The organism is Roseobacter sp. CCS2 (assembly GCF_000169435.1).
Lineage (GTDB): Bacteria > Pseudomonadota > Alphaproteobacteria > Rhodobacterales > Rhodobacteraceae > Yoonia.
Genome location: NZ_AAYB01000003.1, coordinates 339,391 through 395,870 on the forward strand (window position 1 = coordinate 339,391; position 56,480 = coordinate 395,870).

54 protein-coding genes, 2 tRNA genes, 1 other RNA gene and 2 pseudogenes (1 of these 59 running past the window's edge) are annotated in these 56,480 nt (G+C 55.3%); 30 read left to right on the forward strand and 29 right to left on the reverse strand.

Annotation, left to right across the window (positions count from 1 at the left end; translation table 11 throughout):
- Positions 1-186 precede the first annotated feature (186 nt).
- Together RCCS2_RS12935 and denD are read left to right on the forward strand one after the other, a co-directional pair.
- Positions 187-2,826 carry an Rne/Rng family ribonuclease gene (locus tag RCCS2_RS12935; RefSeq protein ID WP_008234911.1) on the forward strand — a complete coding sequence of 880 codons (2,640 nt, stop codon included), beginning with the start codon at positions 187-189 and terminating at the stop codon, positions 2,824-2,826.
- Entirely contained in the window at positions 2,826-3,794 is a 969-nt protein-coding gene (denD, locus tag RCCS2_RS12940; RefSeq protein ID WP_008234912.1) for a D-erythronate dehydrogenase, read from the forward strand. The genes RCCS2_RS12935 and denD overlap by 1 nt, the downstream gene beginning before the upstream one ends.
- Here denD and RCCS2_RS12945 read toward each other — a convergent pair.
- On the reverse strand, positions 3,773-4,000 hold the full coding sequence (locus RCCS2_RS12945; protein WP_008234913.1) for a sulfurtransferase TusA family protein: 228 nt from the start codon (positions 3,998-4,000) through the stop codon (positions 3,773-3,775). The genes denD and RCCS2_RS12945 overlap by 22 nt on opposite strands.
- Before the next feature lie 107 nt (positions 4,001-4,107).
- Between RCCS2_RS12945 and RCCS2_RS12950 the strand changes: the two genes are divergently transcribed.
- The 4 genes from RCCS2_RS12950 to RCCS2_RS12965 all read left to right on the forward strand — a co-directional run bounded on the left by RCCS2_RS12950 (position 4,108) and on the right by RCCS2_RS12965 (position 8,010).
- On the forward strand, positions 4,108-4,863 hold the full coding sequence (locus RCCS2_RS12950; protein WP_008234914.1) for a cytochrome c biogenesis CcdA family protein: 756 nt from the start codon (positions 4,108-4,110) through the stop codon (positions 4,861-4,863).
- Positions 4,864-4,893: 30 nt separating this feature from the next.
- Positions 4,894-6,168, forward strand: a complete 1,275-nt coding sequence (locus tag RCCS2_RS12955) for a hypothetical protein (protein WP_008234915.1) — start codon at positions 4,894-4,896, stop codon at positions 6,166-6,168.
- Entirely contained in the window at positions 6,165-7,520 is a 1,356-nt protein-coding gene (locus RCCS2_RS12960; protein ID WP_037294118.1) for a cytochrome P450, read from the forward strand. Before RCCS2_RS12955 ends, RCCS2_RS12960 begins: the two co-directional genes overlap by 4 nt.
- Before the next feature lie 244 nt (positions 7,521-7,764).
- Entirely contained in the window at positions 7,765-8,010 is a 246-nt protein-coding gene (locus RCCS2_RS12965) for a hypothetical protein (protein WP_008234917.1), read from the forward strand.
- On the opposite strand, the gene RCCS2_RS12970 is transcribed toward RCCS2_RS12965, so the two are convergent.
- From RCCS2_RS12970 to RCCS2_RS13005, 10 genes are all read right to left on the reverse strand, one after another.
- A complete protein-coding gene (locus tag RCCS2_RS12970) occupies positions 7,992-8,228 on the reverse strand; it encodes a ribbon-helix-helix domain-containing protein (protein ID WP_008234919.1) in 237 nt (78 codons plus the stop codon). The genes RCCS2_RS12965 and RCCS2_RS12970 overlap by 19 nt on opposite strands.
- Positions 8,228-8,404: a DUF4169 family protein gene (locus tag RCCS2_RS18185; RefSeq protein WP_008234920.1), complete on the reverse strand. Its 177-nt coding sequence runs from the start codon at positions 8,402-8,404 to the stop codon at positions 8,228-8,230. The genes RCCS2_RS12970 and RCCS2_RS18185 overlap by 1 nt, the downstream gene beginning before the upstream one ends.
- Positions 8,401-9,792, reverse strand: a complete 1,392-nt coding sequence (fumC, locus tag RCCS2_RS12975; RefSeq protein ID WP_008234922.1) for a class II fumarate hydratase — start codon at positions 9,790-9,792, stop codon at positions 8,401-8,403. Before fumC ends, RCCS2_RS18185 begins: the two co-directional genes overlap by 4 nt.
- Before the next feature lie 85 nt (positions 9,793-9,877).
- Complete coding sequence (locus tag RCCS2_RS12980) at positions 9,878-10,357, reverse strand: SspB family protein (RefSeq protein WP_008234925.1); 480 nt, start codon at positions 10,355-10,357, stop codon at positions 9,878-9,880.
- 65 nt (positions 10,358-10,422) lie between these two features.
- Positions 10,423-11,676 carry a chromate efflux transporter gene (gene chrA, locus RCCS2_RS12985; protein ID WP_008234926.1) on the reverse strand — a complete coding sequence of 418 codons (1,254 nt, stop codon included), beginning with the start codon at positions 11,674-11,676 and terminating at the stop codon, positions 10,423-10,425.
- Positions 11,673-12,470: a chromate resistance protein ChrB domain-containing protein gene (locus RCCS2_RS12990; RefSeq protein WP_008234934.1), complete on the reverse strand. Its 798-nt coding sequence runs from the start codon at positions 12,468-12,470 to the stop codon at positions 11,673-11,675. Before RCCS2_RS12990 ends, chrA begins: the two co-directional genes overlap by 4 nt.
- A gap of 111 nt (positions 12,471-12,581) precedes the next feature.
- Positions 12,582-13,232: a DUF1194 domain-containing protein gene (locus RCCS2_RS12995; protein ID WP_008234935.1), complete on the reverse strand. Its 651-nt coding sequence runs from the start codon at positions 13,230-13,232 to the stop codon at positions 12,582-12,584.
- Positions 13,233-13,315: 83 nt separating this feature from the next.
- Positions 13,316-13,664: a transfer-messenger RNA gene (gene ssrA / locus RCCS2_RS18190) on the reverse strand.
- A 13-nt stretch (positions 13,665-13,677) separates the two neighbouring features.
- Positions 13,678-13,908, reverse strand: coding sequence for a YgaP family membrane protein (locus tag RCCS2_RS13000; RefSeq protein ID WP_008234936.1), 231 nt, complete (start codon positions 13,906-13,908; stop codon positions 13,678-13,680).
- Positions 13,909-13,926: 18 nt separating this feature from the next.
- Positions 13,927-14,352 (reverse strand): SRPBCC family protein, encoded by a 426-nt coding sequence (locus RCCS2_RS13005; RefSeq protein ID WP_008234937.1) that lies wholly within the window; start codon positions 14,350-14,352, stop codon positions 13,927-13,929.
- Positions 14,353-14,459: 107 nt separating this feature from the next.
- Here RCCS2_RS13005 and RCCS2_RS13010 point away from each other — a divergent pair, with 107 nt between their 5' ends.
- Positions 14,460-15,326, forward strand: coding sequence for a LysR family transcriptional regulator (locus RCCS2_RS13010; RefSeq protein ID WP_198007046.1), 867 nt, complete (start codon positions 14,460-14,462; stop codon positions 15,324-15,326).
- Positions 15,327-15,343: 17 nt separating this feature from the next.
- On the opposite strand, the gene RCCS2_RS13015 is transcribed toward RCCS2_RS13010, so the two are convergent.
- The 4 genes from RCCS2_RS13015 to RCCS2_RS13030 form a co-directional block, all read right to left on the reverse strand.
- Complete coding sequence (locus RCCS2_RS13015; protein ID WP_037294120.1) at positions 15,344-15,691, reverse strand: DUF4345 family protein; 348 nt, start codon at positions 15,689-15,691, stop codon at positions 15,344-15,346.
- A 66-nt stretch (positions 15,692-15,757) separates the two neighbouring features.
- A complete protein-coding gene (gene hemN / locus RCCS2_RS13020; protein WP_008234941.1) occupies positions 15,758-17,107 on the reverse strand; it encodes an oxygen-independent coproporphyrinogen III oxidase in 1,350 nt (449 codons plus the stop codon).
- Positions 17,108-17,176: 69 nt separating this feature from the next.
- Positions 17,177-17,782 carry an SCO family protein gene (locus RCCS2_RS13025; RefSeq protein ID WP_037294122.1) on the reverse strand — a complete coding sequence of 202 codons (606 nt, stop codon included), beginning with the start codon at positions 17,780-17,782 and terminating at the stop codon, positions 17,177-17,179.
- Positions 17,783-17,909: 127 nt separating this feature from the next.
- On the reverse strand, positions 17,910-18,644 hold the full coding sequence (locus RCCS2_RS13030; protein ID WP_008234943.1) for a FadR/GntR family transcriptional regulator: 735 nt from the start codon (positions 18,642-18,644) through the stop codon (positions 17,910-17,912).
- Positions 18,645-18,717: 73 nt separating this feature from the next.
- Between RCCS2_RS13030 and RCCS2_RS13035 the strand changes: the two genes are divergently transcribed.
- The 15 genes from RCCS2_RS13035 to RCCS2_RS13105 all read left to right on the forward strand — a co-directional run bounded on the left by RCCS2_RS13035 (position 18,718) and on the right by RCCS2_RS13105 (position 35,201).
- Positions 18,718-19,485 (forward strand): DUF2182 domain-containing protein, encoded by a 768-nt coding sequence (locus tag RCCS2_RS13035; RefSeq protein WP_008234944.1) that lies wholly within the window; start codon positions 18,718-18,720, stop codon positions 19,483-19,485.
- 16 nt (positions 19,486-19,501) lie between these two features.
- A complete protein-coding gene (locus RCCS2_RS13040) occupies positions 19,502-20,212 on the forward strand; it encodes a DUF1326 domain-containing protein (protein ID WP_037294123.1) in 711 nt (236 codons plus the stop codon).
- A 23-nt stretch (positions 20,213-20,235) separates the two neighbouring features.
- Complete coding sequence (locus RCCS2_RS13045; protein ID WP_008234946.1) at positions 20,236-20,712, forward strand: DinB family protein; 477 nt, start codon at positions 20,236-20,238, stop codon at positions 20,710-20,712.
- Positions 20,713-20,714: 2 nt separating this feature from the next.
- Complete coding sequence (locus RCCS2_RS13050; RefSeq protein ID WP_008234947.1) at positions 20,715-21,815, forward strand: dimethylsulfoniopropionate demethylase; 1,101 nt, start codon at positions 20,715-20,717, stop codon at positions 21,813-21,815.
- Positions 21,816-21,884: 69 nt separating this feature from the next.
- Entirely contained in the window at positions 21,885-22,868 is a 984-nt protein-coding gene (gene acuI / locus RCCS2_RS13055; RefSeq protein WP_008234948.1) for an acryloyl-CoA reductase, read from the forward strand.
- Between the two features lie 201 nt (positions 22,869-23,069).
- Positions 23,070-24,743 carry a BCCT family transporter gene (locus RCCS2_RS13060; RefSeq protein ID WP_008234949.1) on the forward strand — a complete coding sequence of 558 codons (1,674 nt, stop codon included), beginning with the start codon at positions 23,070-23,072 and terminating at the stop codon, positions 24,741-24,743.
- A gap of 71 nt (positions 24,744-24,814) precedes the next feature.
- Positions 24,815-26,032 (forward strand): aminotransferase class V-fold PLP-dependent enzyme, encoded by a 1,218-nt coding sequence (locus RCCS2_RS13065; protein WP_037294199.1) that lies wholly within the window; start codon positions 24,815-24,817, stop codon positions 26,030-26,032.
- Positions 26,033-26,062: 30 nt separating this feature from the next.
- Complete coding sequence (locus tag RCCS2_RS13070) at positions 26,063-27,481, forward strand: cryptochrome/photolyase family protein (protein WP_008234952.1); 1,419 nt, start codon at positions 26,063-26,065, stop codon at positions 27,479-27,481.
- Positions 27,482-27,608: 127 nt separating this feature from the next.
- The gene (locus tag RCCS2_RS13075; RefSeq protein ID WP_008234953.1) at positions 27,609-28,817 is read left to right on the forward strand and encodes an SAM-dependent methyltransferase; all 1,209 of its coding nucleotides are present in this window, start codon (positions 27,609-27,611) and stop codon (positions 28,815-28,817) included.
- A 38-nt stretch (positions 28,818-28,855) separates the two neighbouring features.
- The gene (locus RCCS2_RS13080) at positions 28,856-29,299 is read left to right on the forward strand and encodes a TrgA family protein (RefSeq protein ID WP_008234954.1); all 444 of its coding nucleotides are present in this window, start codon (positions 28,856-28,858) and stop codon (positions 29,297-29,299) included.
- Positions 29,300-29,302: 3 nt separating this feature from the next.
- Positions 29,303-30,418 (forward strand): NUDIX domain-containing protein, encoded by a 1,116-nt coding sequence (locus RCCS2_RS13085; RefSeq protein ID WP_008234955.1) that lies wholly within the window; start codon positions 29,303-29,305, stop codon positions 30,416-30,418.
- A 68-nt stretch (positions 30,419-30,486) separates the two neighbouring features.
- Complete coding sequence (locus tag RCCS2_RS13090) at positions 30,487-31,515, forward strand: cysteine synthase A (RefSeq protein ID WP_008234956.1); 1,029 nt, start codon at positions 30,487-30,489, stop codon at positions 31,513-31,515.
- The gene (locus RCCS2_RS13095; protein ID WP_008234959.1) at positions 31,512-33,830 is read left to right on the forward strand and encodes a DUF3772 domain-containing protein; all 2,319 of its coding nucleotides are present in this window, start codon (positions 31,512-31,514) and stop codon (positions 33,828-33,830) included. Before RCCS2_RS13090 ends, RCCS2_RS13095 begins: the two co-directional genes overlap by 4 nt.
- Entirely contained in the window at positions 33,827-34,543 is a 717-nt protein-coding gene (locus RCCS2_RS13100; protein WP_008234960.1) for an alanyl-tRNA editing protein, read from the forward strand. The genes RCCS2_RS13095 and RCCS2_RS13100 overlap by 4 nt, the downstream gene beginning before the upstream one ends.
- Before the next feature lie 4 nt (positions 34,544-34,547).
- The gene (locus RCCS2_RS13105; RefSeq protein ID WP_008234961.1) at positions 34,548-35,201 is read left to right on the forward strand and encodes a M35 family metallo-endopeptidase; all 654 of its coding nucleotides are present in this window, start codon (positions 34,548-34,550) and stop codon (positions 35,199-35,201) included.
- Here RCCS2_RS13105 and RCCS2_RS13110 read toward each other — a convergent pair.
- A complete protein-coding gene (locus RCCS2_RS13110; RefSeq protein ID WP_008234962.1) occupies positions 35,198-36,343 on the reverse strand; it encodes an AI-2E family transporter in 1,146 nt (381 codons plus the stop codon). The genes RCCS2_RS13105 and RCCS2_RS13110 overlap by 4 nt on opposite strands.
- A 129-nt stretch (positions 36,344-36,472) precedes the next feature.
- On the opposite strand from RCCS2_RS13110, the gene RCCS2_RS13115 reads away from it, so the two are divergent.
- A tRNA-Ser gene (locus RCCS2_RS13115) sits at positions 36,473-36,562 on the forward strand.
- A gap of 625 nt (positions 36,563-37,187) precedes the next feature.
- On the forward strand, positions 37,188-37,361 hold the full coding sequence (locus tag RCCS2_RS18420) for a hypothetical protein (protein ID WP_156788545.1): 174 nt from the start codon (positions 37,188-37,190) through the stop codon (positions 37,359-37,361).
- A 2-nt stretch (positions 37,362-37,363) separates the two neighbouring features.
- Here the strand turns inward: RCCS2_RS18420 and RCCS2_RS13125 are convergent, their stop codons facing one another.
- Positions 37,364-37,960 (reverse strand): hypothetical protein, encoded by a 597-nt coding sequence (locus RCCS2_RS13125; RefSeq protein ID WP_008234963.1) that lies wholly within the window; start codon positions 37,958-37,960, stop codon positions 37,364-37,366.
- Positions 37,961-37,984: 24 nt separating this feature from the next.
- Positions 37,985-38,173, reverse strand: coding sequence for a hypothetical protein (locus RCCS2_RS13130; protein WP_008234964.1), 189 nt, complete (start codon positions 38,171-38,173; stop codon positions 37,985-37,987).
- 404 nt (positions 38,174-38,577) lie between these two features.
- Here RCCS2_RS13130 and RCCS2_RS18195 point away from each other — a divergent pair, with 404 nt between their 5' ends.
- Positions 38,578-39,276 (forward strand): outer membrane protein, encoded by a 699-nt coding sequence (locus RCCS2_RS18195; RefSeq protein WP_083791192.1) that lies wholly within the window; start codon positions 38,578-38,580, stop codon positions 39,274-39,276.
- Here the strand turns inward: RCCS2_RS18195 and RCCS2_RS18425 are convergent.
- Positions 39,190-39,945 carry an Arm DNA-binding domain-containing protein gene (locus RCCS2_RS18425; protein WP_008234967.1) on the reverse strand — a complete coding sequence of 252 codons (756 nt, stop codon included), beginning with the start codon at positions 39,943-39,945 and terminating at the stop codon, positions 39,190-39,192. The genes RCCS2_RS18195 and RCCS2_RS18425 overlap by 87 nt on opposite strands.
- Positions 39,946-40,564: 619 nt before the next feature.
- The gene (locus RCCS2_RS13145) at positions 40,565-45,730 is read right to left on the reverse strand and encodes an SdrD B-like domain-containing protein (RefSeq protein WP_008234972.1); all 5,166 of its coding nucleotides are present in this window, start codon (positions 45,728-45,730) and stop codon (positions 40,565-40,567) included.
- A gap of 274 nt (positions 45,731-46,004) precedes the next feature.
- Here RCCS2_RS13145 and RCCS2_RS13150 point away from each other — a divergent pair, with 274 nt between their 5' ends.
- Positions 46,005-46,214, forward strand: coding sequence for a hypothetical protein (locus RCCS2_RS13150; protein WP_008234973.1), 210 nt, complete (start codon positions 46,005-46,007; stop codon positions 46,212-46,214).
- A 220-nt stretch (positions 46,215-46,434) separates the two neighbouring features.
- Positions 46,435-46,713, forward strand: a complete 279-nt coding sequence (locus RCCS2_RS13155; RefSeq protein WP_008234974.1) for a hypothetical protein — start codon at positions 46,435-46,437, stop codon at positions 46,711-46,713.
- Between the two features lie 361 nt (positions 46,714-47,074).
- Here the strand turns inward: RCCS2_RS13155 and RCCS2_RS18780 are convergent, their stop codons facing one another.
- The 4 genes and pseudogenes from RCCS2_RS18780 to RCCS2_RS18430 all read right to left on the reverse strand — a co-directional run.
- Complete coding sequence (locus RCCS2_RS18780) at positions 47,075-47,425, reverse strand: LysE family translocator (protein ID WP_198007047.1); 351 nt, start codon at positions 47,423-47,425, stop codon at positions 47,075-47,077.
- A gap of 5 nt (positions 47,426-47,430) precedes the next feature.
- Complete coding sequence (locus RCCS2_RS18785) at positions 47,431-47,673, reverse strand: LysE family transporter (protein ID WP_008234976.1); 243 nt, start codon at positions 47,671-47,673, stop codon at positions 47,431-47,433.
- 17 nt (positions 47,674-47,690) lie between these two features.
- Complete coding sequence (locus tag RCCS2_RS13165; RefSeq protein ID WP_083791195.1) at positions 47,691-48,617, reverse strand: DMT family transporter; 927 nt, start codon at positions 48,615-48,617, stop codon at positions 47,691-47,693.
- A gap of 114 nt (positions 48,618-48,731) precedes the next feature.
- Positions 48,732-48,875: pseudogene (locus tag RCCS2_RS18430) on the reverse strand ((S)-ureidoglycine aminohydrolase); the annotation flags it as partial.
- A gap of 410 nt (positions 48,876-49,285) precedes the next feature.
- Between RCCS2_RS18430 and RCCS2_RS13170 the strand changes: the two are divergent.
- Positions 49,286-49,987: pseudogene (locus tag RCCS2_RS13170) on the forward strand (methyl-accepting chemotaxis protein); the annotation flags it as partial.
- A gap of 100 nt (positions 49,988-50,087) precedes the next feature.
- On the opposite strand, the gene RCCS2_RS13175 reads toward RCCS2_RS13170, so the two are convergent.
- Both RCCS2_RS13175 and RCCS2_RS13180 read right to left on the reverse strand, forming a co-directional pair.
- Positions 50,088-50,162: transfer RNA gene (locus RCCS2_RS13175), tRNA-Asn, on the reverse strand.
- A gap of 88 nt (positions 50,163-50,250) precedes the next feature.
- A complete protein-coding gene (locus RCCS2_RS13180; RefSeq protein ID WP_008234989.1) occupies positions 50,251-51,153 on the reverse strand; it encodes an MBL fold metallo-hydrolase in 903 nt (300 codons plus the stop codon).
- A 41-nt stretch (positions 51,154-51,194) separates the two neighbouring features.
- On the opposite strand from RCCS2_RS13180, the gene RCCS2_RS13185 reads away from it, so the two are divergent.
- On the forward strand, positions 51,195-52,514 hold the full coding sequence (locus RCCS2_RS13185; RefSeq protein ID WP_008234991.1) for an ATP-binding protein: 1,320 nt from the start codon (positions 51,195-51,197) through the stop codon (positions 52,512-52,514).
- 90 nt (positions 52,515-52,604) lie between these two features.
- On the opposite strand, the gene RCCS2_RS13190 is transcribed toward RCCS2_RS13185, so the two are convergent.
- The 3 genes from RCCS2_RS13190 to RCCS2_RS13200 are packed head-to-tail and all read right to left on the reverse strand — an operon-like array spanning position 52,605 to position 55,668.
- Positions 52,605-53,642 carry an ABC transporter substrate-binding protein gene (locus RCCS2_RS13190; RefSeq protein WP_008234993.1) on the reverse strand — a complete coding sequence of 346 codons (1,038 nt, stop codon included), beginning with the start codon at positions 53,640-53,642 and terminating at the stop codon, positions 52,605-52,607.
- A complete protein-coding gene (locus RCCS2_RS13195) occupies positions 53,612-55,009 on the reverse strand; it encodes a sensor histidine kinase (RefSeq protein WP_008234994.1) in 1,398 nt (465 codons plus the stop codon). Before RCCS2_RS13195 ends, RCCS2_RS13190 begins: the two co-directional genes overlap by 31 nt.
- Positions 55,006-55,668, reverse strand: coding sequence for a response regulator transcription factor (locus RCCS2_RS13200; RefSeq protein WP_008234997.1), 663 nt, complete (start codon positions 55,666-55,668; stop codon positions 55,006-55,008). Before RCCS2_RS13200 ends, RCCS2_RS13195 begins: the two co-directional genes overlap by 4 nt.
- A 104-nt stretch (positions 55,669-55,772) precedes the next feature.
- Here RCCS2_RS13200 and RCCS2_RS13205 point away from each other — a divergent pair, with 104 nt between their 5' ends.
- A protein-coding gene (locus RCCS2_RS13205) for a Bug family tripartite tricarboxylate transporter substrate binding protein (protein ID WP_008234999.1) crosses the window boundary here: on the forward strand, positions 55,773-56,480 show its 5' portion. It continues 276 nt past the right edge of the window; only the first 708 of its 984 coding nucleotides appear in the window; it begins with the start codon at positions 55,773-55,775; its stop codon lies beyond the right edge, outside the window.

Below are 56,480 nucleotides of genomic sequence, written 5' to 3' on the forward strand. Positions count from 1 at the left end.
TGAATGGGCTTCAGCACAGCTGAGGTCGGAGAAGAAACGCGATGCAAAGCGCGCAAAACATGAGGCAAGATGCAGCCGCCCCAAGGGGCGCTGGTACGGCCCGCGCGCAGATCGCCTTAAATAGACATGTAACACGGACAACCGCGCCTCCTGGGGCGCCGCCGGGGTTATGTGCGAACGGACACAATGCCAAAGAAAATGCTTATCGATGCCACACACGCGGAAGAAACCCGCGTTGTTGTGGTCGACGGAAACAAAGTCGAAGAATTTGATTTCGAAAGCCAGTTCAAGCGTCAGCTTGCAGGCAACATCTACCTTGCAAAGGTAACACGCGTAGAACCATCGCTGCAGGCCGCGTTTGTGGACTATGGCGGAAATCGCCACGGGTTCTTGGCCTTCTCGGAAATCCATCCGGATTACTATCAGATCCCGGTCGCAGACCGTGAGGCGCTGATTGCCGAAGAAAAAGCCTATGCTGAAAGCCTAAAGGCCGAAGCGGAAGCCGAAGAAGAAAAACCAAAACCCAAGCGTCGCCGCCGCAGTAAAGCCAAAGCGGCCGAGGTTGAGGGTGATGATGCGGTCGTCACTGGTGAGGTTGAAACGCCTGAGGAAGAAACCTCTGGCGATATCGCCGGTATGGAAACCATTGATCTGGATGACAGCGAAGAGGGCAGCTCGCCCATGGAGCTTGTCGCCGAGACGCCAGTTGAAACACCTGCCGCCGGTGAAGACGAAGATGACGACGAGGATGAGCAGCCAAAGGCTGATCCCAAGTCCAAGGACGAAACCATCGAAAGTGTCGCCGAAGAAGACGACACTGACGAGGTGCGCCCGGTCCGCAAGCCGCGCCCGAAGCGGTATAAGATCCAGGAAGTTATCAAGGTTCGCCAGATCCTGCTGATCCAGGTCGTGAAAGAAGAGCGCGGCAACAAAGGTGCGGCACTGACCACATACCTGTCGCTTGCTGGCCGTTACTGCGTTCTGATGCCGAATACCGCCCGTGGTGGCGGGATCAGCCGCAAGATCACGAATGCCGCTGACCGCAAAAAGCTGAAAGAGATTGCGAATTCCATGACTGTGCCGGATGGCGCTGGCCTGATTATTCGCACCGCTGGGTCCCAGCGCACCAAGGCCGAGATCAAGCGCGACTACGAATACCTGCAACGCATGTGGGAACAGATCCGCGAACTGACGCTGAAATCAACGGCACCCGCCAAGATTTACGAAGAGGGCGACCTGATCAAACGGTCCATCCGCGATCTTTATTCCAAAGAGATCGACGAGGTGATCGTGGCGGGCGAGGCGGGTTATCGTACCGCCAAGGACTTCATGAAAATGATCATGCCGTCCCATGCCAAGAACGTGAAATTCTATACCGAGCAACTGCCGCTTTATGCGCGTTATCAGGTCGAAGGCTATCTGAACGGCATGTTCAACCCGACCGTACAATTGCCGTCGGGTGGTTACATCGTGATTGGAATTACCGAAGCGCTGGTGGCGATTGATGTGAACTCTGGTCGGGCGACCAAAGAAGGCTCGATCGAGCAAACGGCGACCAAGACCAACCTTGAAGCTGCCGACGAAGTGGCGCGTCAGTTGCGCTTGCGTGACCTTGCGGGCCTGATCGTCATCGACTTTATCGATATGGATGAACGTCGCAACAACGCGGCCGTTGAAAAGCGTTTCAAAGATAAGCTCAAGACGGACCGCGCCCGTATTCAAGTGGGTCGCATTTCGGGTTTTGGCCTGATGGAAATGTCGCGCCAGCGTTTGCGTCCAGGCATGTTGGAAGCGACCACACAGATGTGTTCGCACTGTCATGGAACCGGTCTGTTGCGCTCTGACGATAACGTCGCACTCTCGATCCTGCGTGCCTTGGAAGAAGAAGGCGTGCGCGGCCGATCCAAAGAGGTGCTGATTAAAGCGCCGATTTCCATTGCCAATTTCCTGATGAATGGCAAACGCGAACATATCGCCGATATCGAGGCGCGTTATGGCATGTCCGTGCGGATCGAATGTGATCCGACGATGGTGTCGCCTGACTATGCGATTGAAAAGTTCAAGACAGCCACGCGCGTGGTCCCTGATGCAGCGCCGTTTGTCAGCTCTGCTGTGATGATGGACGATGATGAAGACGATAATGCTGGTATCATCGTCGATGCTGATGTGGCTGAGGAAACCAACACCAATGCCGAAACCGTTGATGGCGAGGACCGGCCCAAGCGCAAGCGCCGTCGGCGCCGGCGTCGCCGGGGTGGTGGCGGCGGAAATGCCGACAACCAGAACGGTCAGAACCAGAACGGTGACAATGCCGAAGGTGATGCAGAAGCCGCGCCAGCGGAGGCAGCGACTGATACACCCGCCGATAAGGTTGCTGAGGATGCGCCCGCGCCAGAGGCGAAACCAAAACGTACACGGACGCGGCGCAAGAAAGCTGAGCCTGCTGCAGAGGATGCGGTAGAAACGCCAGCAGAAAAACCCGCTGAGGAGGTCGCAGAGGACAAACCTGCACCCAAGAAGCGGACGCGCCGTAAGAAGGCTGAACCGAAAGAGGAAGCTGTCGCTGAGGTAGACGCCAAAACACCAGCTGCTGAGGCTGAACCCGATGCAATAGAGGAAAAACCAAAGCCAAAGCGCCGCAGCAGGGCCAAGCCAAAAGCAGAAGCTGCACCTGTTGAGGCCGCAGAGGAGGTCGTTGCGGAAACGCCACCTGAACCAAAAGCTGAACCAAAAGCTGAACCAAAGCCTGCGCCTGAACCAAAGGCTGAGACAGCACCAGCAGAAGACAAGCCCAAGCGTAAGGGCTGGTGGTCGCTCGGGCGCTGATGTCTGGCAGTATTGTTATCACAGGGGGCTGCGGCTTTTTAGGCGCGGCCCTTGCCCAACGGATCGTTGATAAGGGTGTCACGTTGCCCGATGGGCGACATCTGGCGGCACCGCAGGTCCAGCTTTGGGATTTGCCGAACGCACGTGTGCCGGTTTTGCCGAACGTGACTTTCAATGCCATTGATATTACCGATAAAGATGCTGTTGTGGCTGCAATGCCTGACGATATCGCCTTGGTGTATCACCTCGCCGCCGTGGTCAGTGGGCAGGCAGAGGCGGATTATGATCTGGGGATGAAGATCAACTTAGGTGGCACCAATACTGTGCTTGAGGCGGTGAAAGAGATACGCCCCGGCGTGCCTGTGATCGGGACCTCGTCTTTGGCTGTCTATGGCGGCAACCCGCAAGAGCCGCTTAGTGAAGCCACGCAAATTCAGCCGCAAAACACCTATGGTGTGACCAAAGCGATGGCCGAACTGGTCATGGCAGACTATCGCAGGCGCGGTTGGGTTGATGCACGCACATTGCGTTTGCCCACCATCACCGTTCGGCCAGGCACGCCGAATGCAGCAGCGTCGTCTTTCGCCTCTTCCATTATTCGCGAACCGCTTGGCGGTGTGCCTGCGATTTGCCCGGTTCATCCTGATATGGCGCTTTGGGTGGCTTCACCTGACGCGGCCGTTGCCGCTTTGTGGCATGCGCCATCCGTTTCAGACGACGATTGGCCCGCCTTTGGCGCGGTCAATGTGCCCGGCTTACAGGTGCAGGTGTTCAGCATGATTGCCGCGTTGCGCGCCCGCGCTGGTGATGGCACGGCTGATTTGATTGAAATGAAGCCGGATCAGAAGATCATTGATATCGTGGGTACGTGGCCGACGTTGTTTGATACCAGCCTCGCGCAATCGCTTGGCTTTCAAGGGGACGCTGGCTTTGATGCGATCCTTGATCAGGCTTTCTTGATGAAATAAAGCTGGCCATCGGTCACATCTTGCGTGCTGACCAACTCGTGCCCGGCCTCATTACAGAAATGCGGCACATCTATCACCGCCGCAGGATCATCGGCCAAGACGCGTAAAACCTGACCGGATGTCAACGCTTGCAATCGTTTGCGCGCTTTGAGAACGGGCAGGGGGCAAAGCAACCCTTTTGCATCAAGATCAGCGTCATATGTCATACCGTCTGAGGTATGTGTGATGTTTCATTTTGTCCACCAAGTTGTGACATCTTGGGCCGTGACGAATTGCCCGCGCTCGCTTAGGTAGGATGCAAAGGAAGACATGCATGCTCGACACCGCCCTGATTTTTGATGCAGCATTGCTGCCAGCGATGCTGATTGCGATGCTGGCGGGTATTTTGTCATTCCTGAGCCCTTGTGTGCTGCCGGTTGTGCCACCCTACCTTGCCTATATGGGCGGTGTATCTGTCAGCGAGATGGAGGAAACCAAGACGGCCCGCAGACGCGTTTTTGTTTCGGCAATATTCTTTGTTCTTGGACTGTCCACAATTTTTCTTTTGCTCGGCCTCGCGTTTTCGACAATGGGCCGGATGCTGTTGCAGGTACAGGATTGGTTTGTGATTGTCGCTGGCGCGCTGATCATGGTCCTTGGCGCGCATTTCGTGGGTGTGTTCCGTATTGGTTTTCTGGACCGCGAATTGCGGGTTGATGCTGGTGACAAAGGCGGATCCGCCTTTGGTGCCTATCTTCTTGGTCTGGCATTTGCGTTCGGGTGGACGCCTTGCCTGGGTCCGATCCTTGGGGCGATCCTTAGCCTTGCCGCGTCAGAGGCGGATGTTTCGCGTGGTACGGTTTTGTTGGCGGTCTATGCCCTTGGCCTTGGTATTCCGTTTTTGCTGGTCGCTGCGTTCTTCCCACGTCTAAAGGGCGTGATGGGCTGGATGAAGCGGCATATGGACCGGATTGAAAAGGTGTCGGGCCTGCTTTTGTGGACTGTTGGCCTGATGATGATGACCGGCCAATTCGCGGCTTTCAGCTATTGGCTGCTTGAGCGCTTTCCAGCGCTGGCTTTAATCGGCTAACCTGCGTCCAAGCATCAGCAAGGGACGGCGATGAGCGCGCAATCAAGGCAAGTCAGCAAACGGCGTGTATTTCATATTCCTGGCTATGATCCGATGCCGCCTCGGCGCTACCGCGAGCTTTATCGCACCGAAGGGGCCGCGCAGTCTAAGATCAGCGGTTATGAAGTTGGGGTCAAGGCTGACAGGTCAGACAATACTTTTCGTTGGACCGTTGGCGCGCGCATTGACGGACAATCCGTGTTGACGCAAGTTGATGTGCTGGTCTGGGCCGATATCGTGCGTGACAGCATGGCGCAATCGATCCCCGCAACCTATTGGCAATTGGTGCAGACCGCATGGACCTATATCAGCACCGGCACCTTGCGCCGCCTGATGTGGATGCGCAAAGGGCCTGTGATTGCAGCCCTTTATCCTGTGGTCATGTTGCTGGGACAATTGATTTTGGCACTTGTTGCGGGGTCGTTGATCGGGGGGTGGACGCAGGGTTTGATCATGGCCGCACTGGATTTGATCGGCGTTAGTGACGGCACTTTTTTTGATGCAACGGCGTGGATCGCTTGGGGGATCAATTGGGCGCTGTTCATTGGCATCATTGTCGCCGTGCTACGCTGGTGCAAGGCGCGGGATAACAAGCTTTTTGCCTATTATTTGATGCATGACTACGCCTATTCGGCACAAAAGCGCGGTGCAAATCCGCCAGAGTTGGAAGACCGCATGAAAACCTTCGGCGCGATCATTGCAGATGCATTGGCCATGGACGGTGATGAAGTGTTGATCGTTGGGCATTCATCAGGCGCGCATCTGGCAGTATCAATAATTGCCGATCTTGTGCGTGGTGGGCACGTGCGTGCGGATGGACCGAAATTGGCATTCCTGTCATTGGGGCAGGTTGTGCCTATGGTGTCGTTTCTGCCGCGCGCGCGCCGGTTGCGCAGCGATCTGGCGTTCCTGTCAACGCGGGACGATCTGACGTGGGTTGATGTGTCTGCGCCCGGTGACGGGTGTTGCTTTGCGCTTTGCGATCCTGTGGCGGTGACGGGCGTTGCACCTGATGACCAGCGCTGGCCTTTGGTGATTTCAGCGGCCTTCACACAAAGCCTGTCACCTGCGCGCTGGAAAGAGCTGCGCTGGCGGTTCTTTCGGCTGCATTTTCAGTATCTGTGCGCCTTTGATCATCCCAAGGACTATGATTATTTTCAGATCACGGCGGGGCCACTATTGCTGGCTGATCGTTTTGCCGGGCGCAAACCGTCAGGGTCACGCATTCATGTGCCGGTATCCAAATACACGTCGCTGATGCCATGATATCGCGGCCACCCAAGCCACCATCGCGACCTGATAAGGTTTCGCTTTGGCGTTACATGCGGCTGTTTCGCAAGGACATCCTGTCGGCCCAGCCTGCCAAGCTGTATCGCGCATGGATGGCAGAATTTCGGACGCCATTCTTTCGCAGTTATCTGGTCAATGACCCGGCCTTGATCAAAAAGGTGTTAACCCAAAACCCGGACGCTTTTCCAAAATCTGATCGGATCGGTGCGGGCCTGCGCCCTTTGCTTGGCAACAGCGTGTTTTTGACCAATGGCGAAGACTGGAAGCGGCAGCGCCGGATCATTGATCCTGCCTTTGCGGGGGGACGGCTGCACGACACGTACCCCGGCATTTGCGATGCTGCTGCCGCTGGTGTGGCAAGGCTGGCTGCAAAGGCCGACGATACACCACAAGAGATTGAGGCGATCACCAGTCATATCGCGGCGGATGTTATCTTTCGCACGCTGTTTTCGATCCCGATTGAGGATGAAACAGCGCAAGAGGTGTTTGAAGCCTTTCGCACATATCAGCGCACACAACCCATTCTGAACCTCGCGGCCTTTGTCCGTGGGCCTGCCTGGATGCCCCGCTTTTTTCGGTCAAGAACCCGATCGACTGCACGGCAAATCCGCACGCTGATTACCAAACTCACGCAGGATCGGTTGGATCTTATCGCGACAGGGGACGCGCCTGATGATCTGGCGACCAAGATATTGACCACAAAGGATCCTGTGACCGGCCAAACCTTTACCCTTGATGAAATGGTTGATCAGGTCGCGATCTTTTTTCTGGCAGGTCATGAAACAAGCGCCTCGGCCTTGGCATGGGCGCTTTATCTGTTGGCCACACATCCCGCGTGGCAAGAGGCCGTTGCCCAAGAGGCCGCATCTTTCAGCGGCGCATTTGGCGATTTGTCCAATTTAAAGCAGACGCGCGATGTGTTTCGCGAAACACTCAGGCTATATCCCCCGGTCCCTATGATGGTGCGCGAGGCCACAGAGGCCGAAACTTTTCGTGGACGTCAGGTAAGGCCGGGGTCGCAGGTGGTTTTGTCGCCATGGCATCTGCACCGGCACACCCGCCTGTGGGACAATCCAGATGGCTTTGATCCGTCACGGTGGGAGACTGAAAATGGGAAGACCTGCGCGCGCGATGCTTACATGCCATTCTCTGCCGGGCCGCGGATTTGCTCTGGCGCGGGTTTTGCTTTGATCGAAGGGACGGTTGTTCTGGCACATTTGCTTGCGCATTACGCGTTTGCCCCCGTGGAAGGGCGTGACCCAGTGCCAGTCGCCCATCTAACTGTGCGCGCAGAGGATGGCATATGGCTTCGAATCGCGCCGCGTTAACCTGATTCTGTTTCTGATATGCCTACAGAACAGGCGTTAACCTTTGAAAATGGCATAAGTAGAAACACAAATGTGGCAGGTTTGCGTAACATTTTTACTACTACTTAAGCGTTAACATAACAAAAACAGATACTTAGATGGTAGTGGCCCCGTTTAACTAAAAATGGCGGAATTGCACGGTTGCCTGAATTATGTCATACCTACATTAACAACTTAGATGTTCACCCATTGAGGCTTTCGTTACATGACAATTTCTCTGCCAGGATCGTCACGAAAAGGGCTTACAGGTCTTTTTAAACGCAAGACTGACGATAAAAAGGGGCGGGCGGTATCTAAGAAAAAACTGGGCGGTTCGGATATTGCCAAGTTGTTTGACAAAGACGTGCGCACAGCCAAGGCAGTGAAGCCAGCAAAGCTGAGCGAGACAGAGATTAACGCAAGCGAACAGTTGACCAACTTGCGCGGGGCGCTTTATTCGTCGGATAAGTGAGTGTTCGCCAACGCGCGTTCTAAAACAAATACCCGCATTGCAGACGCAAGCCCGAGGTCACCTCGGGCTTCATCTATTTTTGCCGCCAGCCCGTTGATCGTTTCACCGTCAGACGCCGCATAATCGCGAAATGCATCCCAAAAGATATCTTCCAGTGACACGCTAGTCCGGTGGCCACGCAATGTAAGTGAGCGTTTGACAGGGCGGCGTTGGGGCATCAATCGTCTTCGAACTTCAACTGAGCAAGCCGATCACTTGCTTGTTTGGCTTGTGTTGCATCAAGTACTTTTTCAGCCTTGGTGCGGCCAAAGCGGACAGCATTTTCATCCGCCTTGGCTTTTGCTTCGGCCCGTGACCTGGCCTTGCGTGCTTGGTTCAGATTGACCGGTTTCATTTCGGGCCGATCATATCCTCTGGGCGCACGACCTTGTCAAACGTCGCCTCATCCACAAAGCCTAGTTTGATGGCCTCTTCTTTCAGCGTGGTGCCGTTCTTATGCGCGGTTTTGGCCACCGTCGTTGCATTGTCATAGCCGATGGTCGGCGCGAGGGCTGTCACGAGCATCAGGGATTCGCGCATCAGTTTTTCGATCCGGGTTTCATCCGCCTTGATGCCTTGCACGCAATTGTCGGTGAAAGTAACCGATGCGTCGCCCAAAAGCTGCATAGATTGCAACACGTTATAAGCCATCATTGGTTTCATCACGTTCAGTTCAAAATGCCCCTGAGAGCCCGCAAAGCCGACAGCGGCATCGTTGCCCATGACATGGGCGCAAACCTGCGTCAGGGCTTCAACCTGTGTCGGGTTTACCTTGCCCGGCATGATAGACGAACCGGGTTCATTTTCAGGTAACATCAATTCACCCAGACCGCAGCGCGGGCCAGAGCCCAACATGCGGATATCGGCAGCGATTTTGTAAAGGCTGGCGGCCACTGTTTTGAGTGCGCCTGACATTTCAACCAATGCATCATGCGCTGCGAGCGCTTCGAATTTGTTTGGCGCAGTCACAAAAGGCAAACCTGTAATTTCTGCCATATTGGCCGCCACTGTTTCGCCCCAGCCTTTGGGTGTGTTCAAACCTGTGCCGACAGCCGTGCCACCTTGGGCCAATTCATAGATGGCGGGCAGGGCCGCCTTGATCCGGCGGATGCCCATGGCGACTTGATGGGTGTAGCCGGAAAATTCCTGCCCCAATGTCAGGGGTGTCGCATCCATCGTATGCGTGCGGCCGATTTTGATGATGTCGTTGAATGCGGCCTGCTTTTGTTCAAGTGCAGCGTGCAGCTTGGCCAGACCGGGCAGCAGCACATCATGCGCCGTCATCGCCACAGCGATGTGCATGGCGGTTGGGAATGTATCGTTGGATGATTGGCCCATGTTGCAGTGATCATTGGGGTGCACCGGATCTTTTGATCCGATAGTGCCGCCCAACATCTCGATCGCGCGGTTCGAGATGACCTCGTTGGCATTCATGTTGGATTGCGTGCCAGAACCGGTTTGCCAAACGACCAGCGGAAAGTGATCATCCAGTTTGCCTGCAACCACTTCGGCCGCGGCTGCAATGATCGCGTCGGCACGTTCTGCGTCCAGTTTGCCGCGCTCTTTGTTCGCCATGGCACAGGCTTGCTTGATCGCGCCCAAGCCGCGCACAATTGCCACCGGTTGCTTTTCCCAACCAATGGGAAAGTTCATGATTGAACGCTGGGTTTGCGCCCCCCAATACCGGTCGCTGGGGACCTCCAACGGGCCAAAACTGTCGGTTTCTGTGCGTGTGTCGGTCATGGTGATCCCCTTAGGCTAAGTCGCATTGACCTATAGGCAGCGGGGGGGCAAATCGCAATATCGCAAGGGGGGCAGTTTGCTGTAATTACTTGCGGAATTGATCCAGACTGACGACATCGGCCTCTTTCGGGGCGTCGTTGGCATCCTCAGGCTCGACCATTTCGTCCATCGGCGCTTCTTCGACGTCAGACATGGCTGTGTCTTCATCTTCGTCCTGCGTTTCAAAGCGCAGCCCGAACTCAACCGACGGATCAACAAACGTTTTGATGGCGTCATACGGAATATAAAGCGTTTCGGGATTGTCGCCAAAGTTCAGCGAGATCGTAAAACCTTCGTTCGTGACCTCAAGATTATCGAACCAATGCTGGATCACCACCGTCATTTCGCCCGGATAACGGTCTGATAGCCAGTCCGCAATTTCCACGTCCGGGTGCATGGTGTCGAAGGTCACAAAAAAATGGTGTTGCCCCGGCAAGCCATCTTTTTGCACATCTGTCAGCACTTCCTGAATAAGACCACGCATCGCGCGGTGCATCAGATTTCCATAGTCAATCGTGCTGGTCACAGTGCAAATCTCCCCGTCGTGTAACACTACCATAAGGGATTCGATGGTGGTTGAAAGGGGGCGCGTCAGATCGCGCCGGTTGCGGCGGATGCACCAAGGCTGAGTACTGCCGAGATAAGCAAGACAAGCGGCAAAGGCCAATGACGCCACAGCAAGAGTGCCGCGGTAATGATAGCCAAACCCATCGCAAGCGGTTGTGCGGATGTCAGGTTTGGCAGGATCGTCTGAACTGGCCCGAATGAAATGGCGCTGACTTTCGCGAAGAAGACATGCAGCGCAAACCACAGTGACAGGTTGGCGATGACACCCACAACCGCCGCCGTGATCCCAGCAAGTGCGCCGCGCAATCGGGGCCGCCCATCCAGCCAATCAATCAGGGGGGCGCCTGCGAATATCCAGATAAAACAAGGCACAAACGTCACCCAGAGTGTCAACGCCCCAGCGATCAGCGCCATCATAACGCCGCCCTCGGCCATACCCGCGATCATACCGACAAACTGGGTGACAAGGATCAATGGACCAGGCGTTGTTTCCGCCAATCCCAGCGCATCCATCATTTGCGGGGTCGATAGCCACCCGTAAGAGACCACGACCTCTTGCGTCATATAGGCCAGTACGGCGTAGGCCCCGCCAAAAGTTACCACTGCAAGGGTCGAAAAGAAAACGCCGATATCAAGAAGGAAGCCGTTATCAGTGAGCGCGATTGGCAGAAAAGGTGCGGCCCAGATCAGTGCGCCAATTCCCAAAATGCGCAGACTACGCCGCAAGTTTCCCGGTAGGGGCTGATGCTGTGTCGCCGCACCTTGCGGGCCGATGGCACCGATCACCGCCGCGCCCAGAATGATCAGCGGAAACGGCAGGGCAAAGAAGAACAGTGCGATGAAAGCACCCAACGCAAGCAGCATATGTTCCCTTTTCATCAAGGCACGTTTCGCAATCTTGATCAGCGCTTCGATGACGATGATCACGACAGTCGCTTTAACGCCCAGAAACAGCGCTTGCACCACGGGCAAGTTGCCATAGGCCCCGTATGCGAGGGCTAGCGCCATAATCACCACCGCGCCGGGCAATACAAACAGCCCACCACCGATCAAACCGCCGACAATGCCTTGCCGTTTCCAGCCAGCGTAGGTTGCCAGTTGCATAGCCTCTGGTCCGGGCAAAAGCATGCAAAAGGACAAGGCGCGCAGGAACTGATCCTCGGATAGCCAGTCGCGGTTTTCGACCAGTTCTTTGTGCATCAAGGCGATCTGTGCGGCGGGACCGCCAAAGGACAGCAGCCCGATACGCCCAAAGACGCGGATCAATTCGCCGGTCATGATGTGTGTCCCGCTGGCCAATCGTGGTTTTCGTCCTGTCCATCGCGTGCCCAACGATAAAGCGCATCGTAAAGCAGCATTCCCGCATCCAGCTGTGCATTATCTTCACGAAACATACGTGACAATCCAACGGAAACCGCCAATAGACCTGCGGCTTGCGGTGACAGCGTATGCGCGTTGGTGTCGGCTGCGCGCACGATCGTGGCAAGGGCCTCAAGCGGTGGGTGACGCAGGCCGAACGCGTCTATCATTGTATCAAAGGTGCAGCCCTCGCCTTTGTGCCCCCAAATGCCAACTTCCATATCAAAGGGGATAGCCCCAAAGCGGTCTGCGACATCCGCGACTGTTGCTGGCGGGACGAACATAAATTCGGCAGATGGATCGACGAAGCGGCGGATCAGCCAAGGGCAGGCGATGCGGTCAATCTTGGGGCGATGACGGGTAACCCATAATGTGCCGGGGATGGCCAGCGCGGGTACACGGGGTAATTGGGCGTCGCGCCATGCATGGTTGCCGCCGGCAAGCACCTGCGCGCCGATCCCAGCTGCACGCAGCCTTGCGGCAACGCCATGCGATAGCTTGGCCCCCTTTTGGCAAATCACAACAGTGTCGCGCCCCCTGATACGCTCTTTCAGCCGTGGCAAATCGGCGTGTGGATGCCGGAACGCTGTCGGAACAAGATGCGGGTCATTGTCAAAGTCGGCATCAATGCAGACGTCAACAATTGCGGGACATTGCGGCGTTCCGATCAGCCGCATCAGGTTTGCAGGGGAAATTTCGTTGAAGGCAGCCATCGTGCATCCTTTCTGAAGGTGTCAGTGGATGCGATGCTTTGGCCGGGGCCTTACGGGGTGTTCGCGGACCCCAGACCTTATTGGTGAAAGATTGCGCGGTATCCGTCAACCCTAACCAAAGATACGGCTGATCTCGCGCAGGATCTTGGCCTTGATGGTTTGCGGGTATTCGCGGTGCGTGCGTGCGGTCATCACAAAGCCGTCGCGGGTGATCACGGCACCGCGGAAAAAGTTTGTGATTGCCAGCCCCATCGATTCAATCGCGATGCCGTTAATGGTCACACCAGCGCGTTCTGCTGCGTTGCGGGCGGCGCGGGTATCTGACCCGCCGTTGGGTGTGCCGTCACCTGACACATCGATGACCCGGCGTTCGCACTCCGCGACCTGATCAAACAGACCGAGTGAGAAATAGATCGCCTCGGCAGGGGCCGTGTCGGACAACACAAAGGCGCGCTCCATCCGACGGGATTTTTGTGCGAAGGCTTCGACGTCCAGTGCCGTGCGCATTTGCGTCCATGGGATAGACACAGTTTGCCTGTCGACGCCCGACCACTGCACCACCGTCAGATAGTTTTCACCTGCGACCATGGTCTCAATAATTTCGGGGTCGCGCAGCGCGTCGGCCAGCCCATCTGTCTGCAATCGGTATTCCGCTGAATCGATGGAATTGGACACATCCATTGTCAGGACCAACGCGGTCTCACAGGCTTGGACCGCAACAGGAAGTGATGAAAAAAGGGACAGAATAGCAAGTCGTAACATCAGCTTATCGTGCGCAGAGCATAAGGCCCAAAGCAAGTCACAAGATCGCGGGTGCGTCACAAAAGTACCGGATGCGGGGTGAAAGTGCAGGTTTCTGTTGCCAGGTACCTGCGAACCCCGCCCTAGGTCGCAAAACCTAAGGAGTTAAGGTTCGATATTAGGCACAGCTTACGCTGCGACTGCCATCGGTGCATTGTTGTCATTTGCAACTATACAATTTGTACCGATAACGGTGGTAACTCACCGAGACAAAGCTTACCCCTTTAGACGTTCGTCGATCCTATTTCGTCCCCATAGCCCCCAAATGAAGGGTGTTTGGTGGAGACGCCGGGTACCGCCCCCGGGTCCGATCCGCTTATTACGAGCGCGTTTATGTCCATAGTCCCGAAGGACATCCCTTAAATAGGCAAGGATGATGCGGCACGCAAGGGGGCGTAGCGCCACCCTAGCCCTGTTTGACGGGGTAGGTGCTGAACCCAAGCATCGCGTAGATCGAGCACATACCGGTAATCGCTGTCACCAAAAGCATTGCGGCGATGACGCCTGTAATAATCAACGCAGTACCGTTAAGCATGCCGCCAGCCCATAGTATCAGGACAGCAACTGCGGGCAGTGTTCTGATCAGACGGTCGACAGTGCCAACATTGCGGGTGGTCAGTTTTTTCAAAAGTGACATTATGGTTTTCCTTCTTTGTTATGTTTGGGCAAAAGCGGACAGACTGCTTAAGCCATTGCGGTACATGGCATTTACCATCTCGCTCATTGCGTTATGGTCGGCGTCTTCTGTGGTGAATTGCGCGCTCCACGTGACGTGAGCATGGCCATCAAAGTCATCCACGCGCAGGGTGCCGACGACGTTCTTTGCGGGCAGCGGATGTTGATCGATGGCATAGACGAAGGTGCGCGTTGCAGTGTCACGCAGCAAGATGCGTTCGTTCAATGTGCCACCATTTGCCATGGTACAAACGCGCGCGACGCCACCTTCGCTATAGGTGGTTTTTGATGATTGGATCAGACCGGGATACCAGTCTTCCATGCCTTCCACGGCGTTGATGATCCCCCAGACGTTCGCGGGTGGTACGTTAATCAGCAATGATTGGGACACTTGGCAGTGTTTCATGATGCAGCCTTTCGCTTGTGATCACGTCTTGTCGCACAGTCAGGTGTTGCGATAAATCGTCCAATATGATGTACCTTTGTGCAAAAATAGACCAAAGGTGTATGGTGATGTTGGATATTGACTGGGACGATCTGCGGCTATTTCGGGCCTTGGCGGTACACCCAACGGTGCGGGCCGCCGCCGCTGTACTTGGGATCAGCCATTCGACACTGTCGCGCAGGCTGGATCGTCTAGAGCATCAAGTTGGTGCCGCTTTGTTCGCCCGCGGTCCCCGTGGCTTTGCTCTGACAGAGGCAGGGCAGGCGTTGCTGATATCGGTTGAGGCCGCGGCGGAACAATTTGATTCCGGTTTGCTGAAAGTTTCAGGGCTGGACCGGCGGCTGGAAGGGCCCATCAGACTGACTTTGCCAGATTTCTTGGCCTTCTATTGCCTTTTGGTGCCATTGCGCCGTTTTGCGCAGACATATCCTGACATTGATCTGGAGGTTGATATTTCCTACGCCGCATCAAACCTTGATCGCCGCGAAGCTGATGTTGCGGTGCGTATGGTGGCTTTGGACGGGTCACCACCCGAAACACTTGTGGGGCGCAAGGTTGGTGTGTCCTATGCGACAGGGTATCGCGCGGCCAATACCGAAAGTGCCGCGTGTTGGCTGGGGTGGGCTGCTGACGACGATGGCGCTTGGGCGCGGCAGACGAATTTACCGGATATGCAGGTGCGCGGGGCCTTCAATCATGCAGAGCTGCAGCATCACGCGGCCGCCGCCGGATTGGGCATGGCATATCTGCCTTGCGTCATTGGTGACAATGATCAGCGGCTGGTGCGACTGCCAAAGATGCACCCCAAGCCCGCCCGTGACATTTGGGTCCTGACCCATCGTGACCTACGTGAAACGGCACGGATGAAAGTGTTACGTGACTTCATTTCCCATGCCCTGGCCGATGCGCGACCGATGTTGCAAGGGCAAATTTGACCCATGATTTGGGGATGCTAGACCAGATTAAGCCAAATCGCGGGGATACCAACGGCGGCTTCGACAATGAAATACACCGATTTCTTGCGTGACACCCCGTCGACGATCAGCGATGTCAGCCGCCCGATGGCGGCACCGCACCAGCAAAAACCCAGCATCACATAAGCCTCTGGTGTGCCCAGCCAAAGTGCGCCAATCCCCATACCGATAAACAGACAACCGGCTGACGCACGTATTTCCGACATACCCATGGTTGTTTCGCCCATTTTCAGGTCAAGCGCGCCCAGCGTGTAGCGTGGGGCAAGCCAGCCAAAGCATCCCAAGCCGATGCTGAGAATGGCGAAAATGATGTTGATGATATCCATGACCGTGCCTTTTGGTGTTACGCACATCAACGTGGGGCGGTCGCATGCAAGATCAATGGTAACGGCCTACGAGGCCTGCGAATACTGCGCGACGATATTGCCAAAGCCATCATACCGTTGCGCGATGATACGTGTCAGCGGGCGGCCTGCCGGCGTGATCCGCAAACCATTGCCCGTTGCGACGACGTAACCTGCAAAATCTTCAAGGATTGCCGCGTGAATGGGCAGTAGATCGCGTGCGTTTGGAAAAGCGTCAAGTTTGTGCAGATCAATCTCAAAATCACACATCAGCATGTTGATGGCGGATGCGCGCAGCTTGTCTTCTGTTTTCATCTGATATCCGCGATGGGCCGCGAGTTTGTCCGCCTCCACCCGTTCAAGATAGGCGGCGGTGGCCGAGGCATTCTGCACGTAACCTTGGGCGAATTGCGAAATGGATGACGCACCAATCCCGATCAAACTGGGGCAGGTGTCGTCGGTATAACCTTGGAAATTCCGGCGCAAATGGCCGGTGTTGGCGGCAATAGTCAGGCTATCCTCTGGCTTGCCAAAATGGTCAATCCCGATGGCCTGATAGCCGCTGCCGGTGAAGGCATGTGCGGCCTGGCGTGCCAGATGATAGCGGTCTTCTTCGCCAGGCAATGCATTACTTGGGATTAGCTTTTGCCGTTTTGAAAACGTGGGCACATGGGCATACCCGAAAAGGGCGATGCGATCAGGATCAAGGGCGCGGACCTTGGCGATGGTATTGGCCAGCTTGGCAGGTGTTTGATGCGGCAGGCCGTAGACCAAATCGGCGTTCAGTGATGTGATACCGGCCGCGCGCAGGCTGTCGACGCAGGCGCGGGTCGCGCCAAAGCTTTGTTTGCGTCCGATGGCGTCTTGCACGTCAAGGGCAAAATCCTGAATGCCGATGCTGGCGCGGGTCATGCCCATTTCAGCCAGAGCGGCGATTTTACCGTCGTCCACAAGCGTGGGATCAATCTCGACCGAGAAACTGAATGCGGGGGCAGGGGGGATCACATCTTTCACCGCCTGTGCCAGTTCCCGGATCATATCGGGGGGCAGGATAGTCGGCGTGCCGCCACCCCAATGCATTTGCCCCATGGTCACGCCGGCGGGCAAAGTGGCGCGCAGCAGTTCCAGTTCTTTCTTCACCACCCGCAGATAGTTCACGACAGGTTCCAACGTGGTGGTACCCTGCGTGCGGCAGGCGCAAAACCAACACAGCCGTTCGCAAAATGGAATGTGAATATAAACAGATACGGGCGTTGCCGGATCAAGTGCTTTGATGCAGCTGATCTGAAACGCCTCGCCCGTTTGCGGCGTGAATGCCGTCGCTGGTGGATAGCTGGTGTAACGGGGAACGCGGGCATCAAACAGGCCCATGCGGCGAAGGTGATCAAGATGTTTCATGCGTCCGTTCTGTCAGAAGGCCGCATGAGGTTTCTTGCGCCAGATCAAATGGCACAAGAAAAGTCTTGATTAACTGAGCTGATTGATGAAACAGGCCGAGGTTTCGGCGATCTGTTCTGCTGTGCTGTCGCGGCGGAAAAAGGTTTTAAAGCCTGTTTCGGGGAACATCAGGTATGTCTGGGTTGAATGATCGACAAGATAGAACTCTGGATCGTCATCCATTGCCCGGTAATAGGTTTTATAGGCTTGGCTGGCTGCCTTGACCTGCTCGGGCGATCCGGTAAGGCCGATCATATCTTCATGGAAGTTATCTGTGAAATCGCGCACCACCTCAACCGTGTCGCGCTGTGGGTCGACCGAAATAAAAACCGTGCCCAGATCAAGCCCCTGATCTTCCAAGATATACGCAGCCTGCGCATTGCGCGCGCTGTCAAGCGGGCACACATCAGGACAAAAAGTATAGCCAAAATAGACCAGCGTCGGCTTGGTGATCACATCTGCATCGGTCACGGTTTCGCCGGTTTCCGATATCAGTTCAAAAGGGCCGCCAATGGTGCTGCCGGCCACGGCGGTATCACCACATGGCTGCGGCATGGCTGACTGCGATTGCCACGCATAGATGCCGATTGCGGCTGCGACGGCGAGGGTGGTCGATCCAAAAATAACGGCTTTCATCATCGGCTCCTGCGGTGGTCGGAATGTGTATGCTGCCTAGATGCACGAAGTTGGCCTGACCATCAATCGGGACACAACAATTTGATGGGATTTTGGTCGCGTAAGGTGGATCACGATCCACCTTACCTTAACCGCGCTTTTCCTGCCTTTGTGCAATCACACCTTGGGCCAACTCTTGGGTGTAACCTGCAAGTGCTGACAGATGCATATCAGCAGCAACCCCGTCCTGTGCTGCGATCGCGTCCGCGATTTGAGTGTGCAACGTGACGATCTTTTCACGTGACCGCGCGCTGAAGGTGATCATGTTCATCAACGGCTGCATCGCCTCGACCGCACCGGCCAACTGGTAAGACAGAACCGGGTTGCCTGCTGCATCCACAAGCGCCCTGTGAAAGGCCACGTCGGACGCGCAAAACGCTTCATCCGTCAGTCCCGGTTGCGATTGCCGATGCGCCTCTGCCCGCATGGTGGCCAAGTGATCGGCGGTACGACGTTTGGCGGACAAGGGTGCGCAGGCCCGTTCCAGCGCATATCGCGCCTCGCAGGCTGTTGCGAAACTGATCTCATTCATCGACAATAGCAACGTCGATGTCGTGATTTGCTGCCCGTAGGCATCCTCGAATTTGAGCCGGTTTACAAAGGCGCCACCGGTGGCACCACGCTGGGTGCGGATCAGCGATTGTGCTGCCAACCGTTTCAGCGCCTCACGCACCGTTGGTCGGGACACTTCGAATTGATCGGCAAGCTCAGCTTCAGAAGGCAGGCGTTCATCGACTGGCAGATCGCCACAGATAATGGCATCGCGAATGGCTTTGGCAATCTGAGCCGAAAGATCGGCAGGGTTCTTGGGGTCAATTTTCATTTGTCAGACAATTAAACGTCTGACATATCATTGTGCAAGTCTTGAGTCGCACATAGTCGTTTGGGAGGACGCCGTGCCGCATCTGGTTCGATCATCGCTTTGGTTGTCGTTCTTCGCCGCGATCCTGTTTGCGTGGTGGATGATGTACGCCATGGCAATGGATATGGACCTTGATCTGCTGGGCCGCCCCGGACCGATGGGGCAAGCCATGGCAGATATGGACCCGCGCATGCCGATGGATATGCCGATGGCGCGCTTTGGGCCTTTGTTTGCGATGTGGGCGATTATGATGGCGGCAATGATGCTGCCGACGCTGGTGCCTACGTTGACGACTTATGAACGCCTGATGGTCAGTGCTGACGGCACTCGCGCTGGGTGGATCGGCGTCTTGCTGGGTTATTTCATTGTCTGGGTCGGTTTTGCTGCTGTGATTACCGGGGTCCAGCTTGTTTTGCTTTTTAATGGCGTCATCAATATGCTGGGTATTGCACCGGTTTGGTTATCAGCCATTTTGCTGATCGTTGTCGGTGCGTTCCAGTTCAGCCGCGTGAAAGAAGTATGCCATGGCGTGTGTCATGCCCCCATGACCTATTTTCTGGGCCAGTGGAAAACTGGTTTCTTTGGTGGTTTGCGTATGGGGTTGGGTTTAGGGGCATTTTGTGTGGTGTGTTGCTGGGGTTTTATGGCGCTTGGCTTTGTCGGTGGGGTAATGAGCCTGGCCTGGATGGGCCTCGCGACACTGCTGATGGTATTCGAAAAACTGCCCGACGTTGGGCATCGTGTGATCAAACCGACTGGGGTGGTGCTGATCGCCGCTGGTCTGGCTTTGGCTGTCTTTTAGTGAAAGGGACATGATTATGGCTGAGAAAGAACGCGCACCCGCGGATCGCTTGCCGATTTCGCAACGCATTGACCAGCGCATGGACAGCAACCCGCTGCGCCGCAAGATGAAGCCGACCGAATGGGCGATCAAGGGCGAGCTGTTTTTGAACTGCTCTTGCACCGTATTTTGCCCTTGCGTGGTCAGTCTTGGGGCGCACCCACCGACTGAGGGGCATTGCCATGCGTGGATGGCGATTGCCATTGATGAAGGGCATTTTGAAGGCGAGGATCTTTCAGGTCTGAACGTGGGCCTGCTGGTCGATATTCCGGGCCGCATGGCCGAAGGCAACTGGAAAGTTGCCGCATATGTTGACGAGCGTTCGACCCAGAAAGCCTATAATGGCATCCTCAAGATATTCAGTGGGGCCGCAGGCGGGACCACCGGCCTGTTCACCATGTTGGTGTCCGAGATTATCGGGGCCGAACGCGAAAAGGTCGAGATTGTGCGCGAAGGCACCAAGCGCGGCATCTATATTGGCCGCAAAATTCAAGGTGAGATCGAGATGATGAAAGGCGCAAGCCCGGATCATCCTGTCATGGTCAGCAACTCAAAATATTGGATGGGCCCCGATATTATTGCCGCTGCTGGTACGAAATCAAAGGTGCGCGATTATGGTCGCGTCTGGGACTTTGGCGGCAAATCGGCCGAGATCTGTCCGATTGACTGGAAAGGGCCCAAGCCGTGATCACGCCCGCGTACTGCCGGACAATGGCGCGCTATAACGCGTGGCAGAATGACGGGCTGCGCGAGATGATCGCAGGGATTGATCGCGATGAACTTTACCGCGACCGCGGTGCGTTCTTTGGGTCAATCATGGGTACGCTGAACCATGTGCTGTGGGGGGATGCGATCTGGATCAGTCGTTTCGATAGCGGTGCAGGCCCTGCGGTTCCTGCCAAAGACCACCTGAAAACAACACCAACGCCCGCTGTCTGGGCGGCAGAGCGGTTTCGGATGGATGCGCGGATCAGATTGTGGGCGCAAAGCGTCAGCGCGATTGATCTGGTTGGTGATTTGACGTGGCATGCAGCGCTTTCTGGCCAAAGTATAACAAAGCCTCTGGGGCTTTGCATTGTGCAATTGTTCAACCACCAAACCCACCACCGTGGTCAGGTGCATGCGATGCTGACGGCGATGGGCCTTAAGCCAAACGATACCGACCTTCCCTTTATGCCAGAGGATTGAGCATGGCTGTGATTGCACCTTCGCGTCGCATTCGGCGCACCCCGTTCACCGAAGGCGTAGAGGCCGCTGGCGTGAAAGGTTACACGGTCTATAACCATATGCTGCTGCCAACCGTGTTTCGCAGCGTGGAGGAAGATTATCACCACCTTAAGACTGCGGTTCAGGTTTGGGATGTGGCCGTCGAACGGCAGGTGGAATTGCGCGGCCCGGACGCCGCCCGTTTGATGCAGATGCTCACACCGCGCGATCTGCGCGGCATGCTGCCGGGGCAGTGTTATTATGTACCTATCGTGGATGAGACGGGGGGCATGCTGAACGATCCGGTGGCGTTGAAGCTGTCAGAGGATCGCTGGTGGATTTCGATTGCTGACAGTGACCTTTTGTTTTGGGTCAAGGCGCTTGCCTATGGGTATCGTCTGGATGTGCTGGTGGATGAGCCGGATGTATCGCCATTGGCCGTACAGGGGCCGCTGGCCGAAGACCTGATGGCGCGCGTTTTTGGTGATGCTGTCCGTGCGATCAAGTTCTTCCGCTTTAGCTGGTTTGATTTTCAGGGCGTCAGCATGGCTGTCGCCCGGTCAGGTTATTCCAAACAAGGCGGCTATGAGATTTATGTCGATGGCACCAAAAACGGGATGCCGCTTTGGAACGCCTTGATGGAGGCAGGTAAGGATCTGGATGTTCATGCCGGGTGCCCCAATCTGGTTGAACGGATTGAGGCGGGTTTGCTGTCTTATGGCAACGATATGAACCGCGAAAATACGCCACATGAATGCGGTTTGGGGCGGTTCTGTTCAACCCAGACGGCGATTGGTTGTGTGGGCCGGGATGCGCTGTTGCGTGTGGCCAAGGAAGGGCCGACGCAGCAAATCCGCGCGATTGCAATTGATGGCGATATTCCTGTTTGCGATCAGGTCTGGCCGATCATGGCGAAAGGCAAACGTGTGGGGCAGGTCACGTCGGCGGCGAAATCGCCGGACTATAATACCAACGTTGCTATTGGTATGGTGCGCATGACCCATTGGGACGAAGGCACCGCACTTGACGTGCAGACCCAAGATGGGCTGCGCGCGGCCACAGTGCACGAAAGTTTCTGGATATAGGTCCGGTGGACGTTTGAAGTGACATGGAAAATACAGTGGCCACAGTGCTGCTAAATGAGAGGATCAATAATGTTTAAGGCTTTGATGGTTGAGAAGGACGATGACGGCAAAACCAGCGCATCGGTACAGGAACTGTCTCTTGACCAATTGCCTGAGGGTGATGTGACCGTGGCTGTGGAATACTCAACAGTGAATTACAAAGACGGTCTTTGCATTGGGCCGGGTGGGGGATTGGTGCGCAATTACCCACATATTCCGGGCATTGATTTGGCTGGCACGGTCGAAGCATCGGACAATGCCCGCTACAAGGTTGGCGACAAGGTTGTGCTGACCGGGTGGCGTGTCGGTGAGGCGTATTGGGGTGGCCACAGCCAGAAGGCACGTGTGAAAGCCGAATGGCTGGTGCCATTGCCCGACGGCCTTGATACCCGTCAGGCGATGGCCGTAGGCACCGCTGGTTTTACCGCAATGCTGGCTGTGATGGCGTTGGAAGATCACGGGATCAAGGATGGTCCGGTTCTGGTGACAGGTGCCGCTGGTGGCGTTGGCTCAGTCGCAACGGCGATCCTTGCCAATCTGGGGCATGACGTTGCTGCTGTGACAGGTCGTCCTGAAACGGCGGACTATCTGAAATCGCTTGGGGCAACACAGATTGTCGCCCGCGAACAGATCAATGAAATCACCCGTCGTCCGCTTGAGGCAGAGATGTGGGGTGGCTGTGTTGATGCTGTGGGCGGTGAAATGCTGGCGCGTGTGCTGGGGCAGATGAAGTACGGTGCCTCAGTCTCTGCGGTCGGACTGGCCGGTGGTGCGGGGATGCCTGCGTCTGTAATTCCGTTCCTGTTGCGCGGTGTGAACCTTTTGGGCATCGACAGTGTGATGCAGCCTTATGATAATCGGGTACGCGCGTGGGCGCGGATCGCCAAGGATTTGCCGATGGATAAGCTTGAAGCGATGATCAAGCCCGCCACATTGGCTGATTTGCCACAATTGGGTCGCGGTATCCTGAAGGGCGAGGTCAAAGGGCGCGTCGTGGTTGATGTGAACGCCTGATTCGCATGTCGCAAACAAGCGATTCGCGCCGTTGGTTTTTTACAAACCAGCGGCGTTTTTGCTGAAAATAAACGCGAAATGCTGCGTCGCGGCGGGAAAGCGCGTGTCGTTTTTAGGATATTACCGCCGTTTAACGGTTTGGTCGCATCGTGTTTCCGTGTACCGTGACACCATAATAAATAGCCAACAGGGAATACGACCATGGCACCAAAACCACCACTAATGGATTTGCCGATCAAAACGGCAACGAGCGGATTCTACCGCGGATTTACGAAAGACGTGACAATTACGGCCAAAATATTGGTCGGCGCATTGATCATTTGGGCGGTTGCCTTTCCAGATCAGGCGGCGGCTGTTCTGGGGGGGATCAACGGCTTTATTCTGGCGTCGTTTAACTACTGGTATGTCTACGCGATGGCGTTCTTTGTCATCCTTTGTCTTGGTCTGGCGCTGTGGCCAGCGGCGGGCAGACTGAAGCTGGGGATGCCAGATGATGAGCCGGAGTTTACGAATTTCTCTTGGTTTTCCATGATGTTCGGTGCCGGTATTGGTATCGGCATGCTGACATTCGCAACGGCCGAGCCGATGTATCACTGGGCAAGCAACCCATCAACGATCATGGGTGACACGACGGGCAGCACCGCAGGTAACGTCCGTGATGCTTATATATGGTCGTTCACACACTGGGGGCTGGCGGCCTGGGCATCCTACGCGGTTGTCGGATTGGCGCTTGGTTATTTCTCATATCGTCGTGGTCTGCCGCTGACGATCCGCTCTGGTCTGACACCGCTGTTTGGTAAAGCACTGTCTGGCCCATTGGGGCACGCCGTCGATGTTGTCGCGGTTGTGGCGACGGTTCTGGGTGTTTCACAGACACTTGGTTTCGGGGTCGAGCAGTTCATTTCCGGCCTCTACCGCATCGGCTTTGGTGAGTGGCTTTACACGACAAACGCTGCCGGTGAGCAGTCATCCTCGACCATGGCGATTATCGTGGCTTTGATGGTGATCATGGGTGCATCAACGCTGTCCGCGCTGTCGGGTGTTGGGAAAGGCATCAAATGGCTATCCAACATCAACATGGGGCTTAGCTTCTTTATCCTTGCCTTCTTCATCATCTTTGGATCGACCTTCTTTGGTCTGACGGCGTTGTTTGTGGGGATCTGGGATTACCTCATTTCGATCCCCGGCAACATCTTTACGGTCTGGGCTGCTGATGGCACCGAACAGGGTGATGCATTGGCTGGCTGGCAAGGTGGTTGGACCATCTTCTACTGGGCCTGGTGGATTGCATTTGCACCGTTTGTAGGCGTGTTTCTTGCCCGTATCTCGCGTGGGCGGACAGTGCGTGAATACGTGCTGGGCGCGCTGATCATTCCTGCGGTCATGTGCTTTGTCTGGTTCGCAATCGTTGGCGGTACAGCCATTGATCTGGAACTGAATGGCGATGCGAATGGCGCGATCACAGGGGCCGGTCAGTCTGATCAGCTCTTTGCGATGCTGGCGGTGATCCTGCAGCCAACATTGGCGTGGATCATGTCGGTGATCGTGGTGATCCTGCTGTTGACCTATCTGGTCACGTCCGCTGACTCGGCTGTGCTGATCATCAATACGATCAATGCGGCGGGTGACGAAGGGCCAAAGGCACGTCCGCATATCCTGTTCTGGGGTGCTGCCCTTGCGCTGGTTGTGGGTGGTTTGATTATCGCCGGTGGTCTGGGTGCAATCCAGACGGCCATGGTAATCGGGGCACTGCCATTCAGCCTTGTGATGGTTTTGATGGGTATCGCGCTGATCAAAGGTATCTGGCTTGACAGCAAACGCGAGGCCGCAGGCATCGCGACGACCGTAGAAGATGACGCCGTCCCTGCGGAATAAGTCACGCATCTTTTGAAAAATGATCGGCCCCGATGCTTGCGCATTGGGGCCTTTTTATTGATCCTGCGACCATGACTTTAGATATCGCATGGGTGCGCGCCCAATTCCCCGCCTTTGATGAACCTTCTTTGCAAGGCCAGGCCTTCTTCGAAAATGCAGGTGGGTCTTACACCTGCCGTTCGGTGATTGATCGCCTGCATCGGTTCTATACCGAAAGAAAGGTGCAGCCTTACGCACCTTATGATGCATCCCGTTTGGGTGGCGCAGAAATGGACGAGGCGCGACGCCGTCTGGCAAAGATGCTGGGGGTGGAAACCCACGAGGTATCTTTCGGGCCATCCACAACGCAGAACACCTATGTGCTGGCACAGGCCGTTCGCAAGTGGATCAAACCGGGGCAAAGCATCGTTGTCACCAATCAGGACCACGAGGCAAATAGCGGCCCGTGGCGCAGGTTGGCGGAAGAGGGGATATCTGTCCTTGAATGGCAAATTGATCCTGACACAGGTGAGCTGAACCCGGACGATTTAGCGACACTGCTGGAACAGGATGTAGCACTGGTGTGCTTTCCGCATTGTTCCAATGTTGTCGGCGCAATCAATGATGTGGCGGGTATCTGCAAGCTGGCCAAGGCCGCAGGCGCACGCACGGTGGTGGACGGCGTGTCTTATGCGCCGCATGGCTTTCCTGATGTGGGTGCGCTGGGGTGTGATGTGTATCTGTTCAGCGCCTACAAAACTTATGGTCCCCACCAAGGCATCATGGTGATCCACGAGGATTGGGGAATGGAACTGCCCAACCAAGGGCACCACTTCAACGGTGATACGCTTTACTATCGGTTCACACCTGCCGGGCCAGACCATGCGCAGGTTGCGGCCTCTGCCGGGATGGCTGATTATTTTGAGGCGATGTCTGTGCATCACGGGGGTGGCAAGGGGGCGGATGCCGCGCGCACATCGCATGATTTGATGCGCGATTATGAGGTCGCGGTTTTGCAGCCTTTGCTGGATTATGTATCTGCCAAGAACGCGGTCCGGTTGATTGGTCCCGCGGATGCTGCGCGCCGCGCGCCGACTGTGGCAATGGCGCTTGAGACAGACGCAGAGGAAGCGGCGGCCAAACTTGCCCCGCATGGCATCATGGCCGGTGGCGGTGATTTTTATGCACAGCGTCCGCTGTCTGCGGTCGGTGTTGACCTGTCCAAAGGCGTGTTGCGGGTTAGTTTCGTCCACTACACCACCAAAGATGAGGTTGACGCGCTGATGGGCGCGCTAGATCAAATCTTGTAAGCAGGCCAAGCAGCCCTGCGCGGAGGTCTGATGAGCAAATCCCCCATTCTGATGTGGTTCCGGCGCGATCTGCGTCTGGGCGATCACGAAGCATTGACAGCGGCCTGTGATGCGGACCGGCCCGTGATCCCGGTGTTTATTTATGATGAGCTGACCGAAAGCATGGGCGCTGCGCCCAAGATGCGCTTGGGCCTGTCGGTCGCTGATCTGGCGGCGTCGTTGAATGAAAAGGGCAGCAAGCTGATCCTGCGCCGTGGTAAAGCGCTTGATGTCTTGCGGGAGCTGATCAAGGACACCGGGGCTGATACGGTTTACTGGTCGCGCCTTTATGATCCCGATGGCAAGACGCGCGATACGGATGTGAAAGCGGCGCTGAAGGATGATGGTATCACCGCCGAAAGCTTTAAAGGTCATGTGCTGTTTGAGCCTTGGACAGTCGAGACGAAAATAGGTGGGTTCTACAAAGTCTACACACCAATGTGGAAATCTGTGCGGGGCAATGATGTGCCAGCGGCACTACCCACACCGGGGACAATCCCGGTGCCTGACAGTTGGCCGAAATCTGATGATATCGCCGATTGGCAAATGGATGCGGCGATGCACCGTGGCGCCGATACCCTGAAAAGCCACTGCACTGTGGGAGAGGCAGCAGCCTCGCATCGGTTGGGGGCGTTTATTGCCAATCACGTGGCCAATTACGTCAAGAACCGTGACTTGCCAGCGGTCGACGGCACTTCTGGCCTGTCCGAAAACCTGACCTACGGCGAGATTAGTCCGCGCAAATGCTGGCACTCTGGTTGGCAGGCGCTGAATGACGGGAAAGGGGATGCTGAAACGTTCCTCAAAGAACTGGTTTGGCGAGAGTTCGCGTATCATCTGGCCTATCACACGCCGCGTATCACGACAGATAACTGGAAAGAAGACTGGGATGCCTTTCCCTGGAACACCGATGAACGTCTGGCCGAGGTGAAAGCCTGGAAACAAGGGCGCACCGGCATTCGTTTTGTCGATGCAGCCATGCGCGAAATGTATGTGACAGGCACGATGCATAACCGGGGGCGCATGATCGTGGCGTCCTATTTGACGAAACATTTGTTGTGTCACTGGAAGATAGGCATGAATTGGTTCGCCGACTGCCTGATCGACTGGGACCCATGCAGTAACGCAATGGGCTGGCAATGGTCGGCAGGGTCGGGGCCGGACGCGACCCCCTATTTCCGGGTATTCAATCCGGTCACGCAGTTGGACAAGTTCGACAAGGATCGCGCCTATATCAAAAAGTGGATCGCAGAAGGCACTAAGCGTCCCAGCGCGACAGCACTGTCATATTATGATATGATACCCGAAAGCTGGGGTATGACGGCGCAGGACAGCTATCCTGATCCGATTGTGCCTGCGGACGTTGGACGCAGCCGTGCTTTGGACGCTTATCAAAACAGGGGCTTTTGATTTCCGTAAGGTCAGGAAGGCTATTTTTGAACGTTTTCCGTGACTTCGCCGTATCAAAGGTTAACTTGATGAAAAAGCTGGGCCGCAAAGAACGGCCTGTGGCAACGATAAGACGACAGGAAGACAAATGATCTTAACAAGTACAGACGGCCAAACGGGGCTGCCGCGTTACTTTGGCCGCGTGTTTGATCAGGTGAAAGACCTGCAAAAAGGTCGGGTCGATATCATTTTACCAGACGGACGCCATTTTCGCGCCGAAGGATCCCAGCCGGGTTATGTGGCCGAGGTGCATGTACACAACGACGATCTGTTCGCCCGCACCGTGCGCGAAGGCGACATGGGATTTTCCGAAGCCTATCTTGATGGCTGGTGGACCACGCCTGATCTCATGGCTGTGATGGATTTCATGCATGATGAGGCTGATCACATTTATGATGGGTTTCCGGCCCAAACGCTGATCCGCGCCTATGAACGGCTGCGGTTTTGGATGCAGCGCAATTCAAAAAGCCAAGCCCGCAAGAACATCAGCTATCACTATGACCTGGGCAACGAATTTTATAGTCTTTGGCTTGATGACACGATGACCTATTCATCTGCGATTTTTGAAACTGGTCAGGAAAGCACTGAAGCCGCGCAAACGGCGAAATACGCCAGCATGGTTGATCAGATGGGCGCCAAAGCGGGCGACCATGTGCTTGAAATTGGCTGCGGCTGGGGTGGTTTTGCCGAATACGCCGCTAAAGAGCGCGGGATCAAGGTCACCGGCCTGACGATCAGTCAGGAACAGCACGACTACGCGGTTGCGCGCATGGCGAAAGCAGGCCTTTCGGATATGGTCGAGATCAAGATGCAGGATTACCGGGACGAAAAGGGCACCTATGACGGGATCGCCAGTATCGAAATGTTCGAAGCGGTGGGTGAACAGTATTGGCCGACTTACTTTGAAACGGTGCGCGAACGGCTTAAACCGGGCAAGAACGCAACACTTCAGATCATCACCGTAAAGGACGAACGATGGGAAAGTTACCGCAAAGGGGTCGACTTTATCCAGAAGTACGTCTTCCCCGGTGGCATGCTGCCAAGCCCGAAGGTTTTGCGGCAAGAGGTTGAAAAGGCTGGATTAAATGTCAATAATTCAATTGAGTTTGGCAAAAGCTACGGTTTGACATTGCGCCGCTGGCATCAAACCTTCAATGAAAAATGGGATCAGGTTGCGTCTTTGGGATTTGACGAACGCTTTAAGAGAATGTGGGATTTTTATCTGACCTCTTGTGCCGCGACTTTTGATAGCAGAAACTGCGATGTAACGCAGATTACCGTGTCGCGACCGAGTTGAGTGAGAGGTCGCGCGCGTCAAAAAAAGGACGCAGTGACATGCCCACAGCCGGACGTCTTGCTGGTGCAGTTATATTTGGTTTGTTTGGGTGGTACCTTGCCGGCCTAACCATTCCGTTTTTTCCAGAATCAAATGCCCCTGACTTCTGGCTTCCAGTGGTCGGCGGCATTAGTCTTATCATTGGATGGCGCGTGTGCGGTCGTCGTGCCGGACAAGGGTACAGCCCAGCAACAGGTATTGGGCTGACATGCGGTGTTGCGATCGTATTTTGCTCCATCTTTATAGTGTCCTTTAATCAGATGATAAAAAACGCACTACGCAATCGTTATCGAGACGGGACAATGGAAGCGGTGACTGATGTCTTCAATCAGATGATCGAATTCTCGATTATGTTTGCGGATGTGACACTGATCGCAACTGTGTTGATTGGTGGCGTCGTCTGTGCGTGGGTGACGGAGTTTTTTGCCCAACGCTTTCCCTAGATTATGGACCTTTTTGTTTACGGCACCCTAAGGTCGCCTGCATTGATGGCTGCCGTATCCGGCGCGCTGCCGCACACCAGCCTGTCGGCCACCCTTGATGGATACGGTGTGTTTCCGGCCGATGGTGATGTGGTGCCATTTATCGCGCAGCAGGCTGGCGCTGTAGCGGAAGGCATCGTCTACAAAGACGTTACCGACGTGCAAATGAGCCGCTTGAACCTTTATGAAGGTGCCTTCGATTATCGGCTGGTTCCGGTCACGGTGCAGACGCCAGCCGGGCGGCTGGCCGTGTCATGTTATTTGCCGTCTAATGATGCCAAGCCGGGCGCTGAAAGCTGGTCTTTAGCTGCATGGGAAAAGGACCACCTTGCGCCTGCAATTCTGGCCGCGACAGAGGTTTTTACGCGCGACCCGCTGCCTTCTTCCTCGGCTCTGCGGGCAATGTGGCCTATGGTTGAAGCGCGCGCATGGTCAAAACATCGCGCAAAACCATCACCGGCCACCCGCCGGTTTAGACCCGGGCCAACGGATTTTGCAATTGAACGGGCGCATTCGCCACATGGAAATTTCTTTCTGTTTCAGGCGGTTGATCTGCAGCATCGCCAGTTTGATGGTGGTGTGACCGGTACACTGAAACGCGAGGCGTTTTACGGTATCGATGCTGCAATTGTGCTGCCCTATGACCCGGTTCGGGATCGCGTGCTTTTGGTTGAACAAGCACGGATCGGTCCGCGGCTGCGCCATGATCCTAACCCTTGGATGTTGGAACCTGTGGCAGGTATTATTGATGCGCGCGAAACCCCCGAAGACGCCGCGATGCGCGAGTGTGAGGAAGAGGCGGGCCTGCATATAAAAGAGATGGTCCCTGCGGGATCATTTTATGTGTCTCCGGGGGCCACAACCGATTATTTCTATACCTATGTGGGGTTATGCGATCTGCCGCAGCTGGAAACCTACAGTGGCGGGCTTGAGGAAGAAGCGGAAGATCTGCGACTGCATCCAATGTCACTTGATGCCGCCATGGACTTGGCCGATAGCGGTGAAATCGCAACCGGCCCGGCGCTTTTCCTGCTTTATTGGTTGCTGCGCCATCGGGACCGATTGCGCGCCCGAGGCTGATCCTTTGTTTGCTTGATGTTGTGCAGTCGCGGTCCTACACAGAAACAAGTGAATGAAAGGGCTGTGACATGACCATTAAGACCGATCTTGCAGACGCCGTGGGAAACACGCCCCTGATAAAGTTGCGCGCCGCGTCCGAAGCGACAGGATGCACCATTCTAGGCAAGGCGGAGTTCCTAAACCCCGGTCAATCGGTTAAGGATCGTGCCGCCCTTTTTATGATCAAAGATGCCATCGCGCGCGGTGATCTGCGCGCCGGTGGCACCATTGTTGAAGGGACGGCGGGCAACACCGGGATTGGCCTGGCCTTGGTTGGGGCCTCAATGGGGTTCAAGACGGTCATCGTGATCCCGGAAACGCAAAGCCAGGAAAAGAAAGACATGATCCGCGTCGCAGGGGCGCAATTGGTCGAAGTACCCGCAGTGCCTTACGCCAATCCCAATAACTACGTAAAGTATTCCGGTCGTCTGGCGGCCGCATTGAATGAGACTGAACCCAATGGTGCGATTTGGGCAAACCAGTTTGACAATACGGCCAACCGGCAGGCTCATATCGAAACAACCGGGCCTGAGATTTGGGAGCAAACAGACGGGAAAGTTGATGGATTTACCTGTGCCTGCGGCTCTGGTGGTACGCTTGCCGGTGTGGGCCATGTATTGCAGCCAAAGGGTGTGAAAGTTGGTATTTCCGATCCTGATGGTTCGGGCCTCTATAAACTTTATACCGATAAGGTGCCGCCGGCAGGAAATTCGATCACTGAAGGGATCGGGCAAGGCCGCATTACGGCAAACCTTGAAGGGTTCACCCCGGACTTTGCCTATAAAATTCCTGATGCCGAAGCATTACCGATTGTGTTCGATCTGCTGCAGCACGAAGGACTTTGCATGGGCGGCTCTACCGGTATCAACATCGCTGGCGCGATACGCTTGGCGCGGGACATGGGGCCGGGGCATACGATTGTGACGATCCTGTGTGACTACGGCACGCGGTATCAATCCAAAATCTTCAACCCAACGTTCCTGCGTGAAAAGGGATTGCCTGTGCCGGATTGGATCGAAGCCGATGTCGACGTACCAGTGGTGTTTGAAGACGTATGATCCGGCATTTCATCGCGTTTGGCCTGCTGTGCCTGTGTATTGCGGGCGGTCCCGTGGCAAGCGTGGCGCAAGAGCAAGCCACGACTGAACTTGCGTTGCCTGACGCCAATGAGTTCGAGCGTCTTGCCGAACGGGCCGAGGCTATTGCAGCGCGCGATGATGCATCCTTGTTTGCAATCAGCAGGTTACGTGGCGAACTTGTCGTCTGGCGCGATGCTTTTCTGGAACGTTCAGAGGTTAATACCGGGCGTTTGGCAACCGTTGACACACAAATAGCGGCATTGGGTCCCGCGCCTGAAAGCGGCGAAGAAGCTGAAAGCGTTGCCGCGCGCCGGGCAGAACTAACCGCCCAGCGCCAAGCATTGATGGCACCGCGTTTGTTGGCGCAAGAGGCGCATGCGCGCGCAAACGGCTTGATCGGCGAATTTGATGCACAGTCGCTACAGCAGCAAACCAGCGAACTGACCGTGCGCGGTCCATCACCATTGAACCCAACACATATCGGCGCTGCAATGGCGGCGCTTTGGGGGCTGGTCGAAGTTGTTGGCGCCGAGGTCACAGCAGGGGTTTTCACGCAACGCCAGTCAGGGCAATTGGCGCGCGAACTTCCGCGGGCATTGGTCTTGTTCATCATCGGTATTGGATTGTTGGGGGCAGGGCGCCGGTTGGTGACCCGTTGGCGTTCCCGCGTGGCTACAGGCGCGCGTCGTTTGCGACCGTTGCTTTTGTTTGCCGTCTCTGCTGTCCAGTTGATTGTCCCTTTGGTGGGGCTTTTTGTGTTGTCAGAGGCGCTGCAATCCCTGGATATATTCGGATTGCGGGGCGGTGATGTTGTCGCGGCGATCCCACTTGCCGGTTCATTTGTCATTCTTGGTTGGTGGCTTTCACGGCTGATCTTTCCCACGGGTGTGACACAGGGATACCTTGGATATGATGCAGCGACGCGCGCCACAGGACGCATGCTAAGTGCCGCTATCGCATGGGTCATGGCGATTGGTACGCTGATTGGGGCCGGGCTGCGCACGATGGAGATGACACCAGGTGCGGAGGCCGCGTTCGAATGGCCATTTCTATTCACCTTGGGCGTTTTGTTCTGGCGGTTTGGCCGCGTGATTGCCACCAAACCGCAAGCGCGCGGTGATGAGGTTGTTTCAGCCGGGCGGATGCGTGGATATCTTGGCCGGGTTGCCACGATTGTTGCCATTGTCGCGCCTGTGCTGGCGGCCATCGGCTATACGGCTGCTGGCATCGCACTATTGGGGCCCTCTATCTTGTCCATGGCGCTGATTGGTGTCTTATTCCTGCTACAACGCATCGCACATGACATGACGCAGCGGCCCGATAACGAAGAGGACTTTCGCGGCATGTATGCGCTGGTCCCGGTTATTGTCAGTTTCGTGCTTTTTATCGCCAGTCTGCCGCTTTTTGCCTTGATCTGGGGCGCACGCGTTGATGACCTGATCGAACTGTGGACCCGGTTCCGCGAAGGGTTTGCGATTGGTGAAACCCGCATTTCGCCGACCGATTTCCTGATGTTCGCCGCCGTTTTTGCTGTGGGCTATATCCTGACCCGCTTTATTCAGGGCACGCTGCGCAAATCGGTCTTGCCACGGACGCGGCTTGATCTGGGCGGTCAGAACGCCATCGTCGCGGGCTTTGGCTATGTCGGGATCATTCTGGCTGCGATTATTGCGATCACAAGTGCGGGGATTGATCTGTCGAACCTTGCGATTGTCGCTGGTGCGCTGTCTGTGGGCATCGGTTTTGGTTTGCAAAATATCGTGTCGAACTTTGTGTCCGGTATCATTTTGCTGATCGAACGCCCTGTCAGCGAAGGGGACTGGATCGAGGTGGGCGGCCAAATGGGGTATGTGCGGGCGATATCCGTGCGCTCGACCCGGATTGAAACGTTTGATCGGACCGATGTGATCATTCCCAATGCGGATTTGGTCAGCGGTCAGGTGACAAACTGGACGCGTGGCAATCTGGTGGGCCGTGTTATTGTCCCTGTCGGGGTCGCCTACGGCACAGACGTCGATAAAGTGACCGAGATTTTGCGCGGCATTGCCGAAAACCATCCGCTTGTTGTGATGACACCGCCGCCTGCGGTGCTGTTCCAAGGCTTTGGTGCAGACTCGCTTGATTTTGAAATCCGCGCCATCCTGCGCGATGTGAACTATGTGCTGGTCACAAAATCCGAAATGAACCACGCGATTACCAAGGAATTCGCGGCTGCCGGTATTGAGATTCCGTTTGCGCAGCGTGACATCTGGTTGCGTAACCCCGAAGTGCTCAAGGATCCGACACCATCATGACAGAACTGCTTTTCCGCAAAGACGCCTATGCCCGCGAAGCGACAGCCAAAGTGAGCCAGATCACGTCGGAAGGCGGGATCGTGCTGGATGGGACAATCTTTTATCCCACGTCCGGCGGCCAGCCCGGCGACAGCGGCACGTTACGCTGGAAGGGCCGCGAGATTGATATCGCGACGACGGTGAAAGGCGAGGGGGATGCGGTGGTCCTTGTTCCGGCAGAACCGGCAGGGATGCCCACGATAGGCCAAGACGTGACCCAAGTGCTGAACTGGGACCGGCGCTATCGTCATATGCGCGTGCATACCGCGTTGCACCTGTTGTCGGTGGTTATCCCGCTGCCGGTATCAGGCGGGTCAATCGGGGCCGAAAAGGGGCGCTTGGACTTTGACATGCCCGAAGCACCCGAAGATAAGACTGCCTTGGAAGACGACATCAACCGTTTGATCGCCTGCAACATGCATGTGACCGAGGAATGGATCAGCGATGAAGAGCTGGACGCCCAACCTGATCTGGTGAAAACCATGTCTGTGCAGCCCCCACGCGGAACCGGCAGGATCCGTCTTGTGCGCATTGGGGTCGGCGATGAAACAGCCGATTTGCAGCCCTGTGGCGGGACGCATGTCGCCAACACCGAAGAAATTGGGCGGGTGCGTATTGGTAAAATCGAAAAGAAAGGCCGCCAGAACCGGCGCGTCTATCTGCATCTGGAGTAGGGCTATGTGGCGTTTTGTAATCCTTTTGGTGGGGTTGACCTGCGCCAGCCTGCCTGCCGCAGCAGACAGCAGGTTTGCCGGATGCGACGTGGAACAGTCCAGGATTATTGATGACGCGTTCGGCACTGCAAAAGACCTCACACTGAAAGCAGCGGTCGCAGTCGGCGACACGGCAGATTATCAGCGCTGGTTCGGGGATTATTCGGCAGCAAACGCCGAACAGGTTCGCGCAAGCCTTAAATCTATCGTGGTTGCACTACGCAGTGGTGCTGTCACGGCACAATGCGATCTGGTTACGGATGAAGGATGCGATGGTGGGAACTATGCATGGGTTTATGCGCACGAACCTTATTTGATGCATTTGTGTCCGTCATTTTTCAATCTGCCACCTTTGACGGCGCTGCGCCCAGGCGATAGGCGGTCTGACAACGGAACACGCGAGGGGACAATTGTGCACGAAATTTCGCATTTTCGGCCAGTCGCGCAGACCGAGGATCATTGCTATTCACGCAGCGAGTGTTCGCAGATGGCGCAACGCGATGCGCGCCGGGCGATCGAAAATGCAGATAGCTATCAGTACTTTACCGAAGATGTGACGTATTTTGCCCGTCAGCCCATGGCAGACAAGCCACCACCGGCACCTCGCGCGAACCGCTAATCGCGGCGCAGGTCCTGTCCAAACAAATCACGCTCAATCGGTTGATCCAGCATCTTTTCGGATTCTGGCAATCCTTCGCGCGAAAGCAGAACAGCGACATTGCGCAGGTTTGGCACATGGCTGCATACAACCAACAGCATCACCATGATTGGCACCGAAAGAAACATCCCCGGAATGCCCCAAACCGCACCCCAAAAAGCCAGTGACAGAATGATCCCAAATGACGACAGGCGCAGCGCGCGCCCCATCAACATCGGATCAATGATACTGCCGTTGATAAATTGAATGACGCCAGCAATGGCAAAGATGGCAAGGGTGATCGTTGCATCGCCAAGCTCCACATGGGCCACCAGCGCGATCAAAGCAGTTGCGACGATAGAGCCGATGTTTGGTATGAAGTTCAGCACAAAGGTGATGATGCCCAGCGATGTCGCCAGCTCAAGGCTGAACGCCTGAGCCAGAACAAAAATCATCGCGCCGGTGATTGCGCTGATCACGGTCTTCACCAACAGATAATAGTTCACGCGATGAATGATAGACTGAATGATTTTACCCACGCGCTCTGCCTGCACCTCATCGCCGACAAGGCTGAGGAGCTTGGTCTGAAACCAAATCCGCTCTGCAAACAAAAAGCCCACAAAGAGAATGATCAGCACGGTGCCCTGCGTCACACCGCTTGCCTGACTGGCGGCACCACGCAAATAGCTTGAGATTTCGACAGATTGCAACGCATTGAAGACCGCCAGCTGGCTGTCCTCACCCAGAAACGCAAAAAGCGACGCGACGGCAGAGGGCGCGCGTTCAGCATAAGACAGGGTTGTGACAAGGACAGTGTTCACTTGTGCCAACAGGATTGACGTCAGTGTCAGCAAAGCAGCTGCAATCAGCACCATCGCCGCGATACTGGCAAGTGTGTTGGGAATGCGAAAGGGCCCAACCCTTTGGCGGGCAATAAAGTTGATCACATCGCTGGTCAGGCTGAAAAGAATAATCGCCGTGGCCAGCGAGATCAGCACAAACCGCGCTTGCACCAGCAAGAAAAGCACCACAGCAAAGGCAATAATCAACAGTGCACCGGTCTGCAGACGCGTCGTTTCGCTTGGCCTTTCAGCTTTGCCGGTTTTCGGCGGATCGTGCAGCATGTGCTGATAGGCCTCTCATCATCGAAGCTTCTTTTGTAAGGTGCAGTTGGGGCTGCCGTAAAGGGGGCTCACAAACATATGTCTAGGGTCTTGCAAAGTCCGGGCACTTGAGGCTAAACCCCGCGTCACGGACAGGTGGCCGAGTGGTCGAAGGCGCACGCCTGGAAAGTGTGTAGGCGGGAGACCGTCTCCAGGGTTCGAATCCCTGTCTGTCCGCCACAAAATCAGTAATCGTCATATAAATAAGGGGTTCTATGAAAATGGAAATCGCCAAGGTCCATCTCAGGTCCAGATTTTTGCAGATTGCTACTGACCCTTGATGACGTTGCGTCACCTTTTAGACGTACTTGCTGATTTGCTCCAAAGGGTCGGCCCGCCAACCGTTTCCGGTGTGACGTGGCGGGCGTCCTTTTTATGGAAATGAGCGCAGAATGTCGCGGGGCTGCGACGTGGGCAAGGTGCCGCGCGTCGTGGATTTGCTTGCGGGTCAGGCCAAGGTCGGCGGTGGTGGGCTTGTTCTCATCCGAAACATGCTGATTGTCTGCACGCGTCCTGACTTCGCCACAGCCCTGCGCTGCGTTGAACCCACGCGCCAAACGCATCGACCTTGGGGGACCATCTCCCCTTGGTACGACGCACGGCCCGCGCTCTGCTCCAAAATACCCCCTAGAACGATTTGAGAACATCTGATATTCTCGCATCTTATGTTGCGTTCCGATTTCACCCGTTACAAATACCCGCACCACCTCGCTCAGAGCGGCGATGATTGGTTGATCAGGTACAAAGGTGGTCGCCCCGTTGCGCGGGCATCTCTGGACCAGCGCACAACTCCACATAGACGGCAGTGTGGGTTACGTGGACTGATCCCGGCACCAAAGGCACCACAGCCACGCTAGAAGAGGCCCTACAGGTAATCAAAGGCGCGATCCTTGCCCTACCGCCAGAAAAGCGCGTTAAGCCCATGACACCGGGCGACAGGGCGCGCAGGGATAATCCGGGGCTGCGGCACTATCGGTAGCACTATGTGGCCTCGGAAATCCTTAAAAGTGCCAACTCAGGCGTCGCAATGTGCTGCATCCCCAATTTGGACAGTCCAACGGAGTTTTTCTGAAAGTCCTTGGTGTTGTTCGTCACGAAGACGTCTCGGCCAGCGTGAATGTGCGAGTAAGCCGAAACAACATCGCACCAAGTATTACGCCACTTCGACAGTGCCTCCGATTGGATAGCTGTGCCGTTCAGTTCAGTACCATCTGGCAAGAAATTCGATGGGCGGTTTGGCAAGTTTGGCGCTATGACTTCCCAAAGTGCATCCATATCGCGCTGGAAGTCATCGCCAACACAGTAACAGAAATCCATGTAGCTGAGGTCAAATATGCATGGCATCAAAACGATTGGTAAGTTTTGCCAACCTAGCGCAGCAACCCTGTCCTTAAATATGTTTGCGTGTCCCGGAAATCTCTTTGAGCGGGTGTTTTCTGACGCTGACGCGGCAAGCAACGCAACCTCAATATCGCCCTTGCGGTGTCGGTTAATCAATTCGAGCACGTCTTGGGCTTGAGGCCGTTGTTCCTCAACTTCAATTACGCAATTCCAATCAAGTGTAAATTCAGGCTTCATTTGTTTTTCCGTTGAAAGAAATTTTCAGTTTAGGTTGGTCAGATACCTGATGCGGGCGTCTAGCAACTTGCGCCGCAATGAGGCGTCGCCCCCCGCCATCTGGTCTACTTCGGTCTGAAAGGTAGCGTCGCTTTGCGTAAAGAACTCATGGGCAATAGCGCGAAAAGTCTGTTCTGCCGGGCCCATTTCGTTGCTGTCATCGGCGTTATCCATGCGGGCATAATATCAAATCAGCACATCAAACAGCAAGGCAAACGCAAACGGTTACAGTTCCGGGCATTTCCATGCGGCACCGAGATTTACGATTATTGCGCCACAGTTATGATATGCACAACAAAACAATTTTCCTAATTTCTGGAAAAATTTCTGTTAGTTGGGGTGTCCGGTATCCAGCAAGCAAATGCTCAGATTTTTTACCCCCCCTACCCATGCCAAAGGCGAAGCCAATGATTGGCGTGTTCTGATCTGAAACGCTGGAATGAAGCCGATGCTGACTAATTAAAACAACAACATAACAATATTGAGCCATTATCTTTCCTTGATGGCCACCTAACTGAGGGCATGACCGCACGACGTGCGCCAAACTTGTTCCAATTGACCTCTGAAAGGACCTTCAAATGAAACGATTTCTTCTGTTAACAACCACCTTCATTAGCTTCACAACCGTCGCACTAGCTGAGACACATGAGACGCCAGCGGTTGATGCCTCTGCCATGTTTGCGCCTCAGTGGTCCGAATTCTATGCGTTTGGGCAGGTAAGCGCGCCCATCGGCGTGCAGCCTGAATACACCTATGTTCCCGTAGACTCCACAACAGAGGTTCCGATGGAGGGCGCAGCAGCCGTCATTGGGATTGGATATGAGGTTGCGCGGACAGGAAATGTGGTGTTTGCAGTTGAGGCTGACATCTCGTTCGGCAACTATGACTCTGGCCAAGTGCTCGTAGATACCACTCCTTGCATTACCAACGCTCCAGATGAGGCTTGCAGGGCGGAGGTTAGCGCTATTGCCACTGGGCGGGCGCTGATCGGTTATAAGCAGGGTGCCTTTACGCCATATATTACAGGTGGCGTTGCCATAGCGCGCGCTTCTGGTCACGCAGATACTGGCGCATGTGGCGGTTCGGATTGTGATTTTGATGAAGCGCTAACGGGTTGGACCGCCGGGCTTGGCATCATTTATGACATCAATGAGACTTTCGCCTTAAAAGCGGACCTGCTTCAATATGAGTTAGAGGACCCGGAGTTCGGCAGCGATAGCGTCACTGGCAGTTTTCGTTTCGGGGAAATTCGCATCGGCGCAGTCTATCGTTTCTAATGACCGGCAACGCAAAGCGATAGCACAATCACTGCACCGCGCTGTCGCCGCGCTCTTTCTGCCCCCGCACAATATCCAGCATGTCAGTTGTAAGTGCCACAGATTGAAGCGTTGGGCTGCACCGCCATCGGCGTCAGAGTCGTTTTTCTCTGCCCATTGCAGAACCTGCCCGGCAAACAACAGGGCCTTGTCGATGGTTGGGTATTTGTCCTGCCAAAGAGGCCGCGCCATGTCGGCGAGATGCTTGGGCCGGATTTCCGCAATCTCCATTGTGCCGATAGCAGGGATCACGATTGCGTCCATCTTGGTCATGAACCCATATCCCTTGCCGCCGTTTTTCCAGCCGCGTTGAATGTCGGCATAAGCCAAGGGCAGAACATCGGCAAAGGTCGTGCCTGACGACAGATTGGCCTGCACAACGGCCTCAACCGCTTTCTTTGGGTTCAGCCCCTTCTTTGCATCCAACTGGTGCTGTGTGTGTGCATCCTTGGCCTCAGAAAGTCGAATAGTTGGATAGGTGCCAAGCGACATAGTGACAGGATCACCGCCCACTGTGTAGCGGCCCTGAAAGCTGCCCGTACCGTCGCCATTGGACTTGTATTGCAGCCCCATCATAATCTTGTGGTTGCCCTTTGGCAGGGACTTGAGTTGAAGGTCTTTAGTGATCATTTTTGTTCGTTTCCGTGTTTGTCTGACGCAGCCCAAGGTCCAGATTTTTCGCCATTGGGGCCGAAAACCATCATTCGAACAAAACCAAAAGCTTATCCGCCAGCTAGGAACAGCCCATTGAAAACGCAATATATTATTTGAAAGCTACTGACCTTTAGTTAGGTCTTGAAAACGGCACTGAGGTCCACATCGTCAGACTGTCTGTCCGCCACCTAGCTTTTTGCGACATTGGTCATGCCGTCCCCGAACAGGGGACGAAGCTGCCCCTAAATATGAACATTTAGGGGCGCCTCAAAAGCTGAGCTGTTGCGGGATTGACCTGCAAACATCCGACAGTGATCGTTCACACGACTGATGTGACTTTCGTATATGTTGCGGAGAAAACCGCCAAGCATATTGGAAACGCGCAGAAGGTGACGATCTTGGTCACTTGCATAAAAACAGCAAGCCTCCACCACAAAATGCAATGCGAAGGGGGAGGCAAAGCGCATCATTCACACGATAGCATGATGCGTTCTTCATCTATTTTGCACGCGCCGACCAAGTCCAAAGGACGATCATCTGTTGGTCGTAGAAAGACACTGACTTGCGTCAATGACCCATCCAGCCCCCGCTTGGCTTAGCAAACCGCGTCTTGCATGAAGTCATCAAACGAAACCGTGACGATGAAGGCTTGGTCGTAGTCTTCATCCTCGGAAACACCTGCCTGAACGTCGGTCGGATCAAGTATGAGGGTCAGTAAGTCACCTTCACCCGCCTCGTATCCCTCACCCTGTTCCAACGCCAGCGCAAGAAGCTCATCCACGTTCTCTTGTGTGCCGTTATAGAAGCTGCCAAAGAATGTAGCGATCTTGAATTCAGAGTTGCCATCGGTCAGGCCCCAAATTGCATGCTGGATTTCAGCTTCGGTATAATTGCGCCCGGCTGTTGCCCCGCTGGTGTCTCCGTTGCTTTGATTGGTGAAATCCTGGTTGAGAAGCCAGTTGATCGCATCCAGATTATCGACAAGATTATTGCTGAAGGCGGCATCATCGACACTGCCCTCGGACCCGACAGCGATGTCCATGGAAACGGCAACATCAGCAACAAAGTCTTCCTCGCGCTCGATGCAATACGCAGATTCAATGAACAGTCCATCAAGGCGGCTATCACCTGTCCCGTCAATTGTGGTTGAATACCCAAGACCAACCCGGAAACCACCTTGGGTTGTCGTCGCTTCGGTCGGCAGTGTCTCAGCAATAGTATCGACGGTGTTGAGCACACCTTTGACTTCAACAGCGACCTGCCCATCGTCCGTTTCACCAAGCCCGTCTGAGATTGTATAAGCAAAGCTGTCATTGAACGTATCACCGATCAGCATGTCAGCCGCCGCAACCCCATCGATCACAGCATTTGTGCTGTCATAATCCAAAGTGCCATCATTGTTGAGCGTCACAACAGCACCACTCTCAAGTGTCGTGCTCTCGCCGATGGTGAGGTTCACGCCATTGACAGTGGCAAGGGCAACCGTGCCGCCAGCGGCGTCAGTATCGTTTGCCAAAACATCAATCGTCGTTGTTTCAAGTGCACAGACCATGCCAGCGTCATCAACAGAAACGGGAGCGGCGTTTTCGACAATAAGCCCAGCATCAATTGTCAGGTCGGCCACGCCAATATCCAGAGCGATATCACCGGTGCGTCCTGTGGCTGCATCCGCATCGCTATCTGTCCCTGCATCACCACCAGCATTCGCGGTTGTAAAGTCGAAACCATCGACCTCCTCAAACAGAATATTGTATGTGCCGGCGTTCAGATCATCGAACAGATACTGACCGTTTTCGTCAGTGGTTGTTGATGCAATGACCGTCCCGGTGTCATCGAAAAGCATGACATCAACATCTGCAAGTGTGCTTTCGCCATCATCGAGAATTCCATTGCGGTTTTCATCGATAAAGACAGTGTCGCCCAAGGACGCCGTCCCAGGGTCTGCGATGCCGACGTCGACGTCGCGGATGTTGTCGCCGATGCCGATGCTGACGGGGGCGGTTGTGGCTGTGCCGTCGCCGTTGTCGATACCGTCACTGTCGACGGTGTCATCACCGCCTGCATCAGACGTCACAAAGACATTGTCGGTGGGGTTGGTGAAGACGACCGTGTAATCGCCGGCCTCCAGGTCCGCAAACAGATACGCCCCTTCGGCGTCGGTTGTGGTTGTTGCCACAACTATGCCGCCCAGCAGCAGCTGCACCGTCGCACCAGAGACACTGGTATCGCCATCGCCTTCCAGATCATCCTTGTCGGCATCCACAAAGAAACGCCCCCCCAGGGACGCCGTGCCTGGATCGGTCACGCCGGCGTCGACGTCGGTGATATCCTCGCCAATGCCGATGCTGATGGGTGCTGCCGTGCCATCAGGACCTGCATCGCTGTCCACGGTATCATCATCGCCCGCGTCCTGACCGACCAGCACCTTACCGTCAGCGGTCTGGGTCGGAAAGACAACCACATAATCGCCTGCGTCGAGGTTCCCAAAGATGTAGGACCCATCCGCGCCGGTTTGGGTGGTGGCAACCACGTCGCCATCCGCATCCTGCAAGGTCACGGTGACCCCGCCGACCCCCATCTCGGCATCGTCCACGTCATTGCCATCGGCGTCCGTAAAGATGCGGCCCGCCAAAGACGCCGTGCCTGGATCGGCGATCCCGGCATCTACATCGGGCGTGGTGGCACCGGCCACAACCGTGACTGGCGCAGTCAGACCGGTGCCGGTGTCGGCGTCACTGTCAATGCTGTCATCATCGCCCACGTCCTGACCGACCAGCACCTTGCCATCCACATCGGTGGGGAAGCGCACCGTGTAATCACCCGGTGCCAGACCGTCGAACTGATAAGAGCCATCCGGCCCGGTCTGCGTCGTGGCCAGATCCGTGCCATCCGCACCCACAAGCGTTACCGTCACACCGGCCACACCCATCTCAGCATCATCAACACCGTTGTCATCGGCATCCATAAACACACGACCAGACAAACTACCAACCAAAGCGGCGGGTGCTTCAAGCCCGGCGTCTATATCGCGGATATCTGCGCCGATGCTGACACTGATCGGGGCTGTGTTGCCATTAAGGCCTGCATCGCTGTCGGCCGTATCATCATCACCAGCGTCCTGATCCACCAGCACCAGATCGTTGAAGGTATCGGGGAAGGAGACCACATAATCGCCTGCGTCGAGATCTTCGAACAGGTATGATCCGTCTGCGCCGGTCTCGGTCGTGGCGACCACATTGCCTTCGCGATCCAGCAAGGTTACCGGCACGCCTGCAAGTGCGGCCTCGTCCCCATTATTGTTGTCGATGCTGTCGTCGTTGCTATCCACAAAGACACGGCCACCCAATGATGCTGTGCCCGGGTCGACGAGACCTGCATCCACATCCGGCGTGGTCTCGCCTGCGACCACGGTGATCGGGGCAGTCTGGCCGGTTGCATTGGCATCGCTATCGATGGCGTCATCATCGCCTGCATCCTGATCGGTAAAGACCTTGTCGGTGGGGTTGCCGAACTGCACGACATAGTCGTCGCCCGCCTCCAGATCATCAAAGCTGTAGCTGCCATCCTGACCGGTCTCGGTCATCCCAAAGGTCACACCATCCTTAAGCAGGGTCACAACGGCGCCTGCTACGGGCATGTCGCCCTCGCTTTGGGTGCCGGACTTGTCGGTATCCATAAAGAGCGTACCTGTAATCGCCACGGTCCCCGGATCGGCGATCCCTGCATCTACATCGGGCGTGGTTGCACCGGCCACAACCGTGACTGGCGCAGTCAGACCGGTGCCGGTGTTGGCATCACTGTCAATGCTGTCATCATCGCCCAAGTCCTGACCGACCAGCACCTTGCCATCCACATCGGTGGGGAAGCGCACCGTGTAATCACCCGGTGCCAGACCGTCGAACTGATAAGAGCCATCCGGCCCGGTCTGCGTCGTGGCCAGATCCGTGCCATCCGCACCCACAAGCGTCACCGTCACACCGGCCACACCCATCTCAGCATCATCAACACCGTTGTCATCGGCATCCATAAACACACGACCAGACAAACTACCAACATCAGGCGCAGGGGTGCCAGGTGCCCAGCACAGATCATCCACCGCGCCAGAACCGACCAGATTAATCTGCATTTGGGTAACGCCCGCCGCATCCAATGCAATGGTCTGTTCGCTGTTGTTGCCGCCTACGGGAATGTCGATAATCCGGGTTTCGCCATTTGCGAATGTGAGTGTGATCGTTCCACCCGGTTCTTCAACGTCAAGGATCTTGATGTCATGCAGATCAGAGGGGGCATCGAAGTCGAATGTGATGGTGCCACCAACCGCATCATCGGGATCGTCGCTGTCGTTGTCTTCTGACACGATCAAGAGGTTGCCCTGATCCTCATAGGCCAAATCGGTATCGCCGCCCGTTGGATTAGCGGAATCAAACAACATCGCATCATTGTCATCGGTATTGTTGCGATCACGCTGCGCGGTAATCGTCACGCCATCGAATTGATCGCTGACAACAATTCCCGCGTCAAAACCTTCGAAATCCAACAAAGCAAAGCCCTCGGGGCAAACGCCGCCGTCCTGACACAGCTCAATCTTGTCGATGCGGACAAATTCACCCTTATCACCCGTCGCAACAATCGCGACCGTATCACCCGGATGAAGCATAATCTGTGGAAAGGCGACTTCGGAAAACTGACCGTTATCATTGCCACGATCATCGGTATCGGCGTCCAAGGTTGCCTGCCCAACGACAGTGCCATTCACCTTGATTTGCAGGTCGGATTGGCCGTCGCTTTCATCTTGTACAAAGAGCGACAGATCATAAGCGCCGGCCGCGCCATTAAAGGTGGTGCTGATTTCGCCGCTGCTTCCTAAATCTGATAGCCTGACAATACCGGCGCTCGAAGCGTTATGACCCTGACGCACGTCAAAACCAGACAGGTCCATTGTCTCGGCTTCTATAACGATGCAAACCGGTGCATCACCTTCATCGACGTCCTGTACCTTGACCCATAATGTTTTATCGACGACACCGCCTTGCCCATCATCGGCCCGGATGGTGACGTCGTAGGTATTGTCACCCCCAGTCACGTCGGTCGGTTGTTCGAAGTTTGGAGGCGCTACAAAGCTCAGTTCGCCAGTCTTGGGGTCTATTTTGAAAGCATCACCATCTTTACCGGGAACGATACTATATGTGATGTCATCACCGTCTGGGTCTGTCGCATCTACGTCGATAACCGCAGTTTCGTTTTCAGCGACCATAAGGATATTATCGTCAGGCAGGTTGTCGAAGACAGGGTCGACATTCTTTGGATTTTGCGTGGGAACTGACATCAAATCAGAATAGGCAACGCCACAGCCGTCAACGTTATCAACAGAGACAATCTCTAGCTGCACTCCGGCTGGCGGCACGTCACCAACGAAAGTAAAAAAGTCATCACCCTTGCCGGGGGCTGAGTAATGTTCGATCTCAATTTCAAGCAGCTGATAGTACTGACCGTCTGAACCACAAAGCGTAAAAACGCGTTCCGCATACATATCTTGCCCAGTAATCGCATGTCCGTTCACAAAGGCTTTTTGGCTGTCGTCAACGGACTGATCGCGCTTATCACCGCTCAGGCGATGATCGTTATCTTTGACGCTCAGTTCGTAGTTTGCCTGCGTTGGGACGTTGATCACATCCCCAACACTGATTGAGCAATCACCATCGGCCCCTTTCAACAAGTCTTGTTCTGAAAACGCAAACCAACGGTAATTTTGATATGTCATAACATTGTCCTCTCTGGACGTGAGTTCTTTACTGGTATTGGGGATTAGTGTGACCGTAGGCCGATCAGATATGTCTGCATGCCGCTGCCACGGGCGATGCTATGGCTGCATCATGCTAAGTATGAGGAAATCTGGGTGTCCGCGCGGGATGCACGATGAATTCAGTGAGACATAACTTCATCACAAGCGCCCCCACGCAGTGTTTCATTGAGACAATGAAACTTAAGTTCCTGATTTATTGAGCCTTTAAGAGCGCGTCAAAGTGTTTGCGTCAATGGAATACGGCAAAACTGTGTTTTTTTTGGCGGATTTTCGCTTAAAGGCTGACTTGGCTATTGCCCCATCAAAAAAATATAATCCGCCGCATCTGAGCTCTGCCAAGACCAGCAGATTAGTGTCACAAAACGATCCGATTTGGCAGGGCAAATGTGCGGGAACTGTCGCTATCGTCTTTCCCAAACATGCATGTATCATTGGGCTTTAATGATCATTTTGCGACAGCCCTCACCGACGTCGCGGGCTGTTTGGTAGGAGCGGATTTTGCCTGTCATCATGCCGCTTTTAAACCGAAGACAGGGCGCATAAAAGCATGTGCTCGGTCCTGATTATTGCCTTCTGCGGGGCGCAGTGACCCATAGTGTACCTTGACAGTCGCCACGCAATTCAGTCCTTTTCCGTATGTTTTTCAATAGGCGGAGTGGGTAATGGCCGATTCATTTGTTAAGATACTAAGCGCAGCTTTGACCATATCTATGGTCACACCGGGCTTCGCGTCGGCGGGCGGTTTGGCAGCAGCTATTGTCGAGGAGCCACCCGTAATCGCGGAACCTGCACCAGTCACGCAAGGCGCAACGGCCAGTTGGGTTGTGCCCCTTGTCGCGCTTTTGCTCGTCGGGGCGGTGATCGCCAGCGATTCTGGATCGGACGACAGCGACAATGATGGAGACGCCGGCGAACTTCCTGATGTCGGCGGTGTGAAGTGATAAACGTGAGCCGGTTATGAGGACTTCGGTGCTTCGTTTGGGTATTTCAAGCCAAGCAGTAGCGTTTGTGCATCCACCAATCGGACACGCTGAACTATATTAATTCGCGCTGACCAATGCCTCTAGTTTACAGCATGCAGTGGTATGAAAACGTGACATCCTAGAATTATTATTAATAAACAATGGGCTACCGGGGTAGTAAGGTAGACGTTCTGTCCGTCAGTTTATTTTTGAGAATTTGAATTGAGGCCAGAATAGAGCCGCTGATTTATGTGCTGCAAACGGCTGTTTCAGTCTAAAGCCACCGAATGCTGCAGATGCACGGACGCCTGCTTTCGTGATCGTGGTATTATCGGTCATCCTAGGCTAAACGCAGACCAAGGAAAATCAGAACGCCCCCGCAAAGCTGATCAACATACTTTGAAACCGATATGTATCGAGTCTGAACACGCGATGCTGAAAAGCTGATGGCGATCAGGACATGCCAGACCAAAGACATAGCTGCGATGAGCAGCACCAAGACCCAAACTGACATGTCAGGTGTGAGAAAGGCTGCAAAAACACTGGCATAGTAAGCATCTGACTTGGGGTTGGTCATATTTGCGAGGAAGCCGCGCCAGAAGCCCCGCGCTCCGCTAGTTGTACCGGCTGTCTGGTTCGCGTTTGGCTGAAACCCGTTTGAGCGCAACAGCTTAACGCCGAGGTAGAGCAAATAGGCTATACCAAGACTTTCAGCGCAAAACCTAGCAGCGGCAGCGCCTCAAAGACCGATACAATGCCAAGTGCCGCCGCACCTGCCCAAGCAAATGACCCTATTGCGATGCCGCAAGCCGTCCAGATCGCGTGGCGGCGCGATTTGGATACCGCTGCGGATGTTGTCAGTACAAAATTCGGGCCGAGACTGATGAGTGCGAGAAAACCCACAAACACGATCGCAGCGATGATGGGTGGAAATTCCATGGCGGTCTCTCACATTGTCATTTTGAGCCGGCGCTTAACACTGCTCCCAAGATTGCAAAGAGAGCACCAACGACCGTGGCGATGGTGACGACACCAAGGCCGAATACGGCCAGCAACATCATGGCAACCAGTGGCGTCAGAAATGCCAAGCTGGAGATTGTCGCGGCAGACCCTTCCCGTGTGGCCTTGTCCCAAAAGATATTTGCGGCAGTGAAAGGGCCAATGCCCATGAGAACAATGGCAAGCCATTGACCTGTAGTCGGCCAGTAGACCGGTTCAAAGGCGAAATGTGCGGCCAGTGCTGCGATGCCTGCCAACCCAAGTGAGGGGCCAACGACGTTTGTCTCGACCTTTGCAAGCGAGCGACCCACCGAATAGATCGCAAACGTAAGCGCACCACATGCACCAAGCAGCACACCGATCAGATCAAGGTTTCCACCCATTTGCGGAGAAAGGGCGACCGCAACGCCTACAAAACCGCAGGTAATACCCACGGTCTGAAGCACGGATGGTGCGCGTCGGTGCAGTGCAGACGCCAGCACGACAAGAAAGACTGGCCATAGATAATGAACCACGTTGGCCTCCGCAGGGCCAATCCGGGCGATTGCGGCCAGATAGAACGCATTGTTGCCCATCAAACCAACGGCAACAAAAGCTAGCGTCTTGAATGGAACGGTCGCGAAGGTCGTGAGCGTCTTTTGTTTGGCAGCCAGAACAAAGGAAAATAGAAAGCCAATCAATGCCGATGCCCCCAGAACCAGCAAAGGTGGAGCTGGGTAGGCAATGGTCGCAAGCGCAGGCCAGCTCGCCCAAAGCACTACGGCACCGCTGACAAGGGCGAATGTCTTTGCCCTAGGCCCTCTGGGGAAGGCTGAATGCGCCCACGCTTCAAGCTGACCAAACCTACGGTGATGCGTGGCAGTTAGTGTTCCGTCGACCTGCATATCGGCAATATCCTATCCCAGTTGTCAGAAAGATGCAGCCTACGGCCAGTTTGCGCAATCTGTCTCACTGTATAGGCGCAGATATTTGGTTCAACAGATCGAATGGCAGCAGTCTTCCATCATAAAATGTGAAAATGTTTTGGCCAAGCCGCTTAACGGGCGGGCCAGAACCCACAGGAAAGCGCTGGTCACGATGTAGCACATCGTGCCTTTGGGCATGACGGCATAGGCGTCGGTGAATATCGCGCGGTTGGTCACTAGCTCATCTTGGCTCGGGTGCTCACCGGTGGGTACGTCCTATTTTCTTGGTATGCCTGCTGCGATATTTTGGTGCGTTCGCAGACTATGCAGCGCGCAAGAAATAGACGCCATCCTGAAATAAGAAACAGCGCCGTTGGCTGGCCTGCTTGTTCAGATCCTAGGCGCGATGGGCAGCCGGTGGCGCTTAAGCTGATCTTAAGCCGCAGCGCGGATAAGACCACGAACGCAATCTGAAAAGACTTGAGGTAGCCTCTGATGATCTGTCGCGCCGCACCGAAAACCAGGCCGCAACCTTGGAACAAACGGCAGCGGCGCTGGATGAAATGACTGCAAGCGTCAAATCAGCCGCGGATGGGGCCCGACAGGTCAAAGACGTTGTGTCAAGCGCGCGCAAGGATGCTGATGAAAGCGAACCTGTTGTCCAAGACACAGTGCGTGCCATGACCGAAATTGAAGGATCATCACAAGAGATATCGCAGATTATTGGTGTGATTGACGACATCGCATTCCAGACCAACCTTCTGGCGCTGAATGCCGGGGTAGAGGCCGCACGCGCCGGTGAAGCCGGCCGTGGTTTTGCTGTTGTCGCCTCCGAAGTGCGTGCTTTGGCGCAACGTTCGTCCGATGCGGCCAAACAGATCAAATCCTTGATCGGCGAAAGCTCTGCGCAAGTGGCGCGCGGGGTCAATCTTGTCGGACAAGCAGGCGAGGTGCTGACAAAGATTGCCAGTCATATCAATCATATCTCTGATCTTGTGGCTGAAATTGCATCCGGCGCGGAAGAGCAATCAATTGGGATTGGCGAGATTAATATCGGGGTCACCCAACTTGATAAAGTTACTCAACAGAACGCCGCCATGGTCGAAGAAGCGACAGCAAGCAGCCACGCTTTGAACGGCGATGCCGCAGAACTGGAACAACTGGTCAATCAGTTCCAACTGGATGATGCGCAGGTCACGCGCAAACCGGTGGCCGATAATATTAGCGAATTCGTGCCACAACCAGCGATACAAGAACAAGCAGAGCCGGACCATAATCGGCCTGCCGCTGCCGCTGCAGGCGGCGGCAGACGGGCACAACATGCAGAAGATATGTGGCAAGATTTCTAGTCTGGCGAAGGGCTATTTTCATGTACATCAGTGGAGTGAAAGCGTGCGCACAGCGGATGTTTCCACATCATCATATCGTAGCATAATATTGGGGTAATTATGGCTCCGACGGTAGGGATCGAACCTACGACCAATTGATTAACAGTCAACTGCTCTACCGCTGAGCTACGTCGGAACACTCGCGCCCATATAGCAATGCGATTCCGAGAGGTCCAGAGGGATTTGTCCCGATTTGTGAAACTTTTGAAATGCCGCAGCGGACATCAGGATTTTACAAAAGTGGCCGTCGTCGAAAGAACGGGATGGGCGGTAACTTTTCCCTTTTGGTAAAGATCGACCAGATGCGCAAAGACATTGCGCGCCGCAGCGGCACGCAAGCCCGGCGTCACGTCATGATATACCGTTGCGGTGATTTCCGCGATACGGGTTGGCCGATCTGACAGGGCAGACAGGATTTGCGCTTCGCGGTCCAGCCGGTGATTTACCAACCACGCAAGACGCGCCTTGGGATCAGCGATCGGTGCGCCATGACTGGGGTAGAAAACGGATGCCTCGCAGGTTTTAAGACGTGCACAGGATACCATGAAATCCGTCAAATCCCCATCAGGCGGCGAAACAAGAGAGCTGGCCCATCCCATCACATGATCACCGGTGAAAATGGCATCACGCCACATAAAGCTAAGGTGATTGCCAATATGCCCGGGCGTATGGATCGCTGTGATTTGCCCGCAGTCAGCCGTTAGCACCTCACCATCTTGCAAATATCTGTCCGGTTTGAAGTCACGATCAATCCCTTCACCACCACCTGCCAGACCTTCGCGCGCCAATTGCGCCATAATGGCACTGCGGCCCGCGGTGCTGTCGCCGTAAGCATAGACCAGTGCGCCCGTAAGCGATGAGAGTGCTGTCGCAAGCGGTGAGTGATCGAGATGACTGTGTGTCAGCAAAATATGTGAAACAGGTCGCCCCGCAATAACGCGCTCTAGTGCCCGCAAATGGGTCGAATCGGCCGGTCCTGGGTCGATGATTACCAGCTGCGCACAGCCCAGCACATATGTATTTGTACCCAGATACGTCATAGGCGAGGGGTTGGGCGCCAATACCAACGCCAGATCATCAGCCAGTTTGAGCGGTTGCCCCGCGATTGGTGCGAAAGGCGCGTTCACAATCGCTTTCCGTTTCCGGTCAAGGCGGCTAGCGTAGTTCTATGTTCTTTGTTTGGCTCAAGAAATACATGCCGCGTGGCATTTACGCCCGGGCGGCGCTTATTCTGGTGCTGCCTGTTTTGCTGTTGCAATTGCTGGTCTCGGTTGTGTTTATCCAACGCCATTTTGAGGGCGTAACCCGGCTTATGACAAGTGCTGTTAATATTGAGCTGCGGTTTTTGGTCGATACCGCAAATGCGCAGCCCGATCTGACAAGCGCGCGCAGCGCTGTCGGACAAATTGATGCCCCCTTGGAAATTGCGACGGTCCTGCCTGCCGATGATGCGATTTCCGAGGATATACGGCCCTTTGCCGATCTTACCGGCCATACGGTAATTGAAACGTTGCGCGACGGTGTCGCGGGCATTCTTGGCGTTTCATTGGAAGATCGCCGTCGTGTGATCGTTTGGGCCGAAACGCGCCATGGCCCGATGAAAATGGAGCTTAGGCGCCGTCGTGTTTCGGCATCAAATCCGCATCAGTTGATTGTGATCATGGTCGTCTTGGGCGCGCTGATGACGGCTATTGCGTATCTTTTCTTGCGCAATCAGTTGCGTCCTATCAAACGCATGGCACGTGCCGCCGCCGATTACGGCAAAGGGCGGATTACCCCGTTTACGCCAACAGGCGCTGTCGAGGTGCGCGCGGCTGGCATGGCTTTTCTGGATATGCGCAACAGGCTAGAGCGGCAGACCCAAAGCCGCACCATGATGTTGTCTGGTGTCAGCCATGACTTACGCACGCCGTTGACCCGCATGCGTCTTGGCCTATCCATGTTGGACCCGAAGGATGCCGAACCGCTGGTCCATGATGTCGATGACATGGAACGGCTTTTAAACGCCTTCCTTGATTTTGCGCGCACCGATGCCGGCGACAGTCTGGAGGCAACAAAGCCTTCTGACATCGTGCATGCCGTTTTGGATAATGCCAAACGGATGGGGCAGGATGTAACATTGGGCGCGATGGAGGGATCAGATGACCCGGTGAGCCTGCGTCCACTGGCGATCCGCCGCGCTTTGGATAATCTGATTGGGAATGCGCTGCGCTATGGCAAGAAGGCGGAAATCGGGGTCAGTGTTACCGACCGCGCGATCCGGTTCTGGGTCGAAGATGACGGCCCCGGTATCCCACCTGAGCAGCGTGATGAGGCGCTTAGCCCCTTTGTGCGGCTTGATCCGGCGCGCAATCAGGATAAGGGCAGTGGCGTTGGACTGGGGCTTTCCATCGTGGCCGACATCGCACGAACCCATGGTGGTGTTTTGCGGTTGGGTGAAAGCAAAAGACTGGGCGGTCTGAAGGCAGAGCTTGTTTTGGCCCTTTAGGTCAGGCCTGCGCGAATAAATGTGAAGCCCATGATGACAGGGGCTTGTTTTACTTGCTGGGCGTTCCCGATCGGATGATGCTACAGCGTGTCATGGTTGTACAACGGCGTCGCTCCAGGCGCGTAGAAACGCGTCGCGGTTCAGTTTGTCGAGATAGACAAGCAGCGCCGGACCAAGCCGGATGGGACCATAGGCGCGTGCTTCTGGCGTGTCAGCGGCACCCAATGGGGGCAGGGCCCAAACCGACGACGTCTCGCGCATCCCTTCCTGCAATAGCCGGTCAAGAAACAATCCCGCGCCTTCTGTTTCGGTGGCTGTCACGGGGATCAGTGCCGTGCGCAGCATCACGGTGGCATAATCTTCCAACTCAAGAATTTCGAGCCGGTCATCACGCGCGATCCGTTCTGCCGCGTAAGAACCAAGTACGTTATAGGCGAGGGTAAGGCGCCCAGCGGCCACATCGTCAATCATCTGTGCAGAGCAACAATAAAGCGCGGTCCCCCGCGTGCCCATCAGTTCTGACAGCCGCCAGTACGTATCGGAATTGCGCGCTTCTTGTGTGGCAAAAAGATAGCCCAGACCGCTGGTGCGTACATCATACGTGCCGATCGTATTTTCAAACTTTTCGGGGCTTTGGCGCAGTAATGTGATCAGCTCTTGCCGGGTTGTCGGGCGGTCCAACCCGGCAAAAAGATCTCGCGAAATGACAGCGACGGCGGGTTCGGCGGTGAAGGCAAAAACCTGATTGCGCCAACCGGCCCAGACCGGCAAAGCGTCAGTCACTTGCGAGCTATAGGCCTGTGCCGCGCCATCATTGGCCAGTTGAAATTGAAGGTCCATGGCCGATGACATCGCAACATCAAAGACCGCTCCGCCCTTGATTGCATGGTGAAGCTCTGCGCTGGATGTCACGTAATAGTCGACGCCAATGGTCGGGTTTTCCGTTTGAAATTGCTGTATAAACGGCTCGAATACATCAAGATCGCCGGTAGAGATCACCTTGATTATCGTGTCACTGGTGCCTGGGTAGAACTTTTGGTCTTCAAGCTCTAACGCTGATAACGGACCTCCAAAAGCTGCCAAGCAAATGGCAGCTGTCAGGCCGCGGGCAAGATCAGTGAAACGCATGCGCCTGCTCCATCTGTTGGGGTCGTTAACTTCAGGCGACCGCCATGGGCGATCAAAACCTCTTCGGCGATTGTCAGGCCAAGGCCAGAGCCCACAATCATATCAACGTTGCCGCCGCGCTTGAACCGTTCGGTCAGTTCAGGCAGCGAGTTTGCAGAAAAGCCACGCCCATGATCACGTACAATCAACCGCCAATGCTGATCATCTGCACGATCCAGCGTTACTTTTATTTCTGTCTCTGCGGGCGAATATTTCACTGAATTGTCCAACACATTCCGCAGCGCGCTTTCCAGAAGGATCGCATCACCCAAAACGTTGGCCGGACCGTTCCCTTCAAGTTCGATTGCGATATCTTTCATCTCGGCGGTTGGTTGCAGCCCTTCGGTCACGCGCGCGGCAAGATCAGCCAGATCGACCTGTTCTTGCGTCAACGCATCAGCGCGAAAACTGACCGTGGCATGATCCAAAAGTTGACTGGCCGAACGCGAGCTTTCATCAACAGCACGGATAATCCGACGCAACATCTGCTTTTCGTCGTCTTTTTCAACGGTATGCAGTGCCAATTCTGCCTGTGCGCGTACCGTAGCGAGGGGGGTACGCACGCGATGTGCGGCCTCGGCGATAAATTCTTCGGAGCGCCGGATGGATTGCCCTAGCCGCTCCATCAGGCGGTTAAGGGCGATCAAAAGCGGGGACAGTTCATCGGGGACCTTGCGGCGCAAGGGGCGCAGATCAGATGGACCGCGTCGGGTGACAGCTTGCGCGAAACTATTGAGTGGTTTCAGGGCATTGCCCGCAGCAAACGCACCCAGTCCAACGGCAAGTATAAAAAGCGCCACAGACAATACTGCCGCAGTTTGGGACAGCCCCGATCCAATCGCTTCCACGCCAGTACGGGTTTGCGCGACAGTCACCAAAACGGGGACGGGTTGCTGACCTGCAAGAACGGTGCGCCTGACGGTCACCGTGCGTACCTGATCGCCCCGATAATCAATGGTCCTGACAGCAATGTCACCCGGCCGTTCAGGCGTGCTGGGTGGGATCAGATCATCATATCCGGTGAGCGTTTCATCATTCGCAGCCACCCGGTAGAACACGCGGTCTTCGCCAATCGCACCCAGCATGGCAAAGGCAGAGTAGGGCAGTTCCAGCAGGATGGTGCCTTGTTCGCTCCGCAAAGCCTCGGCGATAGTGGTTGCTGATGCCACCAACACACTGTCTTGTGTCCGCTCTGCCGCCTCGCGGGCAAAGCTGGTGACCATCCACCAAGACAAAATTGCCAAAACCGCGGCAATGCCCGCCAATAGGATCGTCAGGCGTTGTCCTATGGACCGCCACCAAAATGGGCCGGCGGTTGCATCGCTCATGCCCAGTTCATCCGGTAACCGACACCGCGCACGGTTTCAATCTCGACGCCCGCGGCGAACAAGCGTTTGCGCAGTCTTGCGACATAAACCTCAATCGCGTTTTCACTGACTTCCGCATCCTGCGAGAAAAGCCGGTCGAGCAGTTGTGATTTGGACAGGATTTGGCCTTTGTTCCGGGCAAACACCTCTAAAAGCCGCAGTTCGCGGTTGCGCAAAGGTTTCGTCTCACCGTCATGGCTTAGCGTGCCGCCAGAAGGATCAAACAACGCGTCACCCAAGGGTATCAAGGCTGGTGTCGGTGTGCCGCGCCTGCGCAGAACAGCACGACATCTGGCTTCTAACTCTCCGAAATCAAAAGGTTTTGTGATATAATCGTCTGCGCCAAGATCAAGTGTATCAACACGATCAGAGACTTGACTGCGTGCGGTCAGCACAATGACAGGCATACGCTCGGTTGTGCGTGTCTTGCGCAGGAATTCGCGCCCGTCACCGTCTGGCAGCATCACATCCAGCAGCATCAGGTCATAGTCGGCCACAGCCAGCCATTCATCAGCCTCTGCCAGCGTTTTTGCGTGATCAACGGCATGGCCATCCAGCGATAGCCGGGCAACAACCGCATCACCCAGTTCATTGTTATCTTCAACGAGCAAAAAGCGCATTGATCTTCGTCTCCCGTACCGCCCGTGTCAGGCTTGTGTCAGCTTGGCATGCGGTAGTGAACCATGGGCGGGGAATCCCCGCCTGTCAAATGGGAGGAAACCACATGACAATGAACATGACCCGCCGGGTTGTGATGGCCGCTGCTGCCGTCACGCTGGCATTCACAAACCCCGCTGCGGCGGATGGCCATCAGGTGATGGACGAGATTAACTTTCTGATCCCCGGCGGCGCTGGTGGCGGCTGGGACGGCACAGCGCGCGGCACAGGCGAGGCGCTGACAGGCGCGGGCCTTGTTGGCAACGCATCTTACGAAAACATGTCCGGTGGTGGCGGCGGTGTGGCGATTGCCCACCTGATTGAAAACGCGGATTCGCTGCCGAATACGATGATGGTGAATTCCACGCCTATCGTGATCCGGTCGTTGACAGGCGTGTTCCCGCAAAGCTTTCGTGACCTGACACTTGTTGCAGGTACAATCGGTGACTACGCCACAATCGTTGTGAACACCGACAGCCCGATCCAGTCCATGGATGATCTGCTGGCCGCTTACCGTGCTGATGGCATGAGCTTTGCCATTGGTGGTGGGTCGGTCCCCGGTGGTTTGGATCACCTTGTGGCTGCGTCTGTGATGCAGGCGGCTGGCGAAGACCCGACCGCGTTCAACTACATCCCGTATGATGCCGGTGGCGCTGCGATGGCGGGTCTGCTGTCTGGCGAAATTCAGGCGCTTTCGACTGGTTTCTCCGAAGCAGTGACGCTGGCCCAGCAAGGTGAAGTCCGCATTCTTGGTGTCACATCGGATGAACGCGTT

Excerpts from the sequence above, each read along its gene's own strand:
- RCCS2_RS12935 (WP_008234911.1), top strand. The coding sequence starts at position 187 with ATGCCAAAGAAAATGCTTATCGATGCCACACACGCGGAAGAAACCCGC.
- denD (WP_008234912.1), top strand. The coding sequence starts at position 2,826 with ATGTCTGGCAGTATTGTTATCACAGGGGGCTGCGGCTTTTTAGGCGCG.
- RCCS2_RS12945 (WP_008234913.1), bottom strand. The coding sequence starts at position 4,000 with ATGACATATGACGCTGATCTTGATGCAAAAGGGTTGCTTTGCCCCCTG.
- RCCS2_RS12950 (WP_008234914.1), top strand. The coding sequence starts at position 4,108 with ATGCTCGACACCGCCCTGATTTTTGATGCAGCATTGCTGCCAGCGATG.
- RCCS2_RS12955 (WP_008234915.1), top strand. The coding sequence starts at position 4,894 with ATGAGCGCGCAATCAAGGCAAGTCAGCAAACGGCGTGTATTTCATATT.
- RCCS2_RS12960 (WP_037294118.1), top strand. The coding sequence starts at position 6,165 with ATGATATCGCGGCCACCCAAGCCACCATCGCGACCTGATAAGGTTTCG.
- RCCS2_RS12965 (WP_008234917.1), top strand. The coding sequence starts at position 7,765 with ATGACAATTTCTCTGCCAGGATCGTCACGAAAAGGGCTTACAGGTCTT.
- RCCS2_RS12970 (WP_008234919.1), bottom strand. The coding sequence starts at position 8,228 with ATGCCCCAACGCCGCCCTGTCAAACGCTCACTTACATTGCGTGGCCAC.
- RCCS2_RS18185 (WP_008234920.1), bottom strand. The coding sequence starts at position 8,404 with ATGAAACCGGTCAATCTGAACCAAGCACGCAAGGCCAGGTCACGGGCC.
- fumC (WP_008234922.1), bottom strand. The coding sequence starts at position 9,792 with ATGACCGACACACGCACAGAAACCGACAGTTTTGGCCCGTTGGAGGTC.
- chrA (WP_008234926.1), bottom strand. The coding sequence starts at position 11,676 with ATGACCGGCGAATTGATCCGCGTCTTTGGGCGTATCGGGCTGCTGTCC.
- RCCS2_RS12990 (WP_008234934.1), bottom strand. The coding sequence starts at position 12,470 with ATGGCTGCCTTCAACGAAATTTCCCCTGCAAACCTGATGCGGCTGATC.
- RCCS2_RS12995 (WP_008234935.1), bottom strand. The coding sequence starts at position 13,232 with ATGTTACGACTTGCTATTCTGTCCCTTTTTTCATCACTTCCTGTTGCG.
- RCCS2_RS13000 (WP_008234936.1), bottom strand. The coding sequence starts at position 13,908 with ATGTCACTTTTGAAAAAACTGACCACCCGCAATGTTGGCACTGTCGAC.
- RCCS2_RS13005 (WP_008234937.1), bottom strand. The coding sequence starts at position 14,352 with ATGAAACACTGCCAAGTGTCCCAATCATTGCTGATTAACGTACCACCC.
- RCCS2_RS13010 (WP_198007046.1), top strand. The coding sequence starts at position 14,460 with ATGTTGGATATTGACTGGGACGATCTGCGGCTATTTCGGGCCTTGGCG.
- RCCS2_RS13015 (WP_037294120.1), bottom strand. The coding sequence starts at position 15,691 with ATGGATATCATCAACATCATTTTCGCCATTCTCAGCATCGGCTTGGGA.
- hemN (WP_008234941.1), bottom strand. The coding sequence starts at position 17,107 with ATGAAACATCTTGATCACCTTCGCCGCATGGGCCTGTTTGATGCCCGC.
- RCCS2_RS13025 (WP_037294122.1), bottom strand. The coding sequence starts at position 17,782 with ATGAAAGCCGTTATTTTTGGATCGACCACCCTCGCCGTCGCAGCCGCA.
- RCCS2_RS13030 (WP_008234943.1), bottom strand. The coding sequence starts at position 18,644 with ATGAAAATTGACCCCAAGAACCCTGCCGATCTTTCGGCTCAGATTGCC.
- RCCS2_RS13040 (WP_037294123.1), top strand. The coding sequence starts at position 19,502 with ATGGCTGAGAAAGAACGCGCACCCGCGGATCGCTTGCCGATTTCGCAA.
- RCCS2_RS13045 (WP_008234946.1), top strand. The coding sequence starts at position 20,236 with ATGGCGCGCTATAACGCGTGGCAGAATGACGGGCTGCGCGAGATGATC.
- RCCS2_RS13050 (WP_008234947.1), top strand. The coding sequence starts at position 20,715 with ATGGCTGTGATTGCACCTTCGCGTCGCATTCGGCGCACCCCGTTCACC.
- acuI (WP_008234948.1), top strand. The coding sequence starts at position 21,885 with ATGTTTAAGGCTTTGATGGTTGAGAAGGACGATGACGGCAAAACCAGC.
- RCCS2_RS13060 (WP_008234949.1), top strand. The coding sequence starts at position 23,070 with ATGGCACCAAAACCACCACTAATGGATTTGCCGATCAAAACGGCAACG.
- RCCS2_RS13065 (WP_037294199.1), top strand. The coding sequence starts at position 24,815 with ATGACTTTAGATATCGCATGGGTGCGCGCCCAATTCCCCGCCTTTGAT.
- RCCS2_RS13070 (WP_008234952.1), top strand. The coding sequence starts at position 26,063 with ATGAGCAAATCCCCCATTCTGATGTGGTTCCGGCGCGATCTGCGTCTG.
- RCCS2_RS13075 (WP_008234953.1), top strand. The coding sequence starts at position 27,609 with ATGATCTTAACAAGTACAGACGGCCAAACGGGGCTGCCGCGTTACTTT.
- RCCS2_RS13080 (WP_008234954.1), top strand. The coding sequence starts at position 28,856 with ATGCCCACAGCCGGACGTCTTGCTGGTGCAGTTATATTTGGTTTGTTT.
- RCCS2_RS13085 (WP_008234955.1), top strand. The coding sequence starts at position 29,303 with ATGGACCTTTTTGTTTACGGCACCCTAAGGTCGCCTGCATTGATGGCT.
- RCCS2_RS13090 (WP_008234956.1), top strand. The coding sequence starts at position 30,487 with ATGACCATTAAGACCGATCTTGCAGACGCCGTGGGAAACACGCCCCTG.
- RCCS2_RS13095 (WP_008234959.1), top strand. The coding sequence starts at position 31,512 with ATGATCCGGCATTTCATCGCGTTTGGCCTGCTGTGCCTGTGTATTGCG.
- RCCS2_RS13100 (WP_008234960.1), top strand. The coding sequence starts at position 33,827 with ATGACAGAACTGCTTTTCCGCAAAGACGCCTATGCCCGCGAAGCGACA.
- RCCS2_RS13105 (WP_008234961.1), top strand. The coding sequence starts at position 34,548 with ATGTGGCGTTTTGTAATCCTTTTGGTGGGGTTGACCTGCGCCAGCCTG.
- RCCS2_RS13110 (WP_008234962.1), bottom strand. The coding sequence starts at position 36,343 with ATGCTGCACGATCCGCCGAAAACCGGCAAAGCTGAAAGGCCAAGCGAA.
- RCCS2_RS13125 (WP_008234963.1), bottom strand. The coding sequence starts at position 37,960 with ATGAAGCCTGAATTTACACTTGATTGGAATTGCGTAATTGAAGTTGAG.
- RCCS2_RS13130 (WP_008234964.1), bottom strand. The coding sequence starts at position 38,173 with ATGGATAACGCCGATGACAGCAACGAAATGGGCCCGGCAGAACAGACT.
- RCCS2_RS18195 (WP_083791192.1), top strand. The coding sequence starts at position 38,578 with ATGAAACGATTTCTTCTGTTAACAACCACCTTCATTAGCTTCACAACC.
- RCCS2_RS18425 (WP_008234967.1), bottom strand. The coding sequence starts at position 39,945 with ATGATCACTAAAGACCTTCAACTCAAGTCCCTGCCAAAGGGCAACCAC.
- RCCS2_RS13145 (WP_008234972.1), bottom strand. The coding sequence starts at position 45,730 with ATGACATATCAAAATTACCGTTGGTTTGCGTTTTCAGAACAAGACTTG.
- RCCS2_RS13150 (WP_008234973.1), top strand. The coding sequence starts at position 46,005 with ATGGAATACGGCAAAACTGTGTTTTTTTTGGCGGATTTTCGCTTAAAG.
- RCCS2_RS13155 (WP_008234974.1), top strand. The coding sequence starts at position 46,435 with ATGGCCGATTCATTTGTTAAGATACTAAGCGCAGCTTTGACCATATCT.
- RCCS2_RS18785 (WP_008234976.1), bottom strand. The coding sequence starts at position 47,673 with ATGGAATTTCCACCCATCATCGCTGCGATCGTGTTTGTGGGTTTTCTC.
- RCCS2_RS13165 (WP_083791195.1), bottom strand. The coding sequence starts at position 48,617 with ATGCAGGTCGACGGAACACTAACTGCCACGCATCACCGTAGGTTTGGT.
- RCCS2_RS13185 (WP_008234991.1), top strand. The coding sequence starts at position 51,195 with ATGTTCTTTGTTTGGCTCAAGAAATACATGCCGCGTGGCATTTACGCC.
- RCCS2_RS13190 (WP_008234993.1), bottom strand. The coding sequence starts at position 53,642 with ATGCGTTTCACTGATCTTGCCCGCGGCCTGACAGCTGCCATTTGCTTG.
- RCCS2_RS13195 (WP_008234994.1), bottom strand. The coding sequence starts at position 55,009 with ATGAGCGATGCAACCGCCGGCCCATTTTGGTGGCGGTCCATAGGACAA.
- RCCS2_RS13200 (WP_008234997.1), bottom strand. The coding sequence starts at position 55,668 with ATGCGCTTTTTGCTCGTTGAAGATAACAATGAACTGGGTGATGCGGTT.